Origin of the sequence: Acinetobacter sp. PFS20 (assembly GCF_052261015.1) — a bacterium.
Taxonomy (GTDB): Bacteria; Pseudomonadota; Gammaproteobacteria; order Pseudomonadales; family Moraxellaceae; genus Acinetobacter.
Window position 1 is genome coordinate 57,672 of the sequence record NZ_JBPVZE010000001.1, and the last position, 57,671, is coordinate 115,342.

The window sequence follows — 57,671 nt, forward strand, 5'->3', positions numbered from 1 at the left end:
AACAACACGAAAGTGAAGTTGAAGCTTGAAGATGGTTCGACTTATCCAATCGAAGGACAACTTGCTTTCTCTGATGCTTCTGTAAATCAGGACACAGGAACAATTACTTTACGTGCCGTATTCTCGAACCCGAACCATCTATTACTCCCGGGTATGTATACAACTGCGCAGATTGTTCAAGGAGTAGTTCCAAATGCTTATCTGATTCCTCAAGCCGCAATTACGCGTTTACCGACAGGTCAAGCTGTAGCAATGCTTGTTAATGCTAAAGGCTCTGTTGAGAGTCGTCCTGTTGAAACCTCTGGTGTTCAAGGACAAAACTGGATTGTGACTAATGGTCTCAAAGCTGGTGAAAAAGTGATTGTTGATGGTGTTGCCAAAGTTAAAGAAGGGCAAGAAGTGTCAGCAAAACCTTACCAAGCTCAACCAGCGAATCCTCAAGGTGCAGCTCCAAATGCTACAAAACCGGCTCAATCAGGTAAACCTCAAGCAGAACAGAAAGCATCTAATGCATAAGGGGTAGATTGAATGGCACAATTTTTTATTCATCGCCCCATTTTTGCGTGGGTGATTGCATTAGTCATTATGTTGGCGGGTATTCTCACGCTAACTAAAATGCCTATTGCACAGTATCCGACGATTGCACCACCGACAGTTACAATTGCTGCAACTTATCCTGGTGCATCGGCTGAGACTGTTGAAAATACTGTAACCCAGATCATTGAACAACAAATGAATGGTCTAGATGGTTTACGTTATATTTCATCTAACAGTGCGGGTAACGGTCAAGCTTCTATTCAATTAAACTTTGAACAAGGTATTGATCCGGATATTGCACAGGTTCAGGTTCAAAACAAACTGCAATCTGCAACTGCGCTTTTGCCTGAAGACGTTCAACGCCAAGGTGTGACGGTTACTAAATCTGGTGCAAGCTTCTTGCAAGTTATTGCATTCTATTCACCAGACAATACCCTGTCAGACTCAGACATTAAAGATTACGTAAACTCGTCAATTAAAGAACCACTTAGCCGTGTTGCTGGTGTTGGTGAGGTACAAGTCTTTGGTGGTTCATACGCAATGCGTATCTGGCTCGACCCTGCAAAACTTACCAACTATCAGTTAACACCAAGTGATATTGCGACTGCTTTACAAGCGCAAAACTCACAAGTTGCTGTAGGTCAGTTAGGTGGTGCACCAGCGGTTCAAGGTCAAGTGCTTAACGCAACAGTAAATGCGCAAAGCTTGTTACAAACACCTGAACAATTTAAAAATATCTTCTTAAAGAACACAGCATCAGGTGCTGAGGTTCGTTTAAAAGATGTTGCTCGTGTAGAGTTAGGTTCTGATAACTACCAGTTCGATTCGAAGTTTAATGGTAAACCTGCTGGCGGTCTCGCAATTAAAATTGCAACTGGTGCTAACGCACTTGACACCGCTGACGCTGTTGAACACCGTTTAGCAGAATTACGTAAGAACTATCCAACAGGTCTTGCAGATAAACTGGCTTATGACACGACTCCATTTATTCGTCTTTCAATTGAAAGTGTTGTACACACATTAATTGAAGCGGTAATTTTAGTGTTCATTGTTATGTTCTTGTTCTTGCAGAACTGGCGTGCAACGATTATTCCAACACTTGCTGTACCTGTTGTTGTATTAGGTACATTTGCTGTTATTAATATCTTTGGTTTCTCAATTAACACCTTAACCATGTTCGCTATGGTATTGGCAATTGGTCTTCTGGTCGATGATGCCATTGTTGTAGTAGAAAACGTTGAGCGTGTGATGAGTGAAGAGCATACCGATCCGGTGACGGCAACTTCACGATCAATGCAACAGATTTCTGGTGCCTTAATTGGTATCACAAGCGTATTGACAGCGGTATTCGTACCAATGGCATTCTTTGGTGGTACAACAGGTGTGATTTACCGTCAATTCTCGATTACCCTTGTAACAGCAATGGTTCTATCGTTAATTGTAGCGTTAACCTTTACCCCTGCACTTTGTGCAACCATTTTAAAACAGCATGATCCTAACAAAGAACCAAGCAATAATATTTTTGCTCGTTTCTTCAGAGGATTTAACAACGGTTTTGACCGCATGTCGCATAGCTACCAAAATGGTGTTAGCCGCATGCTTAAAGGCAAAATCTTCTCTGGCGTACTTTACGCTGTAGTGATTGGCCTACTAGTGTTCTTGTTCCAGAAACTCCCATCTTCATTCTTACCAGAAGAAGATCAGGGTGTGGTTATGACACTTGTTCAATTACCACCAAACGCAACGCTTGACCGTACAGGTAAAGTGATTGACACCATGACAAACTTCTTCATGAATGAAAAAGATACTGTGGAATCTATTTTCACCGTTTCGGGCTTCTCATTCACGGGTGTTGGTCAAAATGCTGGTATTGGCTTCGTTAAGTTGAAAGACTGGAGTGAACGTACTTCACCAGAGTCTCAAATTGGTGCGTTGATTCAGCGGGGTATGGCATTAAACATGATCGTCAAAGACGCATCTTACATTATGCCATTACAGCTTCCTGCAATGCCTGAACTCGGTGTAACAGCTGGATTTAACTTGCAACTTAAAGATTCAAGTGGTCAAGGCCATGAGAAACTTATTGCAGCGCGTAATACGATCTTAGGTTTGGCTTCACAAGATAAACGTCTTGTAGGGGTACGTCCTAATGGTCAAGAAGATACACCTCAGTATCAAATTAATGTAGATCAGGCTCAAGCTGGTGCTATGGGCGTTAGCATTGCTGACATTAACAACACTATGCGTATTGCATGGGGTGGTTCATACATTAACGACTTCGTTGACCGTGGTCGTGTGAAAAAAGTTTATGTTCAAGGTGATGCGGGTAGCCGTATGATGCCTGAAGACTTAAACAAGTGGTATGTGCGTAATAGCAAAGGCGAAATGGTACCGTTCTCTGCATTTGCTACTGGCGAATGGACATATGGTTCTCCACGTCTTGAACGTTATAACGGCGTGTCATCGGTTAACATTCAAGGTACACCTGCACCTGGCGTAAGCTCTGGTGACTCTATGAAAGCCATGGAAGAAATTATTGCGAAGTTACCATCTATGGGCTTACAAGGTTTCGACTATGAATGGACAGGTTTATCACTTGAAGAACGTGAGTCTGGTGCTCAAGCTCCATTCTTATATGCGCTTTCATTGTTAATCGTTTTCCTTTGCTTAGCTGCATTGTACGAAAGCTGGTCTATTCCGTTCTCGGTTTTACTTGTAGTACCACTTGGTATTATTGGTGCAATCGTATTGACTTACTTGGGTATGATTATTAAAGGAGATCCAAATCTCTCAAATAACATTTACTTCCAGGTAGCGATGATCGCGGTCATTGGTCTTTCTGCAAAAAATGCGATCTTGATTGTTGAGTTCGCAAAAGAGTTGCAGGAAAAAGGTGAAGACCTACTTGAGGCAACTTTACATGCTTCAAAAATGCGTTTACGTCCAATTATCATGACTACCCTTGCCTTCGGTTTCGGTGTACTTCCACTTGCCCTTTCAACAGGTGCCGGTGCAGGAAGTCAGCACTCAGTCGGTTTCGGTGTACTCGGTGGCGTACTCAGTGCAACGTTCTTAGGTATCTTCTTTATCCCTGTATTCTATGTGTGGATTCGTAGTATCTTTAAGTACAAACCAAAAACCATAAACACTCAGGAGCATAAATCGTGATGCAAAAAGTATGGTCTATTTCAGGTCGTAGCATTGCGGTATCTGCACTTGCGCTTGCTTTGTCAGCTTGTCAAAGCATGCGCGGCCCAGAACCAGTCGTGAAAACCGATATTCCAGAAAGCTATGCATATAACAGCGCTTCTGGTACATCTATTGCTGAACAGGGTTACAAACAGTTCTTTGCTGACTCTCGTTTGCTCGGAGTGATTGATTTGGCGCTTGCCAACAACCGTGACTTACGCACAGCAACGCTCAATATTGAACGTGCCCAACAGCAATATCGAATTACGCAAAACAACCAGCTTCCAACAATCGGAGCAAGTGGTAGTGCAATTCGTCAGGTTTCTCAAAGCCGTGATCCGAATAACCCCTACTCTACTTATCAAGTAGGTTTGGGTGTAACTGCCTATGAACTCGATTTTTGGGGCCGTGTACGTAGCTTAAAAGATGCTGCACTAGATAGTTATCTTTCAACGCAAAGTGCACGTGATTCGACTCAAATCAGTCTGATCAGCCAAGTTGCTCAAGCATGGTTAAACTATTCTTTCGCAACAGCGAATTTAAGACTTGCAGAGCAAACGCTTAAAGCACAACAAGACTCTTACAATCTCAACAAAAAACGTTTTGATGTGGGCATCGACAGTGAAGTTCCACTACGTCAGGCACAGATTTCTGTAGAAACTGCGCGTAATGATGTAGCGAACTACAAAACACAGATTGCTCAAGCACAAAACTTGTTGAACTTGTTAGTGGGCCAATCAGTTCCACAAAACTTGTTGCCAAACCAACCTGTAAAACGCATTACTCAACAAAATGTATATACAGCTGGTTTACCGAGTGACTTGCTTAACAACCGTCCAGATGTAAAAGCTGCTGAATATAACTTAAGCGCTGCTGGTGCGAATATTGGTGCTGCAAAAGCACGTTTATTCCCAACAATTAGCTTAACGGGTTCTGCAGGTTATGCATCAACTGACTTAAGTGATCTATTTAAGTCTGGTGGTTTTGTTTGGTCAATTGGTCCAAGCTTAGACTTACCAATCTTTGACTGGGGCACGCGTCGTGCCAATGTGAAAATTTCTGAAACCGATCAGAAAATTGCATTATCTGATTATGAAAAATCAGTTCAGTCTGCGTTCCGTGAAGTTAATGATGCGCTTGCAACTCGTGCCAATATTGGTGAGCGTTTAACAGCTCAACAACGTCTAGTAGAAGCGACTAATCGCAACTACACACTGTCAAATGCCCGCTTCCGTGCTGGTATTGATAGTTACTTGACAGTTCTTGACGCACAGCGTTCATCTTATTCAGCAGAACAAGGTTTATTGTTGCTTCAACAAGCTAACTTAAATAACCAAATCGAGTTATACAAAACTCTAGGTGGTGGTTTAAAAGCAAATACTTCAGATACAGTGGTTAATCAACCATCAAGTGCTGAACTTAAAAAGCAATAAGTTTTAAATAACTTAATTTATAAAAGCTCACTTCGGTGGGCTTTTTTATTGCATCTGATGTGAATATTTTTTATCTTGAAACCTTAAGAATTTAGATTGATAAAAAACAATGTTACTGAGTAATTTAGAAAGTGTTCCAGGCCACCAGATTTTAAAACAGCTTGATGTTGTTTATGGAAGTACGGTTCGTAGTAAGCATGTTGGCCGTGATTTGATGGCAAGTTTAAAAAATATTGTAGGTGGTGAACTTACAGGTTATACCGAATTATTAGAAGAATCCCGCCAAGAAGCCATGGATCGCATGATTGCCAAAGCTCAGCAACTTGGTGCGAATGCAATTGTTGGTATTCGTTTTTCAACTTCAAATATTGCCCAAGGTGCTTCTGAATTATTCGTATATGGCACAGCTGTGGTTGTTCAACCTCAAGCACCCCATCTACCAGATCCATTTAGTGCATAGGTAGAAAATGGACAATCTTATTTTTCAGCTTGTTATTTTTCTGATTCTTTTCAGTATTGGTTGGGGTTTTGGCCGCCATATTGAACAAAAACATTTGAAAGAACTTCTAGAAAAAGAACAGCAATTCGCCCATATCAGAATTGATACCAATCGTTTTGCAACGAATGATCAGCTAGGTCATTTGATTAGTAGTAATGTCGTGATTTCTCATGACTACTTTAAATACGTATTGGCATCCATTAAGAATGTTTTGGGCGGAAGACTAACCAGTTATGAGAGTGTAGTTGAGCGTGCTCGCCGTGAAGCTATTGTTCGCTTAAAACAACAAGCCCATACCGCAGGAGCTAACCATATTATGGGAGTTCGGCTGAGTACAACCGAACTTGGTATGCAGGGAGGAATGGTCGAAGTATTTGCATACGGTACAGCAGTAAAAGACTAGCACTGCCCCATAGCAGAAAAATGAATGCGCGGATTGCCAATATTTTTAGTTAAGTGTTGGCAAATTCCGGTAATTTTCCAACTCTCTTGTTGTTTTGCCAAAGTAAAATAATAACGACCAAATGAATGAAAATAATCATTTTCCGAAAAACGATAAATTTGATAATTACATTCTAACCATGCTTGATCTTGTTCAATACGAATCAGAGGATTACTCAAATTGTGCTGTAGCCGTAAATGCGATAAAGCTTGCTGCCGAGAACCTTTATATGCATGACAAGACACGACACATAAAGGCTCTCCTCTAAACTGGAAATAGTCCACCTCAAGTTGATCTGCCAATAACTCATCAAAAGCGTCCCAATTTTTCTGGTCAAAGACCAATTGAAAACGCGTAATGACGTCTAAAATACGGTGATAATCTTGATCCATGGTGAACCTTCTATGCGGGTTTTTCCATCAATTTAGCACGGCTAAATCACTTTTTTATTTTACTTTTGTTTTCCGAATCATTTTATAAAGAAGTTTTGGTGACATCCGAGAAACCATCACACCCAGTTTTTCTTTTGCTCCACCCACAACAATATATTCTTGACCCTGCATTAATGCTTTTACAGATTGCTCTGCAAATACATCTGCCTCTAAACCATTCTCGATAGCCTCATCTTGATGACCTTGAGGTTGCCCAGCACCATTTAGCGCATTGAACGAAACGTTAGTTTTTACAAAACCTGGGAAAATAACTGAAACTTCAACACCTTGATCGGAGACTTCAGCACGTAAACTATTTGCCCACATATGAATTGCTGCCTTAGCAGCAGAGTAACTTGCACGGTACTGAGTGCCTAATAAACCCGCTACACTCGACACAAATACAACTCGGCCAGACTTTTGTTTTAGCATGGTCGGCAGCACAGTTTTGGTTAATGCCACTTGAGAGAAATAGTCGACTTCCATAATGGCTCGTTCGGTTGCCATTGTCGTATCTTTAATTAAAGCACGTTGGCTTAAACCTGCATTATTGATGAGCCAGTCAATACGGCCTTTTGCTTTTAAAATCTGCTTATAAGCTTCGTTTACTTGTTTTTCATCAGTAATATCAGCAACCACTGACAAATGACGGTCAGCGTTTAACAAGCCAACACGAACCTCTTCTAATTCTTCAAAACGACGCGAGGTCAAAATCACTTCGGCCCCTTGCAAAGCCAACTCACCGGCTAAGGCCTTACCCAGACCAGAAGATGCTCCCGTAATCCATACCACTTTATTTTGCAAAGTATCAAGTTTGGCCATGCTTTATGTTCCTATTATCTTTTTAAATTATGCTGCTTGATGCATGAAGGCCAAAAAGTGGTTGATATAATGAGTTGCTGTGGTCTGATCGACCTGTGTACCTAACTTTTCCAAACGTTTATAGCCCAAATGCGTCGTCATGTTGATTACTCCGTTAAGAGTTTTATCGACAACTAAATTAAATTTTAAACGCTTTTTAGGCTCACGTACTAGGCTTGTTACGCCTAAATCTACAATTTGTATTAATGTTTCAAAAGCAGCTGCAATACTTTGCATATTACCGTCACGAATTTGCTGTGTAAGGTTTTGAGCTTGTTGTACGAGTTGCAGGGTAACTGGGTAGGTAATATAAACTTGTTGCCCCTGTTCTTTCATTAGAGATGTCATGTAATCGACTAAAGGCAAAAGACGCTCATTTCCAAAGAATGAAACTGACCACGGCATATATTTTCGAAAAGTCTCTAAGACCTGCTGAATCACTTTTTCAGACTCAGCTTGTTGTTTTGGAGACATGGTTGCACTTCCTGACTGTAAAAGCACAGAAAAAACCTGCTCAATAATTTCACAAGAAAGATCAGAGAGTACATCGCCTAAAGGTTTTGCCTGACTTTGACTTACCCCATCATGCAGTTTCTGTCGAATGGTCTCAAATTGGGTATAAGTTGAATCGGAAATTTTCAAAAAAACTTCATAACTCATAAGTAGCATCCTTCTTCAATTCTTTTGTAATTTTTGTGCCGTGTGTCTACACGATTAAATTGTGATCCATCTTTCATAAATCTACCGTTTTTTGAAAAAAATACAAAACCGTTTATCTGTTTTCAGCACATTAATTTCGAGGCATTTTTTTGCTACAATAGGTGCAATTTTTTATGCATATTCGATCTAAGCTACTATGACTGACGCTCAAACCGCTCAAAATATTGCGACCACATACGATCCAACCGAGATCGAAAAGAAGTGGTACCAAACGTGGGAAGAACAAGGTTACTTCAAACCTTCTGGTCACGGTGAATCATTCTGTATCATGATTCCGCCACCAAACGTCACAGGTAGTTTGCACATGGGCCATGGCTTTAACAATGCCATTATGGATGCCCTCACCCGTTATAACCGTATGATGGGTAAAAACACTTTGTGGCAACCGGGTACTGACCATGCTGGTATTGCAACGCAAATGGTTGTTGAGCGTCAACTTGGCTTACAAGGTGTGACTCGTCACGACTTAGGCCGTGATAAGTTCATCGAAAAAGTTTGGGAATGGAAAGAACAATCTGGCGGCACGATTACGAAACAAATTCGTCGCTTAGGTTCTTCTGTAGACTGGTCACGTGAACGCTTCACGATGGATGAAGGTTTATCAAACGCAGTTAAAGAAGTATTCGTTCGTTTACACGAAGACGGTTTAATTTACCGTGGTAAACGTCTTGTAAACTGGGACCCTAAACTTCAAACTGCTCTTTCTGACCTTGAAGTAGAAAGCAAAGAAGAAAAAGGCTCACTTTGGCACTTTAAATATTTCTTTGAAGACAAATCAGTTAAAACTCAAGATGGCAAAGACTATTTAGTCGTTGCAACAACTCGTCCTGAAACTTTACTTGGTGATACTGCGGTTGCCGTTCACCCTGAAGATGAGCGTTATGCACACCTTGTTGGTAAAAATATTGTATTGCCAATTACAGGTCGTTTAATTCCGATCGTTGCTGACGACTACGTTGAAAAAGACTTCGGTACTGGCTGTGTAAAAATCACCCCTGCACATGACTTCAATGACTATGACTTAGGTAAACGCAATAGCTTGCCTATCATTAATATCTTCAACAAAAACGCCGAAGTTTTAGGTGAGTTTGAATATATTGCAAAAGCTGGCGAACAAATTTCTAAAACCATTACTGCACCTGCGGAATATGCTGGTTTAGAACGTTTTGCAGCACGTAAAAAGTTAGTTGCTCAAGCTGAAGCGGAAGGCTGGTTAGATCAAATCCAACCGTATGATTTGAAAGCTCCACGTGGCGACCGTTCAGGCGTAATCATTGAGCCATTACTTACTGACCAATGGTATGTAAAAATTGCCCCGCTTGCTGAGCCTGCAATTGAAGCAGTTCAAGATGGTCGCATTAAGTTTGTTCCAGAACAGTACAGCAACATGTACATGGCGTGGATGCGTGACATTCAAGACTGGTGTATTTCACGTCAGCTTTGGTGGGGTCACCGTATTCCAGCTTGGTACGATGCAAATGGCAACATCTATGTTGGCCGTAACGAAGAAGAAGTTCGTGCGAAAAACAACCTCGCTGCTGACGTTGAACTTAAACAAGACGAAGACGTTCTTGATACATGGTTCTCATCTGCACTTTGGACTTTCTCAACTTTAGGTTGGACTGGCGATGCACAAAAAGATGCAGCAAATGATTTCTTAAAAACCTTCCACCCAACAGATGTATTGGTGACTGGTTTTGACATCATTTTCTTCTGGGTTGCACGCATGATCATGATGACCCTACACTTCATGAAAAATGAAGATGGTTCATCGCAAGTTCCATTTAAGACTGTTTACGTTCACGGTTTGGTACGTGATGGTGAAGGTCAAAAAATGTCGAAGTCTAAAGGTAACGTACTTGACCCATTAGACTTGATTGACGGTATTGATTTAGAAAGCTTAGTTGCAAAACGTACAACTGGCTTAATGAACCCGAAAGATGCGGCGAAGATTGAAAAATCAACGCGTAAAGAGTTCCCTGAAGGCATCAATGCTTATGGTACTGACGCAGTTCGTTTCACGTTCTGTGCGCTTGCAAACACTGGTCGTGACATCAAATTCGACTTAAAGCGTGTTGAAGGCTACCGTAACTTCTGTAACAAAATCTGGAACGCAACTCGTTTCGTTCTGATGAATGTTGAAGGTCAAACTGTTGGGCAAGAAGCACGTCCTGATCTATGGGAACTTCCAGAACAATGGATTATGAGCCGTCTGCAAAAAGCTGAAGCTGCTGTACATCAAGCGTTTGCAACGTACCGTTTAGACCTTGCTGCACAAGCGATTTACGACTTTATCTGGAATGAATACTGTGACTGGTACGTTGAATTAACTAAACCAGTTCTAAACGATGCAGACGTATCAGAAGAGCGTAAAGCTGAAGTACGCCGTGTATTGCTTGCAGTGATGGAAGCTTCATTACGTCTGGCTCATCCGTTAATGCCGTATTTGACTGAAGAAATCTGGCAAACGCTTGCACCAATGCTTGGTCAAGGTGGCCCAACGATTATGACTGCTCAATACCCTATTCCTGAGCAAGCAAAAATCAATGAACAAGCTGAAGCAGATATGCAATGGCTTCAAGGTTTGATTGGCGCAGTACGTAACATTCGCGGTGAGTTAGGCTTAGGTAATGCGCGCTTGTTGCCAGTATTACTTCAAAACACTTCTGACGCTGAACGTGAACAAATTATTCGTATTGAAGCGTTGTTCAAAGCATTGGCTAAAGTTGAAAGCATTGAATTCTTGAATAAAGATCAAGAGCCACCTTTGTCTTGCTCTAGCGTTGTAAGCCATGCATCGGTATTTGTACCAATGAAAGGCTTAATTGACCCTAAAGCTGAGCTTGCTCGTTTGCAAAAAGACTTGGATAAAATCCAAAAGCAACACGACCAAATCGCGGGCAAACTTGCAAATGAAGGCTTTGTATCTAAAGCACCAGCAGCGGTTGTTGAAGGTGAAAAAGCGAAGCTTGCTGAGTTTGCTGCTCAGTTAGAGAAAGTTAAAGCGAATATGGAGCAAATTGCTGCGCTTTAATGCAGTGATCTGATTCAAAAAATCCCCTCAAATGAGGGGATTTTTTATTTCCATTTTTCTAAATAATTTGTAAAGACGTTAAAATGTCCCTTAATTTGTCTTTTGATGTTTTTTGAATCAAATTCACCAGCAACGCGGTAAGCGTAACTCACATAATTTCTCTTACCTATATATGTAAATCTAGTATATAAAGTTCTCATGTACATATTATGATTATTATGTGAATTAGTCCTTTGCAACCTATTATAATGAGCAGTTCTCATTCTAATAGCTTTTCTTAATTTATAATGAAATTTTGATAATCCAGTTTCGCGCAAGAAAATTTCTTGCCCATCATATAACAAACCTAAATATTGTAGCTTATGTGGATAATTAAAACTTGGCACGCCATTTTTCTTAACTAGTCCATCTTCAAAAACAACACATTGAGTTTTCTTATCATTAATCTTTAATTTCAAAGCATCAATTTCTTGAAAGATAAAACTTTTAATCTCATCAATATGTTCATTATCAACAATAAAAATCATATCATCACAATATCGAAAATACTCCCCATTAATTCCTATTATTTTGTTTTTCATATTCTTATCAAAATTCATCATATAAATATTTGATAACATCCCACTCATTGGAGAACCTTGAGGAATTCCTTTAACTTTTAGATTTCTTTTAATTAACTGATTTTTTCTAACTACATTACGGAAAGTTTGAATATCACACAATCTATCCATACGCTTATGTAAAGTTCGAGAGTTTAATGATAAATTTAAATTTTTATATAAATCTTCTTTATTTACATAAGCAAAATTAGTTAAAGATTTAAAAACTTGATAATGATCTTTAGGTAATCGTGATTCACCAAGCACTTCTAACCACATTTTTTTTAATAACTCATGGTTCAAATTATCAAAAAAACCTGAAATATCTAAACACAAAACAGAACAATTTTTCTTGTCATGTATATAATCAAATACTTGTTTTGCAAAATGTATATTACACATTGATATTTTTTTTAAAGAATTATCTTTGCAACTAACCTTTCTAAATGCAATAATATTATTTGATAAATTATTATGGTTTAAGAAATTTTCATATTTTAAAGATAATAAATGTGAGTAATAAGCATAAATATTACCATCAATATGACTAGGGAAATTAATAAGTCGTTCTTTTTCTTTAAAATCCAGCTTCGATATTTTAGTTTTTTTCTTATTAACCTTACCTTCTAAGGTTACAGTTTTAATTCTTTTTTTTATTTTTCTACAAATTTTTTCATCATTAAGTTTATAAGAAATCATTGGGAAAAAAGAATGCTCTGATATTTTCTCTTTATCCACAACATACTCAAAAACTTTTTGATTACTTATTTTTTTATCAAAATGTAGGTAATTACGAAATTTATTTCTTTTTTCAAAAAATTTGGTATTTATATTTTGCATTTTGCCAACTTTGGGAGATTAGACGACTGTTATCTGTATCCTTCAAAAGGACATCCCCCAAAGTCTATTGAAGACATAAACTCAAGCCTGTCTATGCCCTCCTCCTTTTTCGGTACAGTCTAAACATTTCAAAGGAGTATGTGTAGAATGCTACTAATCAGTTTCACTTTCATGCTGTATCAAAGCAGTGGGATCAACATCGACATAACAACAATCATCGAGATATTGATGAATAGTTCGAACTATTCATTAATATCGAGGTTTACATCTACAACCTTCTCAGCAATATATGACTATATTCTGACAAGCAAACCACTAGTAAAACAACTACTAGAGGCAACAGAATTCTAATTAATTCTTTATTATTTTCAAAGTACTATTTTTTAAATATAAAAAATTAAAGCATTTCATGCTCAAATAATATTCTCAATCCTCTCTCTTTCCCCATATATATCAGCCTATACTTTTCTGCTTTTAACTGTTGCTTGATACCCTAACCCCCACCTCCTTTCAGGAGGGTGATGGAAACTTACAGCACCCCATGCCCCAACAACCTCTCCACCCCACTCACCTTTTTCATATGCTTTAAACGTTCCTTTTCCCATTTCACCTGCTGCTTTAGCTCAGCACAGTCAGCATCTATAGCTTTATAAACATCACTGATATGTACATGCTCTGCTTTCACATTCTTAGCTAACTGAAAAGAATCCAAAATCTCAGCAATTTGGCTTTCAAGCTGCTGACTTTGTGCATCTAAAGCCAGTTTATAAAACCGTAACTGCTCAGCAGATAACTCTTTAGCGCCTAACCCTTTATTCTGTTCAAGCTGTAACTGAAGTTTGAGTAAATAAAACAAATCCTGTTTTTCATAGGCCTGACTTGCTTGTTGGAACAGCTCGGTTTTTTCTAATTTTTTAGTTTCATCTTGCTCACGGTCTGGGTGAATCATCGCAGCAATTTTTAAATAGACTGTTTTGAGTGACTGCGTTGCCATTTGCTCGGCTTGTTCACGTTTCTGTTGCTGTCTTTGCTGTTTGGCTTGTTCCCGCGCTTGTTGTTGCTCAGCAGCATACTGTTCAAAGTCTTCTTCAAATTCTGCACTTTGCTCATTACTTTCATCATGTTCAGATTTAATTGAGTGAGCTTTTTTATTCTTTTTTACCGACTCTTGTGTATGTTGCTGATAAAAGGTATCGATCTGCTTCACCAACTCCAACTGTTCAGCTGATAGCTGTTTAGAGCGCTTCAACATTTGTGCAAGCTGGGCAATTTTTTCATCTAATTGTTGTATATCCGCTTTGGAAAACTCATGGCTATGCAACATATTCCAGAGTTGATCCAACTGCTGAAATAAAATCTCATGCAAATCGCTATACACAGGTATCAGTTTTTGCCGTATGTGCTGTTGAATCTCAGCTTGTGCATTTTGCCATGTGCTCAGGCTAACTTTTTGCTGTTCTATTTTATCAATCAGGCGATTCAGTTTTTTCTGCTGTGCAGACGGTTCAGACCTTTGCTGCAAGCTAACTTTGAGGTCAAAGGACATACTCATCCACCTGAAAAAGAAAAAAGTGTAGCAATAATCAGATGAGGAAGGTAGCCAAGCATTGTTTAAGTCAGGATCAACCTATTCATTTTTAGAAAATAGAAGGTGACTTAACTAAAGTTTATATTTTAAGAAATCCACCAAATCACTAATGGCAAAGTCACGGCAGCACATAAAGTTTGGAAACTAATCACGGCTGCCATAAGCTGACTATCGCCACCCAAAACTTTAGTTAAAATATATGATGCGGAAGCAGTCGGTAACGCAAAGAAAATCACTAAAATTTGTGTTTGTAAATTTGGTAGACCAAACCACATGCAAACCATATAAGCCAAAGCAGGCACTGCTAAAAGTCGTGCAAACGTGTCTGCTGCCAATACCACAATATCTTTTTTAATTTGCATAAACTGTAAAGCTGCGCCAACACATAACAAACCTAGTGGCAAACTCGACACTGAAAAAAGCTTAATAAACTGAGTAAAGCCTTCCCAAATTGGGATATGAAGGGCATTGACTGCTGCCCCAACCACACACGATGCAATTAAAGGATTTTTAAGGAGTGCAATCAAAACAGGTTTAATTGCCATGTGTTCTTTAGAAGTTAAAGCAAGCACAGAAATAACGTTCACAAGTGGAATGCAAAGCGCCAATAAAATCGCCAGTATTGCCATTCCTTCACTTTTAAAAAGCGAAGTCACTAAAGCCAAACCAATATAAGTATTAAAGCGAACCATACTTTGTACGTGTACACCAAAGCGTGCGGGCGGTATGTGCCAAAACACGCGAAGTAGGTACAAGAAAATGGTGACTGCCAAAACCACAATCAACATGGCAATAATGGCTGTACTCAAGCTTTGTAAGTCAATTTTCGCAGTCGATAGCGTACTAAAAAGCAAAGCGGGAAATAAAATATAGTAATTGAGCTTCTCTGCCCCAGCCCAAAACTCATCGCTAAAAAAACGATATTTTTTAAACAGGTATCCCGATGCAATTAATGCAACTAAGGGAAAAAGAGATAAAACAATGCTATTCATTTCTTTACTCGAGTTTGGTTGAAGGGCTTGCTATTTTTTGGCAATTCCTTTGGCTTACTCATATATTAAAGATAATGAAAACTCATGATAAAATGAGTTTTTACTCATAATAAGTACAACATGACATTTACCCAGCTTGAAATTTTCGCACTTATTGCTGAACTAAAAAGCTTTACTGCTACAGCAGAAAAGCTGGGAATTTCACAGTCGGCAGTTTCTCATGCGCTTAAGTCATTAGAACAACAATGGGGGATTAACCTCATTTCAAGAACTCAAAGTGATATTGAGCTGACTACAACAGGTCAGCAGTTACTCACTCATGTAAAAGAGCTATTGAGTATTTCCAATACATTAGAAAAAGAAGTGGCTGCGATCCATGGATTAAATGAAGGCACATTACATATCGGATCTTTTGGGGCTTCATCATCCATTTATCTATTGCCTGAAATTTTAGAAGCCTTTCGGCAGCGCTACCCTAAAATCGAAATTTATATTGATGAAGGTGAAGATAAAGAAGTTGCCCAGTGGTTATTGGAACGGCGCATCGAGGTTGGTTTTTTGATTATGCCAGATGAGCGTTTTGATACATTCCCTTTAATTGAAGACCGTTTTGTTGCCCTAATTCCAAATGGTTACCCACTCGCAGAGCAGCTTTACATTGATCCAGCACAGCTAGAAAACTGCCCTTTTATTATGACGATGGCTGGTAGTCGACATCAGGTCGAATTAATTTTAAAAAACTTTAATGTAAAACCAGACATCAAATTTTATGTGTCACAAATTCTGAGTATCGTCAGCATGGTTCACAATCAATTAGGGGTGTCCATTGTGTCTGATATGGTCATTACCAAAGAATTACTCTCACTCTATCCTAACGTGGTCAAACGCCCTTTTAAACCGAATCTTCAACGTTCTATCGGCCTTGCAGTGAAAAATAAAAAGCATATGAGTCCTGCTGTGAAAGCATTTATTGAAGTTGCCCAATCGGTTTGGTCAGATCATTAAATGATTAGGGATAATTTTTAAGAATTTGATAACGAACTTTTTCAGGTCAATTTTTAAGCGCATTAGATGACTTTTAACGTAAAAAGCGCTATTACTGCCCCATGCTGACCAAATCGGCGCACCATTTATCGCCAAAAACCACTTTTCTAATTCAAATTGGTGCACTTATTGCATATTCACTTTTATGCAATTGAGTTTGTTTCGACAAACTTAGGTTTTTAGATTCCTTAAATCTATTTTGGTGCAATTTACAGACCCAGATTTGTTCCAAAATGGAATTTAGCACTTTTTTCGAGCATGCTATGCAAAATGTAGATCTATTTTTCTTATTACTTGGTGCAGTTTTGGTTCTTGCCATGCACGCAGGTTTTGCATTCTTGGAACTTGGTACGGTTCGCCATAAAAATCAGGTGAACGCACTAAGTAAAATTCTGACTGACTTTGCCCTCTCTGCAATCGCTTATTTCTTTGTTGGCTACTACATTTCCTATGGTCAGCATTTCTTCCATGATGGTACAAGCCTCGCAAGTGATCATGGCTACAACTTAATGCGTTGCTTCTTTTTACTGACGTTTGCTGCGGCAATTCCTGCCATTATTTCGGGAGGTATTGCTGAACGCGCCAAAATGCGTTCACAAGCAATTGCGACACTCGCTCTAGTCGCGCTGGTTTATCCATTTTTTGAAGGCATGGTCTGGAATGGTAACTACGGTCTACAAAAATGGTTAGAAGCAACTTTTGGTGCAGCTTTTCATGACTTTGCAGGTTCAGTCGTAGTGCATGCTATGGGTGGTTGGATTGCACTTGCTGCCGTGATTTTATTGGGTGCACGTTCTGGTCGTTATAAAAAGGATGGTCGTGTAAGTGCTCATCCACCATCTTCTATTCCATTTTTAGCGCTCGGTTCATGGATTTTAATTGTTGGCTGGTTTGGTTTTAACGTGATGAGCGCGCAGCGTGTTGATGCAATTTCTGGTCTGGTTGCCATTAACTCGCTCATGGCAATGGTCGGCGGCACCATTACAGCAAATGCGATTGGGAAAAATGACCCTGGTTTCTTACACAACGGCCCACTTGCAGGCTTAGTTGCAATCTGTGCGGGTTCTGACATTGTTCATCCAGTCAGTGCGCTTGTTATTGGTGGTGCAGCTGGTGCAATGTTTGTGTACCTATTTACCTACACACAAAACAAGCTTAAGGTTGATGATGTCTTGGGTGTATGGCCTTTACATGGCGTATGCGGCGCATTTGGTGGTATTGCAGTGGGTTTATTTGGTCAAAAATGGCTTGGTGGTTTAGGCGGTGTATCTTTTGCTTCACAGCTCATTGGTACAGTACTTGCGATTGCTATTGCGCTCGCTGGCGGCTTTATTGTTTATGGTTTACTTAAAGCAACTATTGGCATTCGTTTATCTCAAGAAGATGAGTTTAGGGGTGCAGATTTATCCATTCACAAAATTTCTGCAAACTCTGAAGAAGGTATGTTTTAATTTTGTATAGGCACGACAGAGTCTTTTCTTCTGTAATAGCAAATAACATCAGTCAATTACGTTACTTTTGTTTCGGCATGAGTAGCGTCTAAAGCTACGCAAGACCAAAACCATTTCCATTCACAAAACCTGTTCCCTATTGATTACTATCCAAATAATTTGCAAAAACTTTAAACTTCTTATGCTCAACAGGTTGTGAATGGACACACCCATTCATCATTTTGATCACGAAATTAAATTTAGTTTAAGAACAATTTAAGTTTTATTTTATGTAATGCCTTCAACTCACATTTAAATTGATGTTGCATGGCAATGAATCAACAAAAACAATTTTTCCAACTTCAGCTTATTTTTCTTGTCCTTAGTTTTTTTATACTTTTATTCATATTTCCAGTGGGTGGGAACATTGATATGTACTTCATTCACCCTTGGATGGATTCAACGGGTCATTTCTTTAATCGAGACAATTGGTACCTTGTCAGGGTTAACCATGAAATCGTAAAACAAATCATTACCACTGTTTATGTGATCTTTTTATTTCTGTGGATTGCGTCATTTAAAGTAGAAAAATTGAAGCTTTATCGCTGGCAATATGGCTATATGTTTTTTGTGAGCATGATTGGTAGCGGTGTAGTTGGCCTATTAAAATCACAATCTGCTCACGCTTGCCCTTGGAATATGGTTCATCCGACTGCTTTAAGTTATGTGTGGGACTTTACCTCTACGCATGGTCATTGCTTTCCAGGTGGTCATGCAAGTGCAGGCTTTATTTTAATGACAGGCTTTTTTGTTTATCGCCTTGAGCAACCTAAACGTGCCTATTTTTATCTGATCGCTGGCATTATCTTAGGCTTTCTAATGGGCTGGGGACAAATGATGCGTGGTGCCCATTTCCTTAGTCACAATTTATGGACTGGCTGGGTCGTTTGGGCAGTGAATATCTTATTTTATAAAATTTGTATTCACCGCTTTGAATTTGAAAAACGAATCAAACAAGAACTTGCTTAAATCAAGTTCTTGCTTCATGAATATGTAGAGCTTTTGGCAGTTTAACTAAAACAGAGAGTCCACCAAGCTCTAAGCTTCGATCTAGCGTCAAAGTTCCACCTAAACGCTGAGTCGCTCGGTCAACAATTGATAAACCTAAGCCACTACCCACTTCAAGGTGGTGGTGTACACGATAAAAACGTTTTAAAACTTTATCGTAATGTTCAGGGTCAATCCCTGCACCGCTATCTTCAATTTGTATACATGCATCGCCATCTGTAGCATTAAAGACTGAAATATTAATCATTCCTTCATGAGGCGTGTATTTGATTGCATTATCAATTAAGTTAAAAATAATTGAGTGTACTGTTGGCTCAATACTATGCATTTCAATCGGTTCGTTACGGACAAAACCTAGGTCAATATCTTTTTGCATAGCTAAATTAACCAGCTGTTCAACACAATTTAAAGCGACATCATTGAGCTGAAAAGTTTTGGTCGGTTCAATCACACTTAAAGAGACATCTTGCTTAGCCAAAGCCAAGAGCTGTGTGACCAAATGCTGAATACGTGCTAATCCTTTACTCAAATTTTGCAAAGACTCGTGTTCAGGAAGCTGACTGATTAGAATTTTCGTTTGCAAATTTAGAGCTGTAACTGGGGTTCGAAGTTCATGTGCAGCATCAGCAATAAACTGTTTCTGTTCCATTTGAGCCTTTGATATACGCTCAAATAAACGGTTCATTTCATCAATAGTTGGCAATAACTCTTGCGGGTAGTCCGCAACTTCAATAGGTGTCAGTTCTTCAGAATCACGATGAGTTAGTTCATTCTTAAAGTCATCTATTGGCTTTAGCCCTCGACGGATAATTGCTGCTAGAGCAAAAATCGCAAATGGCAAAATAATTAAATATGGAATGAACATACTTCCAGCAAGTTCCCAAGCAAAAGCTTCACGAACCCGCTCTTGTTGGCTAACCTGAATCTGGTAATCTTTTAAAGGTAAAATATAAGTTCGTACTACACCTTGGCTGGTTTTATGTGAATAAAAACCAGCTTGTGTAACTGGTGCAACCAACAGATGTAAATGGTGAGATAAATGAGCCTGATCTTTATAGGCCCAAATATCTACAAATAGATCTTCTTCATGATAAGTCTTATGAAAATCAAACTTACTACTTACCGTTTTCAATGGATATTCAGCTGTTCGTTCTGCTAAATATTGCATTTGAGTATCTAAAATTTCATCAACTTCTTGAAGTGCAACCTTATAAGCACTAAAAATTAATATACAACCTAAGATGACACTGAAAATTGAGGTGCCCCAAATCAGTCGTTTTTTTAATGAATAATGCACTTTTATAAAGTTCCAAAATTGAAGCGAGGATTACCCTAAACGGTAACCCAACCCTCGAATAGTTCGAATAAAGTCTTTTCCAAGTTTAGCTCTCAAGTGATGCACATATACTTCAATCGTATTACTGGTCACTTCACTATCAAAATCATATAACTTATCTTCAAGATTTGCTTTAGAAAAGATTTTATTTGGGTGGCTCATTAAAGGAATAAGAATCGCCCATTCACGGTTCGACAAATCAATCCGCTGACCTTTAAAGGTTGCAATATGTTGTTCAACATTTAAAACCAGATCGCCATTTTGTAAAAGTTGCTCATGGTTCGTAAGCTGAGCTTCTACTCCTGTACGGCGCAATAGTGCATGAATACGGGCAAGTAACTCATCGAACTCGTATGGTTTAATTAAGTAATCATCTGCACCGTGGTTTAATCCATCTACACGGTTTTGTAACTGGTCTCGTGCCGAAATGATTAAAACTGGAGTGACGGCTCTTTGACGGATTTGCTTTAAAACCTGCATGCCATCCATCATCGGCAAACCTAAGTCTAATAAAATGATATCAAACTTATTTTTGGCCAATTGAGCCAAACCATCTAAGCCATTATTGACCCACTCCACCTCAAATTGATGATATTGCAGCAACGTTATTGTTGACTCTGCAATCATAAAATCATCTTCAATCATCAAGATTTTTGTCATGTTCTAGGCTCGCTTTAATTCACATGGGCACAAGAGTGCAGCATATCCAGTTGAGGGTTGATGACCTGAGTTTTTACATCTAACAAACTTAATAAGCTTGGGAATAAATTATCCTGACTTAACTTTTGTTTCGTTTGTTGGCCTAAACAACTCACTTGTGCAAGATTGTGCTGCTTCCATTTATCAGAGAACCACATAATCATTGGTACATGTGTTTGTTGACTCGGTGCGATTGCATAAGGTGAACCATGTAAATATAAACCATGTTCACCAGTTGATTCACCATGATCAGATAAATACCATAAACCTGTTTGATATTTCGATACTTCTTTTAAATTATTAATCATCTGACTTAACACATGATCTGTATACACAATCGTGTCATCATAACTATTTAATAACTCTGTTTGAGAGCAGCCCTGTATCGCATTAGTATCACAAGTCGGTTTAAATGGTTGATATGCATCAGGTGCACGCTTGTAATAAGCTGGGCCATGACTTCCGACTTGATGTAAAACAATTAAACGTGGACGTGTATCTTCTTTAGGGATAGTAGCTAAATATTCATTTAAGCTATCAATTAAAATATCATCAAAGCATTCGCCATCTTTACACCATTTTTGCTTTAACTTTTCTGAAATTTGATATTGCTCAACACGATCACATGCACCTTTACAACCAGAGTTGTTATCAATCCAAGTCACCTGATAACCCGCACGCTTTGCAATATCAAGTAACCCTTCACGATGACTTGCTAATTGCTCATCATAGTCAACACGTGGCATGCCAGAGAACATACATGGAACTGAAACAGCGGTTGCTGTACCACATGAACTTACTTGAGAAAAATTCAAAATATCTTGTTTAGAAAGCTCTGGATTCGTGTTTTTGGCATAACCATTGAGTGAAAAACTTTCCGCACGAGCTGTCTCACCAACAACCAGCACCATTAATTTAGGCAGGTTCTTTTGTACTGCCTGAACTTGATGAGCATCTTCACCATATTTCACAAGAGGAAGATTTTTCTTAGGTGCCTTTTTATGATAATAAGACATTAAAGAAGAAATAGTGTTTTGAGGAGAAATCATGCCTTTTAAATCACGATGCTCTCTAAATATTGCTGCAAAATCCACATAATATGTAAAAAGCAAAATACCAACAATTGCAAAAGAAGCGATAATTGAACCGACTTTTTTCAACAACAAATGGGATACTTTTTCTTTTTTAAGTTTTACTTGAGTAATTAAAATAATAGGTAAAACAACAAAGAAAACGCTCCAAAGTCCAAAGCGTAATGAAACTAAATCAGAAACTTCAGATACATCTGTTTGTATCATATTTTGAATCTGATCAGGCGAGATGATTACACCTAACGTATTTACAAAATAAGAGCTAAAACCACCAATAAAGACCAGCAAAATTGCAAAAAGTTTGGCCGTCCATTTCCAGTTTAAAATTTGTAAAAGCGCATAATACGCAGCAACAACAATAATCACTGTAGCAGCTAAAAATAGAATAGCCTTTACTCCAAAATATGGAGTTAAAAGATGTACTTTGTTATAAAAACCAATATTTAAAACTGCACCTAACCAAATGGCTATAATGAAATTAAACATAAACAGTGAAATCTGTTTATTTTTTAAGGTAGAAAAAAAATTCAGCATCTTGGGGGAACTACAATCTTTTTATGATGCTTTACTGTAGAAATTGAAACTTAAAAATGACTTAAATAAAAAATGATCTAATACATAAATCTTAAAAAATACTTATTTCAAAATTTTTCCAACAAAAAGACGAGGTTAAGTTTAACCCCGTCTTTTTTGACTTTTAACTAGATATTGTTCTTAGAAACTATATTTAGCCATTAAACCAACACGGTTATCTTTGTAAGATTTACCATCAAAAGTATCACGCTTACCGTTAACGTATTCAACACCTAAATCAATTGGTTTAACTGGTGTGTAAATCACGTTAAGCCATGCTTGTTGAACTTTTTCATTAGCAGATGCATTTAATCTTGCAAAATCAGTGCCGTCATCAGCGAATTGAGCACCATATGCTAAAGTCGAACGCAAGTTAGGTAAAATCTTATAAGTTCCACCCACTTGTACTGCTACAAATTCATTTTGCTCAATAGAATTACCTTCTACTGCGTAAGCAGAGTTACTACCATATAAATAGGTATTATCACCTACAACATATGATGCATCAGCAAAGAGTTTTAAAGGATCAGATACTTTAAAGTCTGTACCAACAGCTACACCCCAACCAGTTTTCTCATCATCAGCAAGCTGTGATTTATAATTTTCTACTAAAACACGAGCTGATGCAGAACCTTTACCCTCTGCATAACCTTGAGTGATTTTAGCAGTTAATGCAGGTAAGCGATATTTAAGACTGTCACCCGTAGAAGATGTTGAACTGTCCGCTTTTTCTGCAGAAACAAACAATTGAGTTGTTGGACCTAATTTGTAGTTATAACGTACTTGTGGAACACGTTTAGTACCACCACCAATGTTTGTCGAGAAGTCGATCATTTCTGGCGCATGGTTAGACAAGAAGTTCGAAGTTGTTTGACCGAATAACCAGTTGTTATACGTTAAGTAAGCATGACGAATACGTAATCCATCATTTGTACCTGCAAAGTCAACTTCGATTTTACCACCAACTTTAGCGTCATTTACTGGAGCAGTAAAATCTAAACCAAGACGTGTAGTTTTAGCAGTCGCACGCAATTTATCTTGTGTTTTACCATCTGACTTACTTACGTCGTTAAAGTCGTTATCCGCACCTTCAATAATATAATTAGCGTCGCCACGAACAAAACCATATAGGTTCACATCAGCACCCGCTTTAGATTTTAATGATGCTAAAGGTGAAACTGGTGCAGCAACAGGTTGTGCCTTAACTTCAGCAAGTTGAACTTGCTGTTGTTGCTGTACTTGCTGCTGTTGTTGCTGCACTTGACTTTGTTGTTGAATTAAAGCTTTTAAAGCCTCAACTTCTTTACGAAGCTGTTGAATTTCCGCTTTGTCGGAAGTCGCAGCATGTGCCCCACTCATCATTAAAGCTGTAACTGTAAGCGCTAAACTTTTAACAACGAAAGATTTACGATTAAGGAATAGATCCATCAAAAACTCCAAAAATATATTTTATGTTGCCTATCCATGCCAAGTTGATTTACGCCATTAAATTAAGGGGCTAAAAAATCAACTCTCCTCCACTTTGGTTACATTAATTTTATTACCGCAACCAAAACCAATTTCAACGTTATGCAAGACCAAAACCAATAACCAAAGACATAAAAAACATACTTTGACTTACAGATTTTTACCCTAACTTCATGTTCTAACGAATCCTACACAACTCTCTTATCTTATAGAATGATTAAATCGTTATTTCATTATTCTTTTTTAGACTTTAGGCTAATATCCAATCTACTTGAACATTTTTCTACCCATTTTAATTGATTCACATGATTTTTCTTGTTAACGAAATCCATTTTTACTCCAGTTAGCTTCCATTTGCTACCCAAACAAGATGGCACAATTAATAGAGCATTTAAATAGCTAAAAACATACATTTTTAGAAACATAGACAAAGGTAGTAGATAATGACTAGATCATTCCTTAATCGATATTAAATTTCTTTATTTCATTTAGTTAACATTATTTTTCTTGTAGTTTTGCATGTTTCCAGAGAGAAATAGGGAGCAAAGTAACAGTGCCAATAATGACAATAGCTATCAAATAATAGAAATAACCGAAGGCATCTCCAAACACACCACTTAAGCTATAAAGCCCCCCACTCACAGTCGCCATGACTGAAACCTGAAAGGTGAAATCTGTACCTGCATATTCTTTTCGACTGTAGTGCATGACTAAGGTCAACATAACCACCAACAACATTGCCGAGAATGCATCCTCTAAAGCATTGATTGTATAGATAGCCCAGACATTGAGTTGAATTTTCTGCTCGTAAGCATAAGCTAAATAGGCATAAGCCGCTAAACTCATGATTTTAAAGACTGAAAAAACAATTAAAGCTGTTGACCTTGAAAAGTACTTCAGCCCCCATCCTGCTATTGCTGCCCCTATCAGCGCCGCTACTGCACCGAGCATCGTGATATAAACACCAATTTGAGTAAAACTTAACCCCATATCCACCATTAAAGGTTTGAGTAATGGCCCAGCTAAGCCGTCCGCTACTTTAAAAGTGATGAGTACTATTAACCAAGAACGGAGCTCTTTACTTTGGGAGAAATACCCCAAATAGGCTTTAATTTTTAGAATTAAATTTTGTTGGCCAAGTTTGGGTTCTTCATTTAGATGAGAAGTGTGTTGAGGCTCTTTAAATAATAAAACGGGTAAAGTATTTAAAAATACTATGGTTGCTAATAGCAAAAAAGTAGGTTGCCATGTCAGCCAGTCTAAACACCAAAGTACGGCGCCTCCACCGACAATAAAACCTAACCGCGAACCAATGACCTGAAATGTATTCCCCCAATGTTGTTGATCATGTTTCAATAAATTGACTGCTAAAGCATCGGTCGCAATATCTTGGGTTGCTCCTGTTAAATTCATAAAAAGAAGTGAAATGAAAAAGGCGAATAAATAAATGGGCTGATCTAAAGCTTGAACGGGGAAAAAAGATAAAATACATAGCACACCTACCGTCAAAAACTGCGTAGGTAATATCCAACTACGATAGTGCCCTAAACGGGAAAGTGCGTGCCGATCAACCCATGGCGCCCAAAAAATCTTGATTGACCAAGGCAGCATTAATAAGCCAAAACCACCAATATGGGCGAGTGAAACTCCTTCTGCTCTTAAGATCACGGGTAAAGCGTGCGTCATAAACCCAACAGGCAGTCCTTGTGCCCAATATAAAGAAAATAGCAGAAGATAAAGATTTTGCTGCCGCAACATAGAAACCTACTTTTTATTTGTTTAATGAGGAATAACATCAAATGTCATGTTGTTCTTACATTTTGCCAATGAAGCATATATTTCAAAAGATTAAGATAAAACGAGGACAAGTTAAAATTTTAAAAAAAATATGGATCAACATTTCCCTAATTTACCTGATTTGGTACCCCAACGTGGCACTGCTTTAAGCCGGGCGCTATTTAAGAAACTTTTTTTAGCACAAGGTTGGACAATTGAAGGCGAAGTTCCCAATTTTCCAAAAGCAGTCGCGATTATCTCACCCCATACTTCTAATATTGATGGATGGTATGGCTTTCTTGCGATTTTCGGATTAGGTATCCAAATTACAGTATTAGGTAAAGACGCTCTTTTTAAACCACCTTTTAAACGAGCTTTAGATTGGGCTGGAGTCATTCCTGTTAAACGTGACACGGCCAATGGACTGACAGAACAAGTCGTTGCCACCATTCAAAAACATGACAAGATCTGGATTGGAATGGCACCCGAAGGTACACGTAAAAAAGCAAAAAAAATGAAAAGTGGTTTTTACCATATTGCTGCAAAAGCCGATATTCCCATTGTGATGTTTTCTTTTGATTATGACCGTAAGACGATTCACTGCTTAGGGCACTTAAATCCTAGTGGTAACTATGATGAAGATCTCACTAAGATTTTTGAGCGTTATGAAGGAAAAATATCACCCAAAAATCGCAATTGGCTCGCTGAACCTTTACAAAATCTAGTGAAAAAAACCTAGCAAAAATTGAGCAAATCTGGTCTTATGGCCCTTCTTAATTTATCTCGACATAGATTATTTTTAAAGATGAAAATTGCTCAATTTGCCAGTATTGGATTTATCTCTCTAGCACTATTTGGCTGTGATAAATTTAGCAAAACACCAGCACCGACAACCTCAATGAAAGCCCGTGAACCTGTGATTGCGCTTGCTTTAGGTGGCGGTGGAGCAAAAGGATTTTCACATATTGGTGTAATCAAGGTTTTAGAGTCTCACGGAATTAAACCTAAAATTGTGACAGGTACTAGTGCCGGTAGCTTTGTGGGAAGTATCTACGCAAGTGGACAAACGCCTTATCAATTGCAAAGTCTAGCGCTGAAGTTACAAGAATCGGATATCCGCGATTTAACACTCAACCGTCAGGGTATTATTCTTGGACAAAAGTTACAGGACTACGTTAACCGTAACGTAGGCAACAAACCAATTGAGAAATTTCCAATTCGTTTTGCAGCGGTCGCAACGCGCCTTGATAATGGTCAAAAAGCTGACTTTATTAAAGGTAATGCAGGCCAAGCCGTACGCGCCTCTTGCAGTATTCCAAATGTGTTTGTACCAGCAACTATTGGTAATCAAAAATATGTAGATGGCGGATTGGTGAGTCCAATTCCTGTTAAAACAGCTCGTGATATGGGTGCAGATATTGTGATTGCCGTTGATATTTCTGCGCGTCCAGCAGGAAATCGCCCAGCCAATATGTGGGGATTACTAGATCAAACCATTAATATTATGGGTCAACAAAGTATTAATGAAGAACTCAAGCAAGCCAATGTTGTGATTCAGCCTAAAGTAGGCCATTTAGGTACACTGGACCTCAAATCAAGTAATCAGGCAATTTTAGAAGGTGAAAAAGCTGCTCAAGCTCAAATTCGTCAAATTGAGAGTGCGATTGCAACCTTCAAAAAATCTCCAGCAGCATTTAAGCCAGCACCACGCTCTAAATTCTAATTGGGGTGGTTTTTTTCTATCCACATTTCCCATCATCTGCTACAGTGGTAAAAGTGATATTGAGTCACTTTTACTCACATAAATATATATAAAAGAGCAGATCTATGGAGTTCGTTGTACAACCTTGGCATTGGTTTGTATTGGGTATCTTACTTATTCTTTCTGAACTGATCCTCCCTGCCTTTGCTGCACTCTGGTTTGGTATTGCCGCCATTATGGTGTGCATTCTCTATTGGTTATTTCCAGATATTAGCCTCACAACACAAATTGTATTGTGGATAATACTATCAGTGCTATGCACCATTCTTTGGTTCAAATTTATTAAACCCTTATCGATTGATAAAACTAAAGCGGGATTACCCCGTGAAGCAACGATTGGTCAAATTGGAATGGTGATTCAAACTGGTCTAGACCATGATCAAATTATTGTTCGTTTTCCAATGCCTATTTTAGGGGCCGATGAGTGGAATTGTCGGAGCACCACTCCTGTTAAAGTGGGCGATCGAGTTAGAGTTATTGATATTTCGGGTAATGACTTAATTGTTCAAACCCACGGTACTTCATAAACATTAAAGATAAAGAGAGGGTATTTTATGCCAGTCGGTACTATTATTGTTTTAGCCTTTTTGGCTTTTGTTGCTGTTACCATTTTTAAAGGGGTCCGTATTGTTCCTCAGGGCTATAAATGGATTGTTCAGCGTTTAGGTAAGTACCATTCTACGCTAAATCCAGGGCTTAATTTTGTTATCCCCTATGTAGATGAAGTGGCTTATAAAATTACCACTAAAGATATTGTGCTCGATATTCCATCACAAGAAGTAATTACACGTGATAACGCTGTGTTGCTTATGAATGCTGTAGCCTATATTAATTTAACTACACCAGAAAAAGCAGTATATGGTATTGAAAACTATACATGGGCTATTCAAAACCTTGTACAAACTTCATTACGTTCTATTGTTGGTGAAATGGATCTAGATGATGCATTGTCTTCACGCGATCATATTAAAGCTAAATTAAAAGCAGCTATTTCTGATGATATTTCAGACTGGGGTATTACCTTAAAAACAGTCGAAATTCAGGACATTCAACCTTCTCATACCATGCAAGCTGCTATGGAAGAACAGGCTGCTGCAGAACGTCAACGTCGTGCGGCTGTCACTAAAGCAGATGGTGAAAAACAGGCTGCTATTTTAAGTGCAGAAGGTCGTTTAGAAGCATCACGTCGTGACGCAGAAGCCCAAGTTGTTTTAGCTGAAGCATCTCAAAAAGCGATTTCAATGGTGACTAGCGCAGTCGGTGATAAAGAGATTCCAGTTGCTTACCTTTTGGGTGAACAATATGTTAAAGCAATGCAAGATATGGCGAAATCAAGTAATGCCAAAACTGTGGTTTTACCTGCCGATGTCTTGAATACAATTCGCGGTATTATGGGAAAGCATAATTAATTTCATTACTTCAAATAAGTAATTGAAATCAAAACGGTGACTACAATGTCGCCGTTTTTTATATTATTGGTTTTTTAGTCTTTTCTGATCTTTCAAAGGTAGTTTTTTTACGACTAAATCATAAGAATCATGAATTAAGTCTTGAAGTAAATCGCTTGTTAAATTCCTATGCGGCGTAATCGAAATCCAGTGTTTTTTATTCATGTGATAACCCGGAATAATAAATGAATAAAGCTCCTGATATTCCTGACTTTTATAAGGGTCACATTTGACATTAATCATTTTGACGCCTGCCACTTCCGTTGTCAGGATGAATATTTTTTCTAATATTTTAAAAACTTCATATTCAGGCCCAAATGGATGAGTTTTTTGGCTGAATGGAAGATTACTTGCAATTTCAATTGCTTTTTGATGGAGTTGGTCACCATTCATTCTTATCTCCTTTATTCATTGAATATGAATGTAAGCAGGATTATTGATTTAATTTTTTATTAGTTGGTACGTGCTAAAAGGAATTGTGAGATATCAACCAATTCTTTTGCATTGTCACCAAAATGAGCTAAGGCTTCAAAAGCTTGATCATGCAATTCTTTAGCATAAATCTGTGCTTGCTCAAGCCCCATTAAAGCTGGGTATGTTGATTTTTGAACTTGCTCATCTTTACCAGCAGTTTTGCCCAAAGCTTCAGTACTCGAAGTGATATCGAGAATATCGTCTAATACTTGAAAAGCCAGTCCAATGGTCTGCCCATATTGGCGCAATTTTGGAATTGCTTGATCTGTTCCAGAGAAAATAGTGACTGCACCCATCATAATTGCAGCCTGAATAAGCGCACCAGTTTTATTACGATGGATATTTTCAAGTTCGTCTTGAGTAATTTGCTTGCCTTCAGATTGTAAATCTAAAACCTGTCCAGAGACCATTTTAGAAGTAGCTGTAGCTAAAATCTGAATTTGTTTTAATACAATTGCAGCATCGGTGCCCTGCCCTTGCTCATCGAACAAACGACTACCTAAAACCTCAAAAGCCATTGATTGTAAAATATCGCCTGCGAGTAAAGCAGTATCTTCACCAAATGCAACATGACACGTCGGCTGACCACGACGCAATAAATCATTGTCCATACAAGGCAAGTCATCGTGCGCTAGCGAATAACAATGAATTAACTCTACAGCAACCGCCGCACGACGAGCCGCCGCAAAATTTGGATTTGGCTGTAAAGAAGCAGTGGCATAACACAAAGCTGGACGCACACGTTTTCCACCAAGCATGACTGCATGGTGTACTGCACTTTTTAAAGGCTCTGGAATTGAGAACGCGGCCAGTGTCGTCAATAAGTCTTGTTGAATACGTTGTTGAGCTTGTTTTAAAACATCCGCATTAACTTGAGAGAGTGATGACACAGTCGCCTCGATAAAATCAGTAGAGAAATTTTATTGAATGTAATGAAGCATTCATGCGCTACATCATACACGATTCACTGTGAAAAGTGGGTGATGAGTTTTTGAAGGCAAACGTAAAAAAGCCTCTACATGATTGAGAGGCTTTTTCTTATTTAATGACTTTTAGAAGCTGTCACCTGGAACGCGTACCCAACCTTCCATTAACACACGTGCACTACGGCTCATAATGGCTTTTTTAACGACCCATTGATCGTTAATAAGTTCCGCTTGAGCACCAACACGTAATGTTCCAGATGGATGACCAAAACGTACCGCTTCACGTTCGCCGCCACCAGCTGCAAGGTTTACTAACGTTCCTGGAATAGCAGCCGCTGTACCAATCGCAACAGCTGCTGTTCCCATCATGGCATGATGTAATTTACCCATCGACAAAGCACGAACCAATAAATCAACATCACTCTCTGAAACACTCTTACCGCTCGATGCCGTGTAGTTTTTCGGTTTAGAAACAAAAGCAATTTTTGGTGTGTGCTGACGTGCAGCCGCTTCTGAAATATCTTTAATTAAACCCATCTGTACCGCACCATACGCACGAATTTTTTCAAAACGTGCCAGTGCAGCTGCATCACTATTAATATGATCTTGTAATTCAGTACCTTGATAACCCAAATCTTCTGCATTTAAGAAAATGGTTGGAATTCCGGCATTAATAAAAGTCGCTTGGAAACGACCAATATCAGGAACATCTAATTCATCAACAATATTCCCTGTCGGGAACATATCGCCGCCTTCTTCGCCATCATCGGCTGGATCTAAAAACTCAATTTGAACTTCAGCAGCAGGAAATGTCACGCCATCGAGTTCGAAATCACCAGTTTCTTGAACTTGACCATTGGTGATAGGTACATGTGCAATAATGGTTTTTTGAATATTTTTTTGCCAGATTCGAACCGTGCATAAGCCATTTTCTGGAATACGATCTGCATCTACCAAGCCATTTGAAATCGCAAAAGAACCAACCGCAGCAGTCAAATTTCCGCAGTTACCACTCCAGTCTACAAAAGCCTGATCAATTGAAACCTGACCAAACAAATAATCAACATCATGATCTGGCTGAGTACTTTTAGCGAGAATAACTGTTTTGCTGGTACTCGAAGTGGCTCCGCCCATCCCATCAATTTGTTTTCCATAAGGGTCTGGGCTACCAATAACACGTAGTAAGAGCTGATCTCTTGCTTGTCCTGCAACTTGGGCTTTTTCTGGCAAATCATCAAGCTTAAAAAAGACACCTTTACTAGTTCCACCACGCATATAAGTTGCTGGAATTTTAATTTGCGGTACTGAGCTCATATCAACTGTTATCCTTACTATTATGTTCTTCTATATCAAAACAAGCATTCTTGTTTACCCTTCTCTGCATCTTAAATTGTTTTAAGGCCAAGAGATAGTAATCTGCTTTATACATCAATCGTATTGACGCGAGCATATTTTGAGAATTTAGCAATATGCTTGCAATGACTTAATCTAAGCAAAATCTATGAAAAAAAGTCTATATGAAATTATATTTTTTAGAGCACTTTTCACTCTATATTGAAATATTAAAAGTAAACCAATGATTTTAAATATATTTTAATATTACTTTTCAGTCACAGCTTATTAATTTGTAGTCTAGGCTAAAATAACTCCATCTATTAGAATAATTTACTTATTCATTGTGAGTGAAGACCTTTGACCAACGAATCTTCTACACTGCAACGAGGACTAAAAAATCGACATATCCAATTAATTGCTATGGGTGGAGCAATTGGTACCGGATTATTTTTAGGCTCGGCGCAAGTGATTCAATCTGCGGGACCATCCATTATTTTAGGATATGCCATTGGCGGCTTAATCGCGTTTTTGATTATGCGTCACTTGGGAGAAATGATTGTTGAAGAACCTGTTGCAGGATCGTTCAGCCATTTTGCGTATAAATATTGGGGGAAATTTCCCGGATTTTTAACCGGATGGAACTATTGGATACTCTACGTTCTGGTGGCGATGAGTGAGCTCACCGCGGTAGCCAAATATATTAATTATTGGTGGCCTCATATTCCAGCGTGGACTTCTGTCTTATTTTTCTTTGTCGTGATTACGGCAATTAACTTAACCAACGTCAAATTTTATGGGGAGTCCGAATTCTGGCTCGCTATTATTAAAGTTGCTGCAGTTATCTCTATGATTGTGTTTGGGCTTTATTTGCTCTTTACAGCAGATGTAGGTTCAAGCATTTCATTTAGTAATCTTTGGTCTCATGGTGGATTTTTTCCAAATGGCTTTAGCGGCCTGTTCTATATGTTGGCTTTCTTGATGTTCGCTTTTGGTGGTATTGAACTGATTGGTATGGCCGCAGCAGAAGCAAAAGATCCGAAAAAAACCATTCCAAAAGCAATTAACCAAGTCGTTTTCCGTATCTTGATTTTCTATATCGGTTCATTGGCAATCTTACTTTCATTAGTACCATGGAACCAATTAGATCTTGGCGGTCTCGACAAAAGTCCATTTGTTATGATTTTTAGCCAAATGGGAATTGGTTGGGCTGCACACTTACTGAACTTTATTATTTTAACTGCTGCTCTATCTGTTTATAACAGTGGGATGTTTGCAAATAGCCGTATGCTCTACAGTCTCGCTCAACAAGGGAATGCACCAAAAGTTTTTGCAAAAACCAATAAACAGGGGGTTCCTATTCCCGCTGTTCTGCTTTCTGCTTTATTAATCTTTGGTTGTGTTCTTTTAAACTACTTTGTACCTGAAGATGCTCTTGGACACCTTATGTACGTTGTGGTTGGTGCACTTGTTCTAAACTGGGCAATGATATCAATTACACATTTGAAGTATAGACGCTTTGTTAAGCACGCGAATATTAAGACATCTTTTCCAGCGTTATGGTCGCCATTTAGTAATTATTTAGTTTTAGCGTTTATTGCTGTGGTTCTCTATATTATGTGGACTCAAGGCTTCAAAGAGTCAGTAATGATGATCCCTATTTGGATTACGGCAATGCTCGTACTTTTTGACTATTTAAATCCTAAAAAGTTAGATTCCATTGAGAATCCTGAAGAATAAATAAATCTAAAAAGCCATTGTCTAGACAGTGGCTTTTTTTATTTAAGACTATAAGATTAAAATCATACCTGGATGTCTGTTTAGAGCCACTTTTTCGTATCATCAGCTACAGGCTTGCCATGAATAATGTGCATTATCATTGCATGAGCAATACTGCCCTTAAATGGAATTTCAGGTAATTGATCAAATTTGAAAAACTGAGCATCGCTAAGTTCTTTCTCCTGAATTTCAATTTCGCCCGCTTCATATTCGGCTTTAAAGGCCAACATTAAGTTACTCGGAAATGGCCATGGTTGGCTCGCTAAATATTGAATATTCTTAATTTGCAATCCGACTTCTTCTAATGTTTCACGTCGAACAGCATCTTCTAGTGTTTCCCCTACCTCTACAAAGCCTGCGATTAAACTATACATCTGGGTTGTATTTCTGGCATTTTTAGCCAGCAAAATCTCGTTCTCTCCACGCGTAATGATAGTAATCACACAAGGGTTAACTCTAGGATATTGACTAAAATTACATGCTGGACAAGTCATAGAATATTCAGTCTTATGCTGCTGGGTTTTATGTCCACAACGGCTACAAAACTGATGATTACGACGCCACTCTAGTAACTGAAAAGCACGACTTGCCTGTTCAAACTGCGGTTTAGTCCAATACTGCAAGAGTTGGCGAATAGGTATGAACTGATATCCATTTGGTATAGGTTCACCTTCTTGGAAATCTCTTGCTATTACTTGAGGATCTGATTGTATATGTAAATCATGTTCCTGCTGTTGAAGGCAAGGCAAATTAAAATTCGCATCAACCAAAAGTTGTTGTTGCTGAAAAATATAAGCAATAGGAAGGTTGTTGGTATCCATTTATATACTCGAGTGAAGAACCTTTCGACGGCCTCTATAGCTTCTTCAAAAGGATCAGACTTAAAACCTATTTTTCAAAAATCTTACGCATATTAGCAAACACCTTCAATTTATTTAATTTGTATCTTTTTGATTAAAATCACATTTTATTCACACTCGTTATGCTTTTAAGTTATATCTATGACTTTATAGTTAAGTGACTATTGATGAACTTAGAAGCACTGCTTCACATAAAATTGATCTCTGAAAATTTAGACTAGTTTTAGTTCCATCTCATGAAGCAAAAATATGCGATTTGGTTTAATTCTGGGTGATCAATTAAATCACCAACTCGCAACGCTCAAGTATTTAAACCAGAATGAAGACATTATTTTGATGGCTGAAGTACTTGAGGAAACATCTTATGTTGCTCATCATCCACAAAAAATAGCGCTGATTTTTAGTGCAATGCGGCACTTTGCAAAAGAATTAAAAGCACAGGGCTGGAAAATCCGTTATCACACATTTAAGCGCGAAAGTCATATAAAAAAGTTAGTCGACTTTATTACTTTGCAGCAGCAACACTTCTTCGCGAACGCTCTCGTCGTTACCCAATGTGGTGAGTATCGCTTACAGCATGAAATCGATACTTCATGGTCTAACTCACTAAAACTACCTGTTATTTGTTTAGAAGATGATCGCTTCTTTTGTGCCGTAGAACAATTCAAGCAATGGGCAAACAAATATAAAACGCTAAGGATGGAATACTTTTACCGAGAAATGCGCAAGCAAACTCACTATTTAATGCATGACCAACAACCCGTAGGCGGGCAATGGAACTTTGATCAAGCCAATCGAAAAGTGTGGTCAGGCAATCCACCTTTGCCACCAAAATTAACCTTTAAGCATGATCAAATTGATATAGATGTTATTCAACTGGTCAAGAAAGAATTTTCTCAACATATCGGCAATCTCAATTCCTTTCTATGGGCAACAACCCGTCAAAATGCCTTACTTGCTTTAGACCATTTTATTTCTAACAACCTACCCCACTTTGGCGATTATCAAGATGCTATGGTTTATGGTTCAGATTTTATGTTTCATAGTCTGCTCTCGCCTTATTTAAATTGTGGATTGTTATTGCCAAAAGAAGTGTGTGACGCTGCTCAAACAGCCTATTACAACGGACAGGTCCCCTTAAATGCAATAGAAGGGTTTATTCGGCAGATATTAGGATGGCGGGAATATGTACGTGGAATCTATTGGTTATCTATGCCTGACTATAGCGATCAAAACACCCTTCATGCCACCACGCCGCTGCCACAATATTACTGGACGGGTAATACAAAAATGGCATGTATGGCAGAGTGTTTCAGAAATACCTTTGAACATGGCTATGCTCACCATATTCAGCGTTTAATGATTACAGGCAACTTTGCGCTTTTAGCAGGTGTAAACCCATCAGAAATTTGCGAATGGTATTTAGCTGTCTATGTAGATGCTTATGAATGGGTCGAATTACCGAATACATTAGGCATGGCGATGTATGCAGATGGCGGCATCATGGCAAGTAAACCCTATGCTGCATCAGGTAATTACATACATAAAATGTCAAATTATTGTCAGCACTGTACATATAACGTCAAAACCAAAACTGAGCCTGATAGTTGTCCATTTAACAGCTTGTATTGGTATTTTATGAGCCAACATGAGGCCATATTTCGTCAAAATCCCAGAATGGCGATGGTCTACAAAAATCTTGATCGTATGAAAGATAAGGCTTCTGTCATGAAGCATGCAAAGTTACTCATTCATCAACTTGATGAGCTTTAGGATCATGAAAAAACAGCATCTACCTCAGAAAATATGTGTCTATTGTCAACGCCCTTTTGACTGGCGAAAAAAATGGGAGCGTTGCTGGGAAGAAGTAAAATATTGCTCTGAAAGATGTAAAAGACAAGCCCGCTCAAATAAGTAAATATTTCACGCGATTGTTTTAACTGATTCAACACTACTCTTCATTGTTGAATCATTTGTCTTTCAATTGATTATATTTGATAGTCTTAAGCATATTTATACTGACGAGAACAGTAAGCTCTTTCAACTTCTGGTGAACGTAATTGCTGATGCTTGGTTTTATGCCCTGCCATACGCTTGCGCCAGAGTTTAAAACTGCTCGATTTTAAGTTGTATCTCATTAAACGAATAACTTCACTTTCACGCAAGCCATACTCTCGCTCAATTGCTTCAAATGGGGTTCGATCTTCCCATGCCATTTCAATAATTCTAGATAAGTCCTGTTCATCAATTTTTTTCATGTTATGCCCTTTTAAATTATGCTGTAACCAAATCTGATTCTTTAACAAACAACCTTTCGGAAATAGCTTCACTTACCCGATTGCTTGCCTTGAATGTCTTCGTGTTTTGCTTCAGATCATAGAAAGGCAAACATGAATTTTTTGTGATTTTTTTGCTTTATAAACTCTATTTTTTATATAGACATAAACAGTTCTAAAACCTTTGAGTGGTTTAACTTTTTATTAACCACTATGGCAAAATTTTTAATACTTAAAACATGGAAAAAGCCATTGCCTTAGCAATAGCTTTTTTGTTTATAATCATAAAATTATGCGCCCTTAGCTTAACTGGATAGAGCAGTTGCCTCCTAAGCGACCGACGTGGGTTCGAGTCCCGCAGGGCGCACATATTGAATCACTTAATCCTTCACTTCAGCCAGCAACGTTTCAGCTGCAAGCTTGCCCAAATTGTTAGAAGCAAGCGGACTATCGCCTGTTAATAATTTACGATCTCTATGACATTGTCCTGTAATGCCAGTGTTCAAAATCTTCACACCGAGTTTTTCAAGGTTCTCACCGACTAACCACGGTAAAGCTCCCGGCATATAACCGATATCAATATTTGCCCCCTTATCTAATGAATCAGGGAATACACAAATTTGATAATCTTTAAAAATGTAATTCTCAGGCTGTTCATCTACTGCCGCAGCCAATAACGAAGCTGGACCATGACATAAAGTAATAATAAATTTATCTTGTTCAACTGCCCATTTCAGAACTTTTTTGACATCCAAGCTATGTGGGATCTTAGCTAAAACACCATGCCCACCCGGAATAAATACAGCTGTGTATGGTGAGTTTTCTCCCACTGCATTTTCTAAAATATCGGCAAGTTTTAATGGATTTTTTAATTTATCTGCATATTTCTGGAAAATATCTAATACCACTTGTTCTTGCTTTGGCATAGCCCACATTTCAAGCTTGGCTGGATTACCTGAAAGTGTCGCAACATCAATTTCAAAACCTGCATTATCTAAATGAAACATCGGCAAAAGCATTTCTACTGGATGGTTTCCGGTAGAAAAGAACTTACCGTTTTGCATCTGGATATAACGCTCATCGGTTGCAATCATTAAGACCTTTTTATTACCTGTATACGGTGTTGAGTAAGTCGTACCGTCGTAATCTGTTTTAGGCGAAGTATATTGGCTTAGTGAGTATGGTGATGGGAAAAAGGCATTATCTTCAGCCAAATCTGGAGTAGGATTTTTATCATCAATATTTGCGGTATTCATTGTTACTATCCTTTTTCATCAGTATGGAAAGAAATAATAAAGTAGGAACCAATTGTTATTTCTTACTCAATTTATAGGTGAAGTTATAGAACTGGTGCAATCTGCCAATAGAATTTGGCAATTTTTATAGAGAAATAGGCAGAATCTAGAATTATAAAATTCAGTTTAGGCGAACCTGTCGTTCGCCCAAACTTCAATGATTACAGCGTTACGCATTCATTTCTAAAACGATCTTTCCAATGTGATCACCTTGCTCCATACATGCATGAGCACTTTGTACATCTGAAAAAGCATATGTTTTATAGATTTGCGGTAAACATTTATCTTGAGCCAAGAGCGGCCATACATGCTCATGCAAAGATTGGGCAATTTGCGCCTTTTCTTGGCTATTACGTGCACGCATCGTTGAACCCGTAATTGTGGCACGTTTTAAAATCAATTTCTGTAAATCAAATTCTTTTGCGATTCGACCACCCATAAAACCAATAATAACAAGTCGACCATCACGTTTTAATAGATTTAAATTTTTTGTGAAATAAGAACCACCCACAATATCCAAAATGACATCAACACCTTTATCTTGAGTATGTTTCAAAACTTCTTGCTCAAAATCTTGGGTTTTATAGTTAATTGCTGTGGTGAAACTAGAGAGTGCTTCAACTTTATCTTCACTACCAACCGTAGCAAAAGTTTTAATTCCTAAAGCTTGGCAAATGGCTAAAGCTGTGGTTCCAATACCACTTGCACCGCCATGAATTAGTGCGGTTTCATCTTTCTTCAAACGGCCGATATCAAACAGGTTTGCCCAAACCGTAAAAAATGTTTCTGGAATCGCAGCAGCTTGCGTAAACGTTAAATTTTCAGGTATTGGCAATACTTGAGTTGCAGTTACCGCACAATATTCTGCATAACCACCGCCATTTGTTAGAGCGCAAACTTTATCACCAACCTTGAATTGATTTACTTGGTCACCCACGGCAACCACAACCCCAGCGACTTCAAGTCCAGGTATTTGAGTAACACCTTTAGGCATCGGATATAACCCCATACGCTGTAAGACATCAGGGCGGTTAATTCCAGCAGCCTTTACCTCAATTAAGACTTCATCTGCTTGAGGTGCTGGAATATTTGCATCTTGAACTTTTAGAACCTCAGGTCCACCAGGAGCCGTAATTTCAATAATTTTCATGGTTGTTGGAAGGGTCATAAAATGCTCCATGTTTGATTTATATTCCAAAATACTTAATTTACTTTAAATAATTGAGGACTTGGGTGGAACGCCAAACAGTCGCTTAAATTCTCGGCTAAATTGTGAGGCACTCACATATCCAACTTCATAGGCTGCTTCTGCTACCCCCATTTTATTGTTCATGATAAGTTCGCGTGCCTTATGTAACCGAGTAATTTTGATGTACTGTAAGGGCGAATAATTCGTCACCTTTTTAAAAGTCTGATGAAAAAGCGAGATGCTCATGCCTGCTTGTTTCGCCAACTCTTGAACCGTTAAGTTATGATAATAATCACGCTGAATAATTTCACAAATGGTATAAATCACGCCATTTCGACTTGCTATAGCCGATAAACTCTCGACTAGATTGCCACCTGAGGCCTGCACCACACGATAAACCAGTTCTCTTTTAACTTGCTCACCCAGTATAAAAGTATCTTGTTTAGAGCGAAGTAAATTGAGCAATCTGAGAGCAACCTCTGAAATGGTGGCATTCATGTCAATCACTCTAAGCCCGCAGCTTAATTTTAAATCTTCTGAATGAGCATCTTCAGTAACCACTTGTTGTTGTTTATCCATTTTAGTAATGAGATCAGTCATCATTTGTGGTTCAAATTTTATTGCAATCGCCAACATGGGTTCATTATTTTCAACAACAGTATCGCAATCAAAAGGTATTGCAATTGAGATGAATAAGCACTGCCCTTGTTGAAATTGAAAGATTTCTTTACCAATATATCCTCGCTTCAACCCCTGTATAACTAAAACAATTGAGGGTTCTTGCAGCACGGCAACAGGAGGTGTGGAATGATCTACACGCATCAAAGTAATGTTAGAGATAAAAGTAGGATAGAGTCCTTCTGCTGGAGCCAAGTGCAAAAATGCATCGACCAAATGTTCTGTAAGATGATTTTGCGGCATAATTTTATTGTGAGAAGTAATCTAATAATCAATATAACAATGAACCTAAAATGAAAACATCTGTCTTACGTTTACTTTGTATAAATAGGCAATTCAAATCAATTTTTAGGCATAAAAAAACCTAGAACATTCTAGGTTTTTCACTTCATCAGATTATTTAAGCCGATAAATTAAAGAACATTGCGGCAATCAAAATGATTACACCGAGTGCAATTCGATACCAAGCAAATACACGTAATGTATGGCGCTCTACAAATAATACCAATGCTTTTACAACAAACAGCGCAGCAATAAAAGCAGCAACGAAACCTACCCCAATATTAATCATATTGTCTGAGGTGAGTACGTCAGCATTTTTAATCAAGTCAAAAGTTGCAGCACCCAACATGGTTGGCATCGCAAGGAAGAAAGAGAATTCTGTGGCAGCTTTACGTGATAAGCCCGCAAACATTCCACCCACAATTGTTGCGCCTGAACGTGAAGTACCCGGAATCATAGCTACACACTGAGCAAGACCTACTAAAAGCGCTTGTTTAAAAGTAATTTTAGTTGCATCCATTGTCTTATGCTCAAACTGTCTAGATTCAACCCAGAAAATGATAAGAGCACCGACAATCAAAGCAATCGCAACGACGATTGGGCTGAATAAAACACTCTTAATGAAGTCGACAGCTAAAACCCCAATAATAACTGCGGGGAAGAATGCAATAAGCACACTAATCGCAAAATGACGTGATTCTACATCGCCACTAAAGAATCCCTTAATCAAGTTAATAATTTTTTGACGGTATAACCAGCACACTGCCAAAATAGCACCTAACTGGATTACGACCTCAAATACACGACCGCCGTCTGAATGGAAATCGATAATATGACCAAATAAAATTAAATGGCCTGTACTCGAGATTGGTAAAAATTCAGTTAAGCCTTCGACAAAGCCTAAAAACAGTGCTTTTATAACTTCAAAATTTTCCATCACTTGCTCAAAAAGTTAATCACCAGAAAAGTCTAAAAATTTGTTTTATATCATGTACAAACCATAATTTTGGCCTAGTTCATGCCCAATATCAGATCATTTCTAGCATTTGTGGTTATTGCCCTTAGCAAAAGGCGGTTTATTTAAAGGGGAATAATGTATCACATCATCATGACAATCTTAGGTTAACTATCGTAAAAAGATAAACTTGGTTAAGAACTACAAAATTTCTCATTCTATAGCTAAAGCTTTTTAAGCTTATTTACCCTAAAAATGATCTTAAAAAGACATTACAAAAACATGATATTATTTTTCTTACATGCAACTCATATCAAAAATTCTATCTGAATGAAAAATACCAAAATTAATGCACGTCATCTTATTATCGATTTATTTCTTTCCTCAGCTTATCCTCAGCTCACCATTAAACAAATATTGATCGCCGCTAAACTTTTTAATATGAGTGACAACGGTATTCGTGTTGCTACGACTCGGCTATTAAATGAAGGCATGATAGAAAGCGTCGAGCGCGGTATTTATCAACTTTCGCCATCAACAAAAGAATGGGCAAAAGTCATTTTGAATCGTAAAAATGGCATTAAACAGACCAAAGAATGGCAACAGAATTATCTGGCAGTATTTACGGGGACATTAGGCCGTATAGATCGGACCGCTTTAAAAAAGAGAGAACATGCTTTACGTCAATTCGGTTTTAGAGAGCTCGAAACTGGAATTTATATACGCCCAGATAATTTAGCCTATAGTTTTGAAAAAACATGTGAAGAACTCACTTTAGCAGGCCTTGAAAATGAAGCCAAAATTTCTATTATTCAAAAATTTGACTCAAAAACAGTTTCGTTAATTCCTTCTTTATGGGATACGAAGCAGCTTGAAAAAAACTATGAAATGTATAGTCAAGATATTCAAGAATGGCTTTTGAACTATAAAAATTTATCTTTAAATGAGGCTGCTACTCAAGCTTTGTTATTAGGACGTGAAACAATTACCCTACTCATGAATGATCCTCTGCTGCCCCCTCCATTTGTTAACGAACATGCCCGCAATCAGTTTGCTCAGAATGTACAGCAGCTCGATTCGATTGGACAAAAACTTTGGCAGAAAATTTATGAAAATGAATTAGCCCATTAAAGGGCGATTTATTTTTTTACAAACAAATATTACACTTTTTAAAATTTTATGATTATATTAGTAATATAAAATATGGATACCAAAATCTGATTTGGGAGAATAAAAATGAATGCACAAGTCAGTGTGACCGATCTCTTTAGCAGAGAAGAAATACAGGAACTCACAAAACCCTCAGATGCATACGGCGCTTGGGCTGTTGCAAGCACATGGGCCGTTATTGGTGGAACATTTGCCAGTTTAATCATGATGTGGGATTACTTACCTAGCTGGGGCAAATTACTTGCTTGTATGCTAGCTTTGGCCATATTGGCGGGTCGCCAGTTATGTCTAGCAATTTTGATGCATGATGCATCGCATAAAAGCCTATTTAAAAGTAAGAAAATAAATGACTTTGTCGGTGAATGGCTATGCGCCCGTCCAATCTGGAATGATCTACAAAAATACCGCGTACACCATGTCCGTCATCATGCAAAAACCTCTACTCCAGATGACCCTGACCTTTCTTTAGTTTCTGGTTTTCCAGTAAGTAAAAAATCTCTTACTCGTAAATTCTTACGCGACTTAACGGGTATGACAGGGTTAAAGTTTAGCTTTGGTCGAGTGTTAATGGATCTCGATTTAATGAAATGGACCGTTGCAAATGATCAAGTCTGGTTAGATCGAAGCAATAAAGATTTCGTTGACTATGCCAAAAGTCTTATCAAAAACAGTAGCGGCGCCATTGCAACAAATGTTGCTCTTTATGGTGTTTTAAAGGCGTTTGGGCAGCAACGTTTTTATTGGTTATGGCCTTTAGCGTATTTAACACCATTTCCATTATTTTTAAGAATTCGCTCAATGGCCGAACATGCAGGCATGCAAACGAGTAATACAGCCTTAACCAATACACGCACGACACGCGCAGGTTGGATTGCTAGAAGCTTTGTGGCACCTATTCATGTCAATTACCACATGGAACACCACTTAATGGCTTCGGTACCCTATTTCAAACTGCCGCGCATGCATCGACTATTAAGAGACCGCGGTCATGTTCCGTCACCCCCTAGTTATTTTGAAGTGATTGAATCACTCTCATCTAAGCCAGAATAATCTACTTAATAATTCAAATGATCAATGAAAGGCCATGAAATTAAATTTATGGCCTTTTAATTTAAATCATCCATCTTATGTTTAGTTTGGAAATATTTAGGAGTAACCCCCATCCAACGCTTAAACGCACGAGTGAAGTGAGAAGTTTCGGCATAACCCAGCATGAAAGCCACTTTTTCAATCGACATGCTATTTTGAACTAAAAGTTTCTGAGCATGCTCTTTTTTAAGTGAGTCCACCAAAAAGGTAAAACTAGTGTGATCAAGAGCTAAATAGCGTTGCAGGGTTCGCTCTGACATATTCATGATTTGAGCAACTTGCCCAACTTTCAATGCCTCAATCTCCCCATTCAAAAGCAATTTTTCAACAACTTGTTTAACTCGCCCTTTCCAGCCACTTTTTAATTTTAATTTATCTATATCCCGCTTGCATTGTGCATTTAACAACGGCGCTAGCATTAGATCCGCCGTTAATACAGGCTGTGCTAAATACTCTTTTGGAAATATCCAACGATTACACTTTTGATTAAATAAACAAGTGACCGCCAGTTGATGACTTATTTGGGAAAAACCTATCGGTTCTGGTATTTGTAATTCAACTTTTCCTAAATGAGAAAGTCCTGTTAATTTTTTTGCAATTTGAACAAAACCAACTAACAAAAAAATGTTGGCATTTGGACTCAACTGAAATGCATTGACGGGCTGATGAATTGACCAACATGCATCATTATCGTCTTGTTTTAATTCTGGTTTAAAAACCTTACAACGTGAGCCAATGAACTGTTCAAGAATTTTCAGCGCTTCCCCTAAATTTGGAGAAACTATGGCGGCCATTCCGACTGAACCATAACATGAAGCTGTCATGTTTAAAGCTAAATACCCAGCTAATGCTGGCTCTTTGCATAACTCAACGGCACGTTCAATAAGCTCATTTAAGATGTTGAACTCAACATACCAGTAGGGCTTTTTTAATTGGTCTAAGGTTATTCCACTTCCATCTAAAAGCTGCTCACCAGAGACACCCCATCGCTTAACAGTCTCGACTAATAAGTTAATATAAGTTCCGGGTAATTCTGGATTCATGAGCCACCCAATGAGCAAAATAAAATGGCGTGAAATGGTAAAAATTGTCAGTTCATGAACTATGCCATGCTTTTAAATTGATGCATAGTTATTCAAAACAAAATCTGCTGAATTGCACGAGACAGCACAATTTCTGAAAAGAATACAGGTCGCCTTATGAACATTCTGATTGTCCATGCTCATCCAGAACCACAGTCTTTTACCACTGCTCTAAAAAGTACAGGCAAGCAAACCTTAGAAAAACTGGGGCACACAGTAGAGGTTTCAGATTTATATGCAATGCAATTTAACCCTATTGCATCCAAAGAGGATTTTCTAGAGCTTAACCAACCTGATTATTTTAACTATGCTCTCGAACAAAGAAATGCCAGCAAAAATCAACTTCTAGCTCCTGATATTCAAGCAGAAATTGAAAAAGTAAAAAAAGCTGATTTAGTTATTTTAAATTTCCCCCTTTATTGGACATCTGTTCCAGCAATTTTAAAGGGCTGGATTGATCGTGTTTTCGTCTCTGGACTTTTTTATGGGGGTAAGCGGTTTTATAACCATGGGGGAATGTCTGGAAAAAAAGCGATGTTATGCTTAACACTCGGTGGTAGAACACACATGTTTGGAGAGAACTCAATTCACGGCCCAATTGAAAATTATTTATCACCGATTCAACGTGGTACTTTGGCATATGTCGGTTTTGAAGTTTTACCACCATTCATTGCTTATCACGTACCTTATATTAGCCAAGAAGTACGAGAAACCCTTCTCGAAGACTATGAGATTTATCTCTCTCACTTGGACCAGCTTGAACCACTAAAATTTCCTAAGCTTGAGCAATTTGATGAAAAATTATATCCACTCTAATGCTGTGTTTAAGCTCTAAAAATTAAATAGCCGAATTTAGCTTATTATTTTCGGTTATTTTCTTGCTCATAACTTTCAAAAAGAAATCCAAATACGTTCAAAAAATAGATCAAACGGTAAAAAAATTAAGCTAAACTTTTTTATAAAATTAAGAATATAAAAGTTAATCAATAATATACAGATGTAGAGAAACTAGACTTATCAACTAAAAATGACAACTATTACTCATTTCATAATCGATTAATTCATATTTTTACAAAAAAATCTTTGACCATTTTTCTTGGATTTGTGACAAAAATGTCACTAAAACCAACATCTTTACTAATAGATTAAAAATATAAATATCAATCAATTAAAATAATTTACTAATGAAAATATTCCTTCATATTTCATTTATTATTGGCACCATTTGTATAAAAAGTGAGTACTCTTCAGTTCATATAACAGATTTACTCTTATTGTAATTATGCTATTTTTGTTACATGGAGTTATCAAAGCTTTTATAAGTTGTAATTAGAAGCTTTGAAGGCAACACAGTTTAAACGGTTTAACTCTGTTACTTTTAAAAAAATGTCTTGAAGTTCAAGGAAAGATTAAAATGAAATTAAAACATCTGAGCACTGCAATGATTTTAGCAACGCTGCCTGCAACTGGGGTTTTTGCAGCAGCATTGGATCGCTCTGGACAATCAATGTCTGCATTTTTGCAGCCTAATAATTACTTTGAAGCTGGTATTTCTGTTTTAGACCCAGATGTAGCGGGTAAAGAAGCTGGTACAAGTGCAACACGCCGTGATATTGGTGATATGGGTAATGATTATTATTTCCCAAATGCTGCATTAAAACTGCAACTTAATGATAAATTCTCATTTGGTATACTATACGATCAACCATTTGGCGCAGATGCTGAATATTCTGGAAAAAATGTATTTGTTTCAGACTCTTCTAATACTATTTTAGCGCAAGCTGCATTAGATGATCTTCGTACCAACACTATTGATACAACATTTAATGGATTAACTGCCGACCAACGTGTAGGTGCCGCGCTGCAAGCTCAAGGTGTTGACTTAACCTCTGCTGCTGGAAAAGCACAATTTGCTGCAACTTTAAATGCTTATAATAATGATGCAACTACTAAAGCTGTTATCGATGCAGGTGTTAAACAAGGTGTTGCTGCAAAGGTTGACGCCGGTCTAGCTCAAGTCAATGGTTTGCTTGGTAAAGGTGCTACCAAGGTTAAAGTTGATACCCAGAACCTTGCAATGGTTTTTGGTTTTCAACCAAATCAAAATTGGAACTTCTATGCGGGTGGTGTATATCAAACCATTAAAGGAAACATCAACCTCCGTGGTCAAGCTTACAGTATCTACAATGGCTATGACGCAGATATTAAAGAAACAGGTGGTGCAGGTTGGTTAGCAGGTTTCGCTTATCAAATTCCTGAAATTGCATTAAAAGCATCTTTAACTTATCGCTCTGAAATTGACCATGATGTCAATATTCGCGAAAACTTGCCTACACTTCCTGCTCTTTCATTATTAGGACAAGCTGCAGCTGGTGAAGCAATTAAAAATAGCTCAGCAGATACCACAATTACTACACCTCAATCAGTTAACTTTGATTTCCAAACGGGAATCATGGCTGACACTGTTGCCTTTGCTAACATACGTTGGGTGAACTGGAAAGATTTCTCTGTTCAACCATACAAATTTGGACAACTATCAAAAGTTGTAGGCCCGATTGTCAACCGTCCAAATGGTTTTGATTTAGTTAGCTATTCAGATGACCAATGGACAGTGACTACAGGTGTTGGCCGCAAACTTAATGACAAATGGGCTGGTAACGTTTCTGTAGGTTGGGACTCTGGTGCAGGTGACCCAATCACAACTCTAGGTCCAACAGAAGGTTACTGGAACGTAGGTTTAGGTCTTCAATATAGTCCTACCCCACAAACGTTTATTGCTGGCGGCGTAAAATACTTCTGGTTAGGCGATGCTAAGGCTCAAACTGGCGCACAAGCTGGTGGTGATGAATATGTTGCGGAGTTCTCTGACAACAACGCAATCGCTTATGGTTTAAAACTTGGCTATAAATTCTAAGTTTCAAAACTCATTCATATAAAAAAGGCGCTTAAAGCGCCTTTTTTATTATTTATCTCTTATGCTGGAATGCTACGTTTTGAAACTGAACGAATTGCTTCTTTTAACGCATCATATCCGTGGATAGCTGGAAACTGTGGGAACTCAGCAATCACGTTTGCAGGTGCATCAAATAAGAAACCGTGGTCAGCTTCACCCAACATGGTTGTATCATTATAAGAATCACCAGCTGCGATTACGCGGAAATTTAAACCATGTAGTGCTTTAACAGATTCACGTTTTTGATCAGGTTGACGCAATTTATAAGCCGTGATCATTCCTTCTTCATCTGTCTCTAATTTATGACAGAAAATTGTTGGCCATCCTAATTGCTTCATTAATGGATGTGCAAACTCATAAAACGTATCTGACAAGATTACAAGTTGGAAATGTGTGCTCACCCATTCAACAAATTCTTTTGCACCAGGTAATGGCCCCATCTCGGCAATGACTTCTTGAATGTCATTTAAGCCTAAACCGTGTTGTTTTAAGATATTAAGGCGCTGAGTCATTAAAACATCATAATCCGGAATATCACGAGTTGTTGCTTCGAGTTCTTTGATCCCTGTTTTTTTAGCGAAATTGATCCAGATTTCAGGAACTAAAACCCCTTCAAGATCTAGGCATACGATTTCCATGAATGCTTCCAACGTTGGTTAAAAATTGCTGTATCATACCATTAAGATTTTCAGTTTTGCGTTGTTATTGATCAAATCAATTTTATTCATAAGGTTCGAAATTAAAGTGCTAAGCACTTTATCAACTATCCTTTAGAATATTTTTCATAAATCAATGCGCCCAAGCCTTTTGCCAGGAACACACATGACCGTTATTCCGACTATTGATATCGTAGATGCTCTTGCTGCTGAGTATGCAACCAAAAGTCCTCGAGAAATTTTAGAACTTGCCCTAAGCCAACAAGGTGAAATTGCGATTTCGTTTTCGGGAGCAGAAGATGTTGTTTTAATTGATATTGCTTCACGTTTAGGTAAGCCGTTCCGTGTGTTTAGTCTCGACACTGGTCGCCTACATGCCGAAACTTATCAATTTATTGAGACTGTCCGTAAACACTACAATATTAATATCGAAATTTGTTTCCCTGAATCTGAAGCTGTCCAAAGTATGGTCAACGAAAAAGGTTTATTCAGCTTTTTTACAGATGGGCATCAGGAATGTTGTAGTATCCGTAAAGTTCAGCCTTTACGTAAAAAACTTGCGACTTTAGACGGTTGGATTACGGGTCAACGTAAAGATCAAAGCCCTGGTACGCGTACAGAAATTCCAGTCGTACAAGCTGATGCAGGTTTCTCTGGTCCAGGTAAGCAACTCATTAAATATAATCCTTTAGCAAACTGGACAAGTGCTGAAGTATGGAGCTACATCCGTATGATGGAGATTCCATATAACCCTCTTCACGAACGTGGTTTTGTTTCTATTGGCTGTGAACCATGTACACGTGCTGTATTACCAAACCAACATGAGCGTGAAGGGCGCTGGTGGTGGGAAGAAGCGACTCAAAAAGAGTGTGGATTACACGCAGGTAATATGAAAAAGTAATTTGTTATCAAAAAACCACTGCTAAATCAGTGGTTTTTTTTATGTCATGTTCCGTACACAAAGTCATATTTTATCTACTCTAAACGCTATATACTTAATTTTACGGTTCTATAATTCTAATAAGAGCTCAGATAAGGGCTTCTTAGAAAAATGCATGAGGCACAATGATTTATGCGTCCATTACATCCAATTGATTTCATTTTTCTGTCACTTGAAAAAAGACAGCAACCCATGCATGTCGGTGGATTGTTTTTATTTGAAATTCCTGAAAATGCACCTGAAACTTTTGTACATGATTTAGTTGAAGATATTAAACGCTCAAAAAGCATTCCTATCCCACCCTTCAATAACCGTTTAAACGGCTTATTTTGGGATGAAGATGAAGAGTTCGATATCGATCATCACTTTCGCCACATTGCTCTGCCTCATCCTGGCCGTATTCGTGAACTTCTGGTTTATATTTCACAGCAACATAGTTCATTAATTGATCGTGCAAAGCCTCTTTGGACTTGTGACATTATTGAAGGAATCGAAGGCAATCGTTTTGCCATGTATTTTAAAATCCATCATGCAATGGTCGATGGCGTTGCAGGTATGCGTTTGATTGAAAAATCTCTATCAAAGACACCAGAAGAAAAACATGTTGTTCCTTTATGGTGTGTTGAGAGCAAAAGAACTAAACGACTAAAAGTACCGACTCCAAGTACCAGTAAGATTAAGAGTATTTTAGGAGGTATTAAGTCTCAACTCGATATCGCTCCTAAAGTCATGCAAGAGCTATCTCAGACTATATTTAAAGAAATGGGCAAAAATCCTGATTATGTTTCTACTTTTCAGGCGCCAGTGTCGATTTTGAACCAAAGAGTGAGTGCTTCACGTCGTTTTGCAGCCCAATCATTTGAACTGAGTCGTCTTAGAAAGATTTCAAAAGTGTTAGGCGTAACAATTAATGATGTTGTACTCGCAGTATGTTCTGGTGCTTTACGTGAATATTTGATTAGTCAAAATAGCTTACCTAAAAAACCACTTATTGCCATGGTGCCAGCTTCATTACGCACCGATGATTCTGATATGAGTAACCGAATTACCATGATTCTGGCAAATTTAGGAACTCATAAAGACCAACCGTTAGAACGTCTAGAAATTATTCGTCGCAGCATGCAAAATTCAAAGCAACGCTTTAGCCGTATGACTGCGAATGAAATTTTAAACTATAGTGCGGTTGTTTATGGTCCGGCAGGATTAAACATCATGTCAGGAATGCTTCCTAAGCGTCAGGCGTTCAATTTAGTCATTTCCAATGTACCAGGACCACGTGAGCCGCTTTATTGGAATGGCGCGAAATTAGATGCTCTCTACCCTGCTTCAATTGTCATGGATGGACAAGCACTAAACATTACCATGACAAGTTATTTAGATAAGCTTGAAGTTGGATTAACAGCTTGTCGAAATGCTTTGCCAAAAATGCAAAACCTTTTGACTCACTTAGAAGATGAGATTCAACGGTTTGAAGAAATTATTGCAGAGAAGCAACTGAAACATCATTCAGCAAGTTAGAAAACTAAGGGGCTTTAAATTGGCCCCTTATTTTTTGATTGTGCGGCACTGGTTAAGCAACTGATGACATACTGAACGAATCATTGCAGTTGTGATCGGTACTTCTTTACCTTGGTCATTCAACATATAGCAGCTATTTACTGGCGTGCTTTCTAAAACATGTTTAAGACCGTTGCTAATTAAGTTTTCACTTACATTCATGGGTTATACCTCTTATTGTTTGCTAAGACGTTAAATAGGGAGAACGTCTACGGCTACTGTATGTAAGTAGTATTTAAAATTCATGAATGAAAGTAAAATTTCAGTTGTAACAAGGATTAAGCGATATCTTGTTACAACTTTAACTTAAAATGATATCGTATTGCTCTTGCGTATATAAATTTTCGACCTGAAATTTAATGACACGGTTGATGAAATGCTCTAAATCTGCCACTGCTGGCGCTTCTGCTGTTAACAATCGATCAATCACAGAAGGATGAGCAACAACAGTAAAGCCACTCGTTGACTCAAATGCACGCGTATATCGTAATATCTCACGAAATATTTCGTAACACACTGTCTCTGCTGTTTTGACAAAACCACGTCCTTGACAGGTTGGACATGACTCACATAGCAAATGTTCTAACGATTCACGTGTTCGTTTACGCGTCATTTCGACCAGCCCAAGTTCTGACACTTGAGTAATTTTGGTCTTGGCATGATCGCGCTCAAGCATTTTTTCAAACTGACGCATCACCTCTTCACGGTGAATTGCCTCTTGCATGTCAATAAAATCAATAATGAGAATACCACCCAAATTACGCAGTCTAAGTTGACGCGCAATCACTTGAGTCGCTTCCATATTGGTTTTAAAAACGGTGTCTTCAAGACTACGACCACCGACATATGAACCCGTATTAACATCAATCGTTGTCATGGCTTCAGTCTGATCGATCATCAGATAACCACCTGACTTCAAAGCTACGCGGGTTTGTAAGGCTTTTTGAATATCTTCTTCGACATTATAAAGATCAAATAGTGGTCGCTCACCCGGATAATGAATGAGTCGACTCTGCATATTCGGGACAAATTCTTCAACAAACTCAAGAAGCTTGGCGTGAATTTCTCTCGAATCGACATAAATCTTTGCAGTTTCGTCGCTAGCCAAATCTCGAATAATACGTTGAGGTAATGGAAGCTCTTCAAAAATTAAGGAAGGGACAGCAACATCAATTTGTTTACGTTGAATGTATTCCCATAATTTACTCAGATAGCACATATCCTGTGCAATTTCTGCCTCATCTACGCCTTCAGCAGCTGTGCGTACAATCACACTACCCGGCAAATTATGTTCAGATTGAATACCTTCAATAATATTACGTAGTCGCTCTCGTTCTTCTTCAGACTCAATACGCTGAGATACACCAATATGATTTCCATATGGCATGAGAACCAGATAACGAGAAGGGATTGAAAGGTCAGTACTCAAACGTGCGCCTTTTGTTCCCAACATATCTTTCATTACCTGGACAGTAAGCGTTTGCCCGGGATGTAAGAGTTCAAAAACATTTGGGGTAGGCTGTGAACGAGGCCAAACCATATCATTGATATGTAAAAAGGCTGTTCGAGACAAACCAATATCAACGAAGGCAGCTTGCATGCCCGGAAGCACCCGCACGACTTTACCCTTGTAAATATTGCCGACTAGACCACGTTTGACTGTACGTTCAACATACAGCTCATTAACAGTTCCATTTTCGATTAATGCCACCCGACACTCCATAGGCGTGACATTAATAAGTAATTCTTCTGACATACATAAACTCAAAGCATTATAAAATTTTTATTAAAGAGTCAGAGAAGCTGTTAACTTTGCCTAGTGTTTATCGACAATGCTATTCAATTAAGAATAATAACAACCTCTTATGTCTTTACTCTTTTTAATAACTGTGCAAATTCGTATAAAGGAAGTCCTACCACATTACTATAACTTCCTTGAATTTGGGGAATATATTGAGAAGCAATCCCTTGAATTGCATATCCACCGGCCTTCCCCACAGGCTCACCTGTAGTCCAATAATCTTCCATATCTTGTGTAGTCAGAGGCTGAAACTCAACTTGAGTTTGCACTACCTGACTTAACATTTTTTGTTGCGTAGCAATACATAATCCAGAAAACACATCATGCCAACGTCCAGATAACTGTTTCCAGATTTCAAAGGCATGATTTTTCGATTCTGGCTTACCAATAATTTGGCCATCAAGCCCAAGACTTGTATCGGCAGCAATTACTATTGCGTCTGGAAAAAGCTTCAATACAGTTTGTGCTTTTTCTCTAGCTAATCGTTCAACATAATGGTGAACCAGCTCATTTTCATGAACGGACTCGTCAATATCTGGACTATAGATTTCAAAATCTAAACCCAGTTGCTGCAATAGCTCCTTCCGACGAGGAGAGCTAGATGCTAAGACTATATGCGCCATTTTGCTAAACAATAATAGACGATTGGCCAAGTGATGATACTTGTCATCAATGGTTGCCAATGTCTAGCAATCGAAAAATGAATTCCACCCATGGTCTGCGTTACCCACATAAACGCTAAATGAGCAATAATGACCAGAGTTGCAATTGTCCATAAATTACCAAAGGTTAAAATACGGCGCTCGCGAATTAAAAAACGGGTAAGAAAAGTCACAATTACAAAACTTAAAGCATTAAGGCCTAAAGGCGCATCAAGCAAAAGGTCTGTAAAAATTCCCATTCCAAATGCAAACCAGACCCCACACCATGTTGGCTGACATACTACCCAAAATAGCATAATCATTAACATGAATAATGGGCGCCAACCTGAAATATCGTAGGATAGCGGGTAGACCATGAGCACTGAGCCGACAATTACAGAGAGGATAATTCCCCATAATGGATCGTTTCGTTTTTCTCGTTTTAATTTAGCGATCGGCATATGGTTGCTCCTTCGCTAAAGAATCAGAGAAAAGTACGACCACATGATGACCTGTTGCTAATTGTGCGGCTGGTGTAACATCAATTTCTGCAAACTCGCCCGAATTATGACGTCTTATTTTGGCAACTGTACCCACTGCGTACCCTGCTGGGAAATGTTCACCCAAACCTGAGCTAAACACTTTATCACCCACTTGAATATTCGCACTCGTCGGGACATATTCCATTTTCAAACGACCCAAATCACCAGTACCAGAAACAATCGCCCGCATTCCAGTGCGTTCAAGACGTACTGAAAGTGAATGTTCTTTATCTGATAACAACATTACACGTGAGCTATGAGGATATACATTAATGATCTGTCCCATAATTCCTTTATCATCCAGAACCGTTTGACCGACCTTAAGATGGTCCATAGATCCACGGTTAACAATAATGATATGACGTAATGGGTCTGCATCTGTCCCAATTACTTCAGCGATCTCCATACGTCCATCAATAATTAATGGAGTATCAAGAAGACCTCGCAAACGGGTGTTTTCAGCGGACAGTTCAGAAAGCTTCTGTAAACGAACCTGAGCTTGTAAAAGCTCAGCCTGCATCGCAGTATTTTCACGACGCAGTTGTGCTTCAGATTTTGTTTGTTGATTCAGCCATTCTCTCGACAGTACTGGATAACTGGCCAATGCATAAATTGGGTTATATGCAGCGTACAAGACATCCCTTGCTGGCTGAATTACATACGGCATGCGCCAATCAAAAAACAGCACAACCAAGCATGTAATGACCGCAATAATGAACGAGCGGAAAGATGGCGGCTGTCTTGAAAAAATATTCGGTTGCACCGCCTAATCCTTAAACTTAACCAACAAAAAGCATGTCATGGTTCGGGTTGTCAAAGAATTCCAATACTTTACCACCACCACGGGTCACGCAAGTAAGAGGATCCTCAGCAACCACAACTGGTAAACCAGTTTCTTGAGCTAATAATTTATCGAGGTTACGAAGTAATGCACCACCACCTGTCAACACAATACCGCGCTCGGCAATATCAGAAGAAAGTTCTGGAGGCGTTTGCTCAAGTGCAGATTTTACTGCGCTTACAATATTTTGTAATGGATCAGAGATTGCTTGAGTAATTTCGTCAGAAGTTACAGTAATTGCGCGAGGCACACCTTCTGCAAGGTTACGACCACGTACTTCTATTTCTAATGTTGTGCCATCAGAAACAGCCATACCTACTTCTTTTTTAATAATTTCAGCGGTGGTTTCACCAATTACACAACCGTGAGCTTTACGAACATAATTGATGATTTGCTCATCAAAAACATCGCCACCGATGCGTAAAGAGTCAGCATAGACACAACCTTGCAATGAAATAATTGCAATTTCAGTTGTACCACCACCAACATCCACAACCATAGAACCACATGCTTGTTCAACTGGCATACCTGCGCCAATTGCAGCAGCCATAGGTTCTTCAATGAGACGAACATCACGGGCACCAGCATTAAATACTGCTTCGCGAATCGCACGACGCTCGACCAAAGTTGATTTACATGGTACACATACAACTACACGAGGTGCAGGTGGGAACAAACGTTTTTCGTGAACTTTACCAATAAACTGATTCAACATGGTTTCAGTCACTTCAAAATCCGCAATTACACCGTCTTTCATTGGACGAATTGCAGAAATATTCGCAGGCGTACGGCCCAGCATTTGCTTAGCATCTAGACCTACAGCAGCAACAATTTTTTGTGAACCACTGTGACGAATTGCCACAACTGTTGGTTCATTTAATATAATGCCGCGGCCTGGTGCATAAATAAGTGTATTTGCTGTACCTAAATCAATGGCTAGATCCGGCGAAAACAAGCCAATTAGTCGTTTTAGAATCACGGTTCGTTCTCAGTTAAACTTTCATGTGGATGCAAGGTGGCAACTTTAAACTAAATGTGATGATTTGAACAAGTCAATCGCTTATTATAACGCACGATATTTTGAAAATTTTTAATACTGATTAGGTGATGTTATGTCTACATCGGATGCACAGCATTCAGCAGATTTAAATGCACAAACAGTTTCAGCAATCGCCAATCTTGCTCGATTGTCGCTCAATGATACGCAATCTGCTGAATATGCTCAAAGTCTAAATAAAATTTTAGGCATGATGGAAACCTTAAAAGGCATTGATACGGAAGGCGTAGAACCTTTAAAAAGTCCTTTTGACAATCCTCAACCTTTACGTGCTGATGTGGTAACGGAAAGCAATCATCGAGATGAATACCAAGCAGTTGCACCTGCAACTCAAGATGGTTTGTATCTTGTTCCTCGCGTGATTGAATAACTTTTATTCAATTAACCCATCTTCCCTATTTTGAATGTAAAGAAATTTTACTCATGACTGATTTACATCGCTTATCAATTCGTGAACTTGCTGAGGGCTTAAGCCAAGCGAAGTTTTCATCTCGCGAACTGACTGAACATTATTTGCAACGTATTGCTAAAATTGATCCATTGGTAAAAAGCTATGTGACGGTTACACCTGAACAGGCCCTCGCGGAAGCAGACGCTGCCGATGCTGCTTTAAAAGCAGGTAATGCAACTGCTCTAACGGGTATTCCTCTGGCACACAAAGATATCTTTTGTACCAAAGGTATTAAAACAACTGCTGGTTCAAAAATTCTAGACAACTTCATCTCTCCTTACGATGCAACTGTTGTTGAAAAAACAAAAGCTGCTGGTCTTGTCACTTTAGGTAAAGTGAACATGGACGAGTTTGCGATGGGCTCAACTTCTGAAAGCTCATATGTTGGCGCAACAAGTAACCCATGGGCGCTTGACCACGTTCCTGGTGGTTCATCAGGTGGTTCTGCGGCTGCTGTAGCGGCTGATTTAGCGCCTTTTGCTACGGGTACAGATACAGGTGGTTCAATTCGCCAACCTGCTTCTTTCTGTGGCTTAACAGGCTTAAAACCAACCTATGGTCGTGTATCTCGCTTCGGTATCATTGCTTACGCATCATCTTTAGACCAAGCAGGTCCAATGGCACGCTCTGCTGAAGACTGTGCTTACCTGATGAATGTAATTGCAGGCCACGATGCAAAAGACTCGACTTCGGTTAAAAAAGAAGTTGATGACTACGTTGCGAACTTAAATGGCACATCTGTAAAAGGCTTACGTATTGGTATTCCTAAACAGTACTTTAACGTTGCAGGCTTAGATGCAGACGTAAAAGCTCGTGTCGAAGAATCATTGAAAAAGCTTGAAGAAATGGGCGCAACCCTTGTTGAGATTGACCTCAACATGACTGAAGCCTATGTACCAACGTATTACCTCATCGCGCCAGCAGAAGCATCTTCTAACTTGTCTCGTTATGACGGTGTTCGTTATGGCTACCGCTGTGAAAACCCAGCTGACTTGATGGATCTTTACAAGCGTTCACGTTCAGAAGGTTTTGGTCCAGAAGTTCAACGTCGTATCTTAATTGGTACTTACGCGCTTTCTGCCGGTTATTACGATGCTTACTATGTGAAAGCTCAAAAAGTACGTCGTTTAATTCAACAAGACTTCTTAAAAGCATTTGAAAATGTAGATGTGATTGCGGCTCCTTCTGCACCAACAACTGCTTATAAAATTGGTGCGAACTTAAGTCCAACTGAAATGTATTTAGGCGATATCTATACACTTGCAGTGAACTTAGCAGGCTTACCAGCGATTAATGCTCCTGTTGGTTTTGATAAAGACAGCTTACCTGTAGGCTTACAATTAATTGGTAACTACTGGTCAGAATCACAATTGTTGTCGATTGTTCATCAATACCAACAAAATACCGATTTCCATACTCAACGTGCGGCAATTGCTGAGGAGAATGCATAATGGCTGAAGCTCAAAAGTTGAAATTGATTGACGGTTGGGAAGTCGTTATTGGTATCGAGATTCACACTCAGCTTGCAACCAATTCTAAAATTTTCTCTGGTTCATCAACTGAATTTGGTCAAGACCCAAATACGCAAGCGAGCCTTGTGGACTTGGCAATGCCAGGTGTACTCCCTGTTTTGAATGAAAAAGTGGTTGATCTTGCTATCCGCTTTGGTTTGGGTATCGATGCATACATCGACCAAGCATCTGTGTTTGCACGTAAAAACTACTTCTACCCAGACTCTCCAAAAGGCTACCAAATTAGCCAAATGGATAACCCAATTGTGGGCTTGGGTCATATCGACATTCAGCTTGAAGATGGCACAACAAAACGCATTGGCGTAACTCGTGCTCACCTTGAAGAAGATGCTGGTAAATCGATTCATGACCAATTTGAAGGCATGTCTGGCATTGACTTAAACCGTGCTGGCACACCTTTACTTGAAATCGTTTCTGAACCGGACATGCGTTCAGTTGAAGAAGCAGTGGCCTA

At 38.5% G+C, this 57,671-nt stretch carries 53 protein-coding genes, 1 tRNA gene and 2 pseudogenes (2 of these 56 cut by a window edge); 26 read left to right on the plus strand and 30 right to left on the minus strand.

Features of this window, described 5'->3' with window-relative positions; all coding sequences use genetic code 11:
- The 5 genes from adeI to ACS125_RS00240 form a co-directional block, all read left to right on the plus strand.
- Positions 1-516 carry the 3' end of a multidrug efflux RND transporter periplasmic adaptor subunit AdeI gene (adeI, locus tag ACS125_RS00220; RefSeq protein ID WP_151964382.1) on the plus strand. The gene continues 732 nt to the left of window position 1, outside the view, so the window shows 516 of its 1,248 coding nt (coding positions 733-1,248); the start codon falls outside the window, past its left edge; the stop codon is at positions 514-516.
- A 12-nt stretch (positions 517-528) separates the two neighbouring features.
- On the plus strand, positions 529-3,705 hold the full coding sequence (adeJ, locus tag ACS125_RS00225; protein ID WP_004789370.1) for a multidrug efflux RND transporter permease subunit AdeJ: 3,177 nt from the start codon (positions 529-531) through the stop codon (positions 3,703-3,705).
- Complete coding sequence (gene adeK / locus ACS125_RS00230) at positions 3,705-5,159, plus strand: multidrug efflux RND transporter outer membrane channel subunit AdeK (RefSeq protein ID WP_004789369.1); 1,455 nt, start codon at positions 3,705-3,707, stop codon at positions 5,157-5,159. The genes adeJ and adeK overlap by 1 nt, the downstream gene beginning before the upstream one ends.
- Before the next feature lie 109 nt (positions 5,160-5,268).
- Entirely contained in the window at positions 5,269-5,619 is a 351-nt protein-coding gene (locus ACS125_RS00235) for a YbjQ family protein (RefSeq protein WP_443269937.1), read from the plus strand.
- 7 nt (positions 5,620-5,626) lie between these two features.
- The gene (locus ACS125_RS00240; RefSeq protein ID WP_443269939.1) at positions 5,627-6,061 is read left to right on the plus strand and encodes a YbjQ family protein; all 435 of its coding nucleotides are present in this window, start codon (positions 5,627-5,629) and stop codon (positions 6,059-6,061) included.
- On the opposite strand, the gene ACS125_RS00245 is transcribed toward ACS125_RS00240, so the two are convergent.
- The 3 genes from ACS125_RS00245 to ACS125_RS00255 are packed head-to-tail and all read right to left on the minus strand — an operon-like array spanning position 6,058 to position 8,052.
- The gene (locus ACS125_RS00245; RefSeq protein WP_443269941.1) at positions 6,058-6,492 is read right to left on the minus strand and encodes a nuclear transport factor 2 family protein; all 435 of its coding nucleotides are present in this window, start codon (positions 6,490-6,492) and stop codon (positions 6,058-6,060) included. The two genes, ACS125_RS00240 and ACS125_RS00245, sit on opposite strands and share 4 nt — an antisense overlap.
- A gap of 54 nt (positions 6,493-6,546) precedes the next feature.
- Complete coding sequence (locus ACS125_RS00250; protein WP_005309982.1) at positions 6,547-7,353, minus strand: SDR family NAD(P)-dependent oxidoreductase; 807 nt, start codon at positions 7,351-7,353, stop codon at positions 6,547-6,549.
- A 27-nt stretch (positions 7,354-7,380) separates the two neighbouring features.
- Complete coding sequence (locus ACS125_RS00255; RefSeq protein WP_151768324.1) at positions 7,381-8,052, minus strand: hypothetical protein; 672 nt, start codon at positions 8,050-8,052, stop codon at positions 7,381-7,383.
- Between the two features lie 196 nt (positions 8,053-8,248).
- Here ACS125_RS00255 and ACS125_RS00260 point away from each other — a divergent pair, with 196 nt between their 5' ends.
- Positions 8,249-11,146: a valine--tRNA ligase gene (locus ACS125_RS00260; protein ID WP_443269945.1), complete on the plus strand. Its 2,898-nt coding sequence runs from the start codon at positions 8,249-8,251 to the stop codon at positions 11,144-11,146.
- Between the two features lie 44 nt (positions 11,147-11,190).
- On the opposite strand, the gene drt2 is transcribed toward ACS125_RS00260, so the two are convergent.
- The 3 genes from drt2 to ACS125_RS00275 all read right to left on the minus strand — a co-directional run bounded on the left by drt2 (position 11,191) and on the right by ACS125_RS00275 (position 15,165).
- Positions 11,191-12,585: an antiviral reverse transcriptase Drt2 gene (drt2, locus tag ACS125_RS00265; protein WP_443269948.1), complete on the minus strand. Its 1,395-nt coding sequence runs from the start codon at positions 12,583-12,585 to the stop codon at positions 11,191-11,193.
- Between the two features lie 529 nt (positions 12,586-13,114).
- On the minus strand, positions 13,115-14,131 hold the full coding sequence (locus tag ACS125_RS00270) for a molecular chaperone DnaJ (RefSeq protein WP_443269950.1): 1,017 nt from the start codon (positions 14,129-14,131) through the stop codon (positions 13,115-13,117).
- A gap of 128 nt (positions 14,132-14,259) precedes the next feature.
- On the minus strand, positions 14,260-15,165 hold the full coding sequence (locus ACS125_RS00275) for an AEC family transporter (RefSeq protein WP_443269952.1): 906 nt from the start codon (positions 15,163-15,165) through the stop codon (positions 14,260-14,262).
- A gap of 120 nt (positions 15,166-15,285) precedes the next feature.
- Between ACS125_RS00275 and ACS125_RS00280 the strand changes: the two genes are divergently transcribed.
- Positions 15,286-16,170: a LysR family transcriptional regulator gene (locus tag ACS125_RS00280; protein WP_443269954.1), complete on the plus strand. Its 885-nt coding sequence runs from the start codon at positions 15,286-15,288 to the stop codon at positions 16,168-16,170.
- Between the two features lie 302 nt (positions 16,171-16,472).
- Positions 16,473-17,660 carry an ammonium transporter gene (locus ACS125_RS00285; RefSeq protein ID WP_016137075.1) on the plus strand — a complete coding sequence of 396 codons (1,188 nt, stop codon included), beginning with the start codon at positions 16,473-16,475 and terminating at the stop codon, positions 17,658-17,660.
- A gap of 139 nt (positions 17,661-17,799) precedes the next feature.
- Here the strand turns inward: ACS125_RS00285 and ACS125_RS00290 are convergent.
- Positions 17,800-17,880: pseudogene (locus ACS125_RS00290) on the minus strand (hypothetical protein); the annotation flags it as partial.
- Between the two features lie 79 nt (positions 17,881-17,959).
- On the opposite strand from ACS125_RS00290, the pseudogene ACS125_RS00295 reads away from it, so the two are divergent.
- A pseudogene (locus ACS125_RS00295) lies at positions 17,960-18,668 on the plus strand (phosphatase PAP2 family protein).
- A gap of 1 nt (position 18,669) precedes the next feature.
- Here ACS125_RS00295 and ACS125_RS00300 read toward each other — a convergent pair.
- From ACS125_RS00300 to ACS125_RS00325, 6 genes are all read right to left on the minus strand, one after another.
- The gene (locus tag ACS125_RS00300) at positions 18,670-20,004 is read right to left on the minus strand and encodes an ATP-binding protein (protein ID WP_151964375.1); all 1,335 of its coding nucleotides are present in this window, start codon (positions 20,002-20,004) and stop codon (positions 18,670-18,672) included.
- Positions 20,005-20,034: 30 nt separating this feature from the next.
- A complete protein-coding gene (locus ACS125_RS00305) occupies positions 20,035-20,703 on the minus strand; it encodes a DNA-binding response regulator PmrA (RefSeq protein WP_004789346.1) in 669 nt (222 codons plus the stop codon).
- A gap of 14 nt (positions 20,704-20,717) precedes the next feature.
- Positions 20,718-22,367 carry a phosphoethanolamine transferase gene (locus ACS125_RS00310; protein ID WP_443269958.1) on the minus strand — a complete coding sequence of 550 codons (1,650 nt, stop codon included), beginning with the start codon at positions 22,365-22,367 and terminating at the stop codon, positions 20,718-20,720.
- 180 nt (positions 22,368-22,547) lie between these two features.
- Positions 22,548-23,834: a DcaP family trimeric outer membrane transporter gene (locus ACS125_RS00315; RefSeq protein ID WP_174732701.1), complete on the minus strand. Its 1,287-nt coding sequence runs from the start codon at positions 23,832-23,834 to the stop codon at positions 22,548-22,550.
- A gap of 272 nt (positions 23,835-24,106) precedes the next feature.
- Positions 24,107-24,298 (minus strand): hypothetical protein, encoded by a 192-nt coding sequence (locus tag ACS125_RS00320; protein ID WP_034591627.1) that lies wholly within the window; start codon positions 24,296-24,298, stop codon positions 24,107-24,109.
- A 73-nt stretch (positions 24,299-24,371) separates the two neighbouring features.
- Positions 24,372-25,631, minus strand: coding sequence for an MFS transporter (locus tag ACS125_RS00325; RefSeq protein WP_174741589.1), 1,260 nt, complete (start codon positions 25,629-25,631; stop codon positions 24,372-24,374).
- Between the two features lie 130 nt (positions 25,632-25,761).
- On the opposite strand from ACS125_RS00325, the gene ACS125_RS00330 reads away from it, so the two are divergent.
- From ACS125_RS00330 to ACS125_RS00345, 4 genes are all read left to right on the plus strand, one after another.
- On the plus strand, positions 25,762-26,388 hold the full coding sequence (locus ACS125_RS00330; protein ID WP_443269962.1) for a lysophospholipid acyltransferase family protein: 627 nt from the start codon (positions 25,762-25,764) through the stop codon (positions 26,386-26,388).
- Positions 26,389-26,454: 66 nt separating this feature from the next.
- Positions 26,455-27,372 carry a patatin-like phospholipase family protein gene (locus ACS125_RS00335; protein WP_443269964.1) on the plus strand — a complete coding sequence of 306 codons (918 nt, stop codon included), beginning with the start codon at positions 26,455-26,457 and terminating at the stop codon, positions 27,370-27,372.
- A gap of 104 nt (positions 27,373-27,476) precedes the next feature.
- Entirely contained in the window at positions 27,477-27,938 is a 462-nt protein-coding gene (locus tag ACS125_RS00340) for an NfeD family protein (protein ID WP_004789340.1), read from the plus strand.
- A 27-nt stretch (positions 27,939-27,965) separates the two neighbouring features.
- Positions 27,966-28,820: an SPFH domain-containing protein gene (locus ACS125_RS00345; protein WP_004789339.1), complete on the plus strand. Its 855-nt coding sequence runs from the start codon at positions 27,966-27,968 to the stop codon at positions 28,818-28,820.
- Between the two features lie 63 nt (positions 28,821-28,883).
- Here ACS125_RS00345 and ACS125_RS00350 read toward each other — a convergent pair whose 3' ends face one another.
- The 3 genes from ACS125_RS00350 to prpF form a co-directional block, all read right to left on the minus strand.
- Complete coding sequence (locus ACS125_RS00350) at positions 28,884-29,252, minus strand: MmcQ/YjbR family DNA-binding protein (RefSeq protein ID WP_443269967.1); 369 nt, start codon at positions 29,250-29,252, stop codon at positions 28,884-28,886.
- Between the two features lie 59 nt (positions 29,253-29,311).
- Positions 29,312-30,223: a polyprenyl synthetase family protein gene (locus tag ACS125_RS00355; RefSeq protein ID WP_004789337.1), complete on the minus strand. Its 912-nt coding sequence runs from the start codon at positions 30,221-30,223 to the stop codon at positions 29,312-29,314.
- Positions 30,224-30,385: 162 nt separating this feature from the next.
- Positions 30,386-31,573 (minus strand): 2-methylaconitate cis-trans isomerase PrpF, encoded by a 1,188-nt coding sequence (prpF, locus tag ACS125_RS00360; RefSeq protein WP_151964368.1) that lies wholly within the window; start codon positions 31,571-31,573, stop codon positions 30,386-30,388.
- 378 nt (positions 31,574-31,951) lie between these two features.
- On the opposite strand from prpF, the gene ACS125_RS00365 reads away from it, so the two are divergent.
- Positions 31,952-33,331, plus strand: coding sequence for an amino acid permease (locus tag ACS125_RS00365; protein ID WP_004789335.1), 1,380 nt, complete (start codon positions 31,952-31,954; stop codon positions 33,329-33,331).
- An 80-nt stretch (positions 33,332-33,411) separates the two neighbouring features.
- Here the strand turns inward: ACS125_RS00365 and nudC are convergent, their stop codons facing one another.
- Positions 33,412-34,191, minus strand: a complete 780-nt coding sequence (gene nudC, locus ACS125_RS00370) for an NAD(+) diphosphatase (protein WP_174730579.1) — start codon at positions 34,189-34,191, stop codon at positions 33,412-33,414.
- Positions 34,192-34,479: 288 nt separating this feature from the next.
- On the opposite strand from nudC, the gene ACS125_RS00375 reads away from it, so the two are divergent.
- Both ACS125_RS00375 and ACS125_RS00380 read left to right on the plus strand, forming a co-directional pair.
- A complete protein-coding gene (locus ACS125_RS00375; protein ID WP_443269972.1) occupies positions 34,480-36,003 on the plus strand; it encodes a cryptochrome/photolyase family protein in 1,524 nt (507 codons plus the stop codon).
- Between the two features lie 4 nt (positions 36,004-36,007).
- Positions 36,008-36,148, plus strand: a complete 141-nt coding sequence (locus ACS125_RS00380) for a DUF2256 domain-containing protein (RefSeq protein ID WP_077162469.1) — start codon at positions 36,008-36,010, stop codon at positions 36,146-36,148.
- Between the two features lie 85 nt (positions 36,149-36,233).
- Here ACS125_RS00380 and ACS125_RS00385 read toward each other — a convergent pair whose 3' ends face one another.
- Positions 36,234-36,488, minus strand: a complete 255-nt coding sequence (locus tag ACS125_RS00385) for a TIGR03643 family protein (RefSeq protein ID WP_443269974.1) — start codon at positions 36,486-36,488, stop codon at positions 36,234-36,236.
- A 312-nt stretch (positions 36,489-36,800) separates the two neighbouring features.
- On the opposite strand from ACS125_RS00385, the gene ACS125_RS00390 reads away from it, so the two are divergent.
- A tRNA-Arg gene (locus ACS125_RS00390) sits at positions 36,801-36,873 on the plus strand.
- A gap of 13 nt (positions 36,874-36,886) precedes the next feature.
- Here the strand turns inward: ACS125_RS00390 and hchA are convergent.
- From hchA to ACS125_RS00410, 4 genes are all read right to left on the minus strand, one after another.
- Positions 36,887-37,762, minus strand: coding sequence for a glyoxalase III HchA (hchA, locus tag ACS125_RS00395; RefSeq protein WP_443269976.1), 876 nt, complete (start codon positions 37,760-37,762; stop codon positions 36,887-36,889).
- Positions 37,763-37,970: 208 nt separating this feature from the next.
- Positions 37,971-38,981 carry an NAD(P)H-quinone oxidoreductase gene (locus tag ACS125_RS00400; RefSeq protein ID WP_443269978.1) on the minus strand — a complete coding sequence of 337 codons (1,011 nt, stop codon included), beginning with the start codon at positions 38,979-38,981 and terminating at the stop codon, positions 37,971-37,973.
- Between the two features lie 33 nt (positions 38,982-39,014).
- Positions 39,015-39,911 carry an AraC family transcriptional regulator gene (locus tag ACS125_RS00405; RefSeq protein WP_174759380.1) on the minus strand — a complete coding sequence of 299 codons (897 nt, stop codon included), beginning with the start codon at positions 39,909-39,911 and terminating at the stop codon, positions 39,015-39,017.
- 157 nt (positions 39,912-40,068) lie between these two features.
- Positions 40,069-40,887: an undecaprenyl-diphosphate phosphatase gene (locus ACS125_RS00410; RefSeq protein WP_004789327.1), complete on the minus strand. Its 819-nt coding sequence runs from the start codon at positions 40,885-40,887 to the stop codon at positions 40,069-40,071.
- A gap of 348 nt (positions 40,888-41,235) precedes the next feature.
- On the opposite strand from ACS125_RS00410, the gene ACS125_RS00415 reads away from it, so the two are divergent.
- Positions 41,236-42,036 (plus strand): PaaX family transcriptional regulator C-terminal domain-containing protein, encoded by an 801-nt coding sequence (locus ACS125_RS00415; RefSeq protein ID WP_443269980.1) that lies wholly within the window; start codon positions 41,236-41,238, stop codon positions 42,034-42,036.
- A gap of 105 nt (positions 42,037-42,141) precedes the next feature.
- Positions 42,142-43,125, plus strand: a complete 984-nt coding sequence (locus ACS125_RS00420) for a fatty acid desaturase family protein (protein ID WP_443269982.1) — start codon at positions 42,142-42,144, stop codon at positions 43,123-43,125.
- Between the two features lie 56 nt (positions 43,126-43,181).
- Here the strand turns inward: ACS125_RS00420 and ACS125_RS00425 are convergent, their stop codons facing one another.
- The gene (locus ACS125_RS00425; protein ID WP_443269984.1) at positions 43,182-44,207 is read right to left on the minus strand and encodes an AraC family transcriptional regulator ligand-binding domain-containing protein; all 1,026 of its coding nucleotides are present in this window, start codon (positions 44,205-44,207) and stop codon (positions 43,182-43,184) included.
- Positions 44,208-44,363: 156 nt separating this feature from the next.
- Here ACS125_RS00425 and ACS125_RS00430 point away from each other — a divergent pair, with 156 nt between their 5' ends.
- On the plus strand, positions 44,364-45,062 hold the full coding sequence (locus ACS125_RS00430) for an NAD(P)H-dependent oxidoreductase (protein ID WP_443269986.1): 699 nt from the start codon (positions 44,364-44,366) through the stop codon (positions 45,060-45,062).
- A 598-nt stretch (positions 45,063-45,660) separates the two neighbouring features.
- Positions 45,661-47,160 carry an outer membrane protein transport protein gene (locus ACS125_RS00435; RefSeq protein ID WP_151767620.1) on the plus strand — a complete coding sequence of 500 codons (1,500 nt, stop codon included), beginning with the start codon at positions 45,661-45,663 and terminating at the stop codon, positions 47,158-47,160.
- 59 nt (positions 47,161-47,219) lie between these two features.
- On the opposite strand, the gene thrH is transcribed toward ACS125_RS00435, so the two are convergent.
- Positions 47,220-47,837: a bifunctional phosphoserine phosphatase/homoserine phosphotransferase ThrH gene (gene thrH / locus ACS125_RS00440; protein WP_003655338.1), complete on the minus strand. Its 618-nt coding sequence runs from the start codon at positions 47,835-47,837 to the stop codon at positions 47,220-47,222.
- Positions 47,838-48,021: 184 nt separating this feature from the next.
- On the opposite strand from thrH, the gene ACS125_RS00445 reads away from it, so the two are divergent.
- Positions 48,022-48,756: a phosphoadenylyl-sulfate reductase gene (locus ACS125_RS00445; protein WP_443269988.1), complete on the plus strand. Its 735-nt coding sequence runs from the start codon at positions 48,022-48,024 to the stop codon at positions 48,754-48,756.
- A gap of 171 nt (positions 48,757-48,927) precedes the next feature.
- Positions 48,928-50,313 carry a WS/DGAT/MGAT family O-acyltransferase gene (locus ACS125_RS00450; protein WP_005309889.1) on the plus strand — a complete coding sequence of 462 codons (1,386 nt, stop codon included), beginning with the start codon at positions 48,928-48,930 and terminating at the stop codon, positions 50,311-50,313.
- A gap of 27 nt (positions 50,314-50,340) precedes the next feature.
- Here the strand turns inward: ACS125_RS00450 and ACS125_RS00455 are convergent, their stop codons facing one another.
- The 6 genes from ACS125_RS00455 to ACS125_RS00480 all read right to left on the minus strand — a co-directional run bounded on the left by ACS125_RS00455 (position 50,341) and on the right by ACS125_RS00480 (position 55,156).
- Complete coding sequence (locus ACS125_RS00455; RefSeq protein ID WP_002116397.1) at positions 50,341-50,514, minus strand: PA1571 family protein; 174 nt, start codon at positions 50,512-50,514, stop codon at positions 50,341-50,343.
- A gap of 139 nt (positions 50,515-50,653) precedes the next feature.
- The gene (gene rng / locus ACS125_RS00460) at positions 50,654-52,108 is read right to left on the minus strand and encodes a ribonuclease G (RefSeq protein ID WP_004789319.1); all 1,455 of its coding nucleotides are present in this window, start codon (positions 52,106-52,108) and stop codon (positions 50,654-50,656) included.
- Positions 52,109-52,215: 107 nt separating this feature from the next.
- Complete coding sequence (locus tag ACS125_RS00465; protein WP_238612580.1) at positions 52,216-52,776, minus strand: Maf-like protein; 561 nt, start codon at positions 52,774-52,776, stop codon at positions 52,216-52,218.
- The gene (gene mreD, locus ACS125_RS00470; RefSeq protein WP_004789317.1) at positions 52,764-53,255 is read right to left on the minus strand and encodes a rod shape-determining protein MreD; all 492 of its coding nucleotides are present in this window, start codon (positions 53,253-53,255) and stop codon (positions 52,764-52,766) included. Before mreD ends, ACS125_RS00465 begins: the two co-directional genes overlap by 13 nt.
- Positions 53,242-54,099: a rod shape-determining protein MreC gene (mreC, locus tag ACS125_RS00475; protein WP_004789316.1), complete on the minus strand. Its 858-nt coding sequence runs from the start codon at positions 54,097-54,099 to the stop codon at positions 53,242-53,244. The genes mreD and mreC overlap by 14 nt, the downstream gene beginning before the upstream one ends.
- Positions 54,100-54,115: 16 nt before the next feature.
- Positions 54,116-55,156, minus strand: coding sequence for a rod shape-determining protein (locus tag ACS125_RS00480; RefSeq protein WP_004789315.1), 1,041 nt, complete (start codon positions 55,154-55,156; stop codon positions 54,116-54,118).
- Positions 55,157-55,289: 133 nt separating this feature from the next.
- Between ACS125_RS00480 and gatC the strand changes: the two genes are divergently transcribed.
- The 3 genes in view from gatC to gatB are tightly spaced (at most 53 nt apart) and all read left to right on the plus strand, a layout consistent with a single transcriptional unit that may run on beyond the window.
- Positions 55,290-55,604, plus strand: coding sequence for an Asp-tRNA(Asn)/Glu-tRNA(Gln) amidotransferase subunit GatC (gene gatC / locus ACS125_RS00485; RefSeq protein WP_000107699.1), 315 nt, complete (start codon positions 55,290-55,292; stop codon positions 55,602-55,604).
- Between the two features lie 53 nt (positions 55,605-55,657).
- Positions 55,658-57,136 (plus strand): Asp-tRNA(Asn)/Glu-tRNA(Gln) amidotransferase subunit GatA, encoded by a 1,479-nt coding sequence (gene gatA, locus ACS125_RS00490; protein ID WP_049838060.1) that lies wholly within the window; start codon positions 55,658-55,660, stop codon positions 57,134-57,136.
- Positions 57,136-57,671, plus strand: the start of a protein-coding gene (gene gatB, locus ACS125_RS00495; protein ID WP_151964354.1) for an Asp-tRNA(Asn)/Glu-tRNA(Gln) amidotransferase subunit GatB. Its footprint extends 934 nt past the window's final position; only the first 536 of its 1,470 coding nucleotides appear in the window; its start codon is at positions 57,136-57,138; the stop codon falls past the right edge of the window. Before gatA ends, gatB begins: the two co-directional genes overlap by 1 nt.

Coding starts and splice junctions, on each gene's coding strand:
- adeJ (WP_004789370.1), top strand. CDS start 529: ATGGCACAATTTTTTATTCATCGCCCCATTTTTGCGTGGGTGATTGCA.
- ACS125_RS00305 (WP_004789346.1), bottom strand. CDS start 20,703: ATGACAAAAATCTTGATGATTGAAGATGATTTTATGATTGCAGAGTCA.
- ACS125_RS00380 (WP_077162469.1), top strand. CDS start 36,008: ATGAAAAAACAGCATCTACCTCAGAAAATATGTGTCTATTGTCAACGC.
- ACS125_RS00330 (WP_443269962.1), top strand. CDS start 25,762: ATGGATCAACATTTCCCTAATTTACCTGATTTGGTACCCCAACGTGGC.
- ACS125_RS00240 (WP_443269939.1), top strand. CDS start 5,627: ATGGACAATCTTATTTTTCAGCTTGTTATTTTTCTGATTCTTTTCAGT.
- ACS125_RS00430 (WP_443269986.1), top strand. CDS start 44,364: ATGAACATTCTGATTGTCCATGCTCATCCAGAACCACAGTCTTTTACC.
- ACS125_RS00255 (WP_151768324.1), bottom strand. CDS start 8,052: ATGAGTTATGAAGTTTTTTTGAAAATTTCCGATTCAACTTATACCCAA.
- ACS125_RS00350 (WP_443269967.1), bottom strand. CDS start 29,252: ATGAATGGTGACCAACTCCATCAAAAAGCAATTGAAATTGCAAGTAAT.
- ACS125_RS00435 (WP_151767620.1), top strand. CDS start 45,661: ATGAAATTAAAACATCTGAGCACTGCAATGATTTTAGCAACGCTGCCT.
- ACS125_RS00270 (WP_443269950.1), bottom strand. CDS start 14,131: ATGTCCTTTGACCTCAAAGTTAGCTTGCAGCAAAGGTCTGAACCGTCT.
- drt2 (WP_443269948.1), bottom strand. CDS start 12,585: ATGCAAAATATAAATACCAAATTTTTTGAAAAAAGAAATAAATTTCGT.
- ACS125_RS00340 (WP_004789340.1), top strand. CDS start 27,477: ATGGAGTTCGTTGTACAACCTTGGCATTGGTTTGTATTGGGTATCTTA.
- ACS125_RS00335 (WP_443269964.1), top strand. CDS start 26,455: ATGAAAATTGCTCAATTTGCCAGTATTGGATTTATCTCTCTAGCACTA.
- rng (WP_004789319.1), bottom strand. CDS start 52,108: ATGTCAGAAGAATTACTTATTAATGTCACGCCTATGGAGTGTCGGGTG.
- ACS125_RS00455 (WP_002116397.1), bottom strand. CDS start 50,514: ATGAATGTAAGTGAAAACTTAATTAGCAACGGTCTTAAACATGTTTTA.
- mreD (WP_004789317.1), bottom strand. CDS start 53,255: ATGCCGATCGCTAAATTAAAACGAGAAAAACGAAACGATCCATTATGG.
- prpF (WP_151964368.1), bottom strand. CDS start 31,573: ATGAGCTCAGTACCGCAAATTAAAATTCCAGCAACTTATATGCGTGGT.
- ACS125_RS00400 (WP_443269978.1), bottom strand. CDS start 38,981: ATGGAGCATTTTATGACCCTTCCAACAACCATGAAAATTATTGAAATT.
- ACS125_RS00235 (WP_443269937.1), top strand. CDS start 5,269: ATGTTACTGAGTAATTTAGAAAGTGTTCCAGGCCACCAGATTTTAAAA.
- ACS125_RS00375 (WP_443269972.1), top strand. CDS start 34,480: ATGCGATTTGGTTTAATTCTGGGTGATCAATTAAATCACCAACTCGCA.
- ACS125_RS00420 (WP_443269982.1), top strand. CDS start 42,142: ATGAATGCACAAGTCAGTGTGACCGATCTCTTTAGCAGAGAAGAAATA.
- ACS125_RS00425 (WP_443269984.1), bottom strand. CDS start 44,207: ATGAATCCAGAATTACCCGGAACTTATATTAACTTATTAGTCGAGACT.
- ACS125_RS00405 (WP_174759380.1), bottom strand. CDS start 39,911: ATGCCGCAAAATCATCTTACAGAACATTTGGTCGATGCATTTTTGCAC.
- ACS125_RS00280 (WP_443269954.1), top strand. CDS start 15,286: ATGACATTTACCCAGCTTGAAATTTTCGCACTTATTGCTGAACTAAAA.
- ACS125_RS00465 (WP_238612580.1), bottom strand. CDS start 52,776: ATGGCGCATATAGTCTTAGCATCTAGCTCTCCTCGTCGGAAGGAGCTA.
- ACS125_RS00260 (WP_443269945.1), top strand. CDS start 8,249: ATGACTGACGCTCAAACCGCTCAAAATATTGCGACCACATACGATCCA.
- ACS125_RS00315 (WP_174732701.1), bottom strand. CDS start 23,834: ATGGATCTATTCCTTAATCGTAAATCTTTCGTTGTTAAAAGTTTAGCG.
- hchA (WP_443269976.1), bottom strand. CDS start 37,762: ATGAATACCGCAAATATTGATGATAAAAATCCTACTCCAGATTTGGCT.
- ACS125_RS00345 (WP_004789339.1), top strand. CDS start 27,966: ATGCCAGTCGGTACTATTATTGTTTTAGCCTTTTTGGCTTTTGTTGCT.
- gatC (WP_000107699.1), top strand. CDS start 55,290: ATGTCTACATCGGATGCACAGCATTCAGCAGATTTAAATGCACAAACA.
- adeK (WP_004789369.1), top strand. CDS start 3,705: ATGCAAAAAGTATGGTCTATTTCAGGTCGTAGCATTGCGGTATCTGCA.
- ACS125_RS00385 (WP_443269974.1), bottom strand. CDS start 36,488: ATGAAAAAAATTGATGAACAGGACTTATCTAGAATTATTGAAATGGCA.
- ACS125_RS00445 (WP_443269988.1), top strand. CDS start 48,022: ATGACCGTTATTCCGACTATTGATATCGTAGATGCTCTTGCTGCTGAG.
- ACS125_RS00310 (WP_443269958.1), bottom strand. CDS start 22,367: ATGCTGAATTTTTTTTCTACCTTAAAAAATAAACAGATTTCACTGTTT.
- ACS125_RS00275 (WP_443269952.1), bottom strand. CDS start 15,165: ATGAATAGCATTGTTTTATCTCTTTTTCCCTTAGTTGCATTAATTGCA.
- ACS125_RS00325 (WP_174741589.1), bottom strand. CDS start 25,631: ATGTTGCGGCAGCAAAATCTTTATCTTCTGCTATTTTCTTTATATTGG.
- ACS125_RS00320 (WP_034591627.1), bottom strand. CDS start 24,298: ATGTTTCTAAAAATGTATGTTTTTAGCTATTTAAATGCTCTATTAATT.
- ACS125_RS00450 (WP_005309889.1), top strand. CDS start 48,928: ATGCGTCCATTACATCCAATTGATTTCATTTTTCTGTCACTTGAAAAA.
- ACS125_RS00285 (WP_016137075.1), top strand. CDS start 16,473: ATGCAAAATGTAGATCTATTTTTCTTATTACTTGGTGCAGTTTTGGTT.
- thrH (WP_003655338.1), bottom strand. CDS start 47,837: ATGGAAATCGTATGCCTAGATCTTGAAGGGGTTTTAGTTCCTGAAATC.
- ACS125_RS00410 (WP_004789327.1), bottom strand. CDS start 40,887: ATGGAAAATTTTGAAGTTATAAAAGCACTGTTTTTAGGCTTTGTCGAA.
- nudC (WP_174730579.1), bottom strand. CDS start 34,191: ATGGATACCAACAACCTTCCTATTGCTTATATTTTTCAGCAACAACAA.
- ACS125_RS00415 (WP_443269980.1), top strand. CDS start 41,236: ATGAAAAATACCAAAATTAATGCACGTCATCTTATTATCGATTTATTT.
- ACS125_RS00245 (WP_443269941.1), bottom strand. CDS start 6,492: ATGGATCAAGATTATCACCGTATTTTAGACGTCATTACGCGTTTTCAA.
- ACS125_RS00250 (WP_005309982.1), bottom strand. CDS start 7,353: ATGGCCAAACTTGATACTTTGCAAAATAAAGTGGTATGGATTACGGGA.
- gatA (WP_049838060.1), top strand. CDS start 55,658: ATGACTGATTTACATCGCTTATCAATTCGTGAACTTGCTGAGGGCTTA.